Here is a 57,671-nt window from a genome sequence, read left to right on the forward strand (position 1 = left end):
CTGGTGCCCGAGGCAGATTCCGAAGGTCGGGATCTTCTGGTCCAGCACCTTCCGGATGACCGGCACGGCATATTCGCCGGTCGCCGCCGGGTCGCCCGGACCGTTGGAGAGGAACACGCCGTCGGGCTTCAGGGCCAGGACGTCCTCGGCGGTCGCCGTGGCGGGCACCACCGTGACCTTGCAGCCGGCGCGGGCGAGGAGGCGCAGGATGTTGCGCTTCACGCCGTAATCGATGGCGACGACGTGATGCTTCGGCTCCGCCTGCTGATGTCCGTAGCCTTCACCCCTCGTCCAGGTCGTCTCCTCCCAGTCGAACCGCTGGGTGCTGGTCACCAGGGGAACCAGATCCTGTCCGTCCATGGAGGGCAGGGCGGCGGCCTTGGCCTTGAGGGCTTCCAGGTCGAACGTGCCGCTCGGGCTATGGGCGATGACGGCGTTCGGCATGCCCTTGTCGCGGATCAGGGCGGTGAGCGCCCGGGTGTCGATGCCGCTCAGGCCGACGATCTGGCGGGCTTTGAGCCAGGCATCCAGGTCGCGGGAGGCGCGCCAGTTGGACGGCTCGGTGATGGTCGCGGCCAGCACCACGCCGCGCACGCCGGAGGACGAGGCGGCGTTCACGCTCTCGATATCCTCGTCATTCGTGCCGACATTGCCGATATGCGGGAAGGTGAAGGTGATGATCTGCCCGGCATAGGAAGGGTCCGTCAGGATTTCCTGATAGCCGGTCATGGCCGTGTTGAAGCAGACCTCGCCGGTGGCCTCGCCCTCGGCGCCGATGCCGAAGCCTTCCAGCACCGTGCCGTCCTGGAGCACGAGAACGGCCGTCGCGCGCGGCTCTTCCCAGCCACCCGCCGTGTCTTTGTCTTGCAGCATCGTCATGATCTCTTGTAAGTCCGGGGCCAGCAGGCCGTGCTTGAACAGGCCCGCCTTGGGCCGCCGTGAACTGTTCCCGTGACTTAAGGGGCCGTTCGCATTCCGTCAACGCTTGAGCCGCCTTAAATTCAAAGGAGATCCGCAATGCTGCGCGAACGTTTCACCGCCGACATGAAAGAGGCCATGAAGGCCGGGGACAAGGGCCGGCTCGGCGCGATCCGCCTGATCCAGGCCGCCCTGAAGGACAAGGACATCGAGGCCCGCGGCGCAGGCAAGGAGCCGCTGTCGGACGAGGACATCCTCGCCCTCCTGCAGAAAATGGTGAAGCAGCGCCAGGAATCGATCACCATGTACGAGCAGGGTGGCCGGACCGAGCTGGCTCAACAGGAAAGGAACGAGGTCGAGGTGATCTCCTCCTATCTGCCCAAGCAGATGGACGAGGCCGAGATGAAGGCCGCCATCGAGGCGGCCATCGCCGAGACCGGCGCCGCCTCCATGAAGGATATGGGCAAGGTGGTGGGTGCCCTCCGGGCCCAATACGCGGGCCGCATGGATTTCGCCAAGGCCAGCGGCCTCGTGAAGGATATGCTGCCAAAAGGGTGATCCGGATCCACTACGCCGGAAAATGGTCAAGAGAGCGTGGCCCGGGTGCAGTCCGGACCACCCTTCGTCAACGAAGGACTCGCCCTGTCACCGCTTTTCCAGGATCGCGGCTCGCCAGCCCCCCGGGCGAGCCGCGGCCGTGGCCGCCTTGTGGCCTTTCCTTGAGAAGAGGGCGGCCAAGAGGCGGGACAGAAGGGTCGGCAGAACGAATCGGACCATGTAAACTTTCCGCAGCGTGACGTCCCCGGGTGGTGCTCCGAGGCCTCGACTCGAGAGGCGCCCGCCGGAAGACCCGGGCGCCTTGGCCTTAGGCGACCTTGCCTTCCATGACCGCATCCCTGAAGTCGCTCGTGCGGCGGTCGTAATCGTCCGCCAGCGCGTGGAGCGCGGCCGTGCAATCGCCCGAGAAGGACGAGCCGTGCATCAGCGCCAGCGTGCGCGGCGACAACTTTGCGAGGTCCCGGATCGTCGCTCCCATATTGGGGCTGAGGCCGGAATACTTGAACAGATCCTCGCCCGCTATCGCCGGACCGACGATGTCGCCATCGGTCAGGGCCGGTCCATCGCCGAGCTGGGTGAAAAGGTCGCCGCACAGCAGGGTGCCGGTCGATTCCTCATACACCACGCCCGCATCCCATCCGTGCGGCGTATGCGGGGTGTCGATATAGCGGACCCGCTTTCCTCCGCCGAGATCGATCACCTCGCCATCCTTCAGCTCGCGGGGCGTGCGGTCCGCCATGTCGTTCACCGACACATTGCAGCCCGTATAGCCGTGGGCGAGCTGCGCCTGGGGGGAGACCGCGAGCCATTCGTTCATCGCGCCGCACTCGTCGGCCTCGTAATGACCCCAGGTGATCCAGCGCAGGCGCTCGAGAGGAATGATGCGGCTCACCGCGTCCCGGTTCAGCGGAAACATCTTCCGGAGACCGGTGTGGAACATGAGCGGCTCGTCGCCGAGGATGAGAAACTGATTGAAGGTAAAGCCCGCCGGCGGAGCGATCTGCGGCACGAAGGTCGAGAGCCTGTAGATGCCGTTGGCGATTTCGCTGATCTTCGTTTCCATGACTTCCTCCGTGCAATGATCTGGACGGCCGCTGCAGGCCACCGGGCAACAATGGACTTTTATTCGTTTTGAGAGTACATATGTGTGTAGTGAATAATGAAACATCTGTCAATATGAATGCACATCAATGTGCAGCGAAAGAGGCCATGGCGCGGACTTACACTCTCAAACGGCGGGCGGAGCAGCAGGCGGAAACCCGGCGGCGCATCGTCGAAGCGGCGGTGGAGATGCATGGCACCGTCGGTCCGGCGCTCACCACCGTCAGCATGGTGGCGGAGCGGGCGGGCGTTCAGCGGCACACGCTCTATGCGCATTTTCCGGACGAGCGCAGTCTTATGATGGCCTGTTCGGGACTGGCGCTGGAGCGCGACCCTCTCCCCGATGCCGGGGCTTGGCACACGATCAGGGACCAGGGCGAACGGGTCCGGGCAGGCCTTGCGGCAATCTACGGCTGGTACGAGCGTAACGCCGATATGGCCGCATGCGTGTTGCGCGATGCCGAGTATCATCCCTTGACGAGGGAAATCGCCGCGCTCCGCTTCGGACCCTCCATGGCGGCCTATCACGACGTGCTCGGCGAGACGTTGAGCGCCACGCAGCGCGCGATGCTGCAGCTTGCCCTCAGCTTCTTCACCTGGCGGACCCTGGTGCGCGACAGCGCCCTTGAACGGGGCGCCGCCGTCGAAGCCATGGTCCAGGCCATCCGTTGTGCCGGGACGCGGGAATCTCTTCCGGTCCGGAGCGAGGCGTGGATGAGGGCTGCCGGATGAGAGCAGGGATCCGGTTGCCGTCGGTAAGGGAAGGGCGCCTCAGGCGGCCGCGACCGCTTCGGAACTCCTGAGCGCCTCGACGATATCCCCAGCAGCGAGCACCTCGGCGAATTCGAAGCCCAAGGTCGCCACATGAACGGCATGGACGGTTTCCGCCGGAATTGTGCCGCCTCTGCCGTCGGGCAGATCGAAACAATCGCAGGCGTCCGCGACCAGGACCATGCGGTAACCGAGATTGGCGCCCATGCGCACGGTGGTCGAGACGCACATGTCGGTCGAAATGCCGAAGACGACGATGGTGTCGGCTCCAAGCCGCCTGAGGCGGAGGTCCAGATCGGTGCCGATGAAGGCCGAGTTCACGCATTTGGTGACGAGCGGTTCGTCGCCTTGCGGGCCGAAGCCGTCCCGAAAGCCGTTGCCCGGCAGGTCCGGTCGGAGGGTCGAGCCCGGTTCGGTGGAATCGTGCCGGACATGGAGAAGCGGTTTTTCCGCCTTCCGCCAGGCGTCGAGCAGCAGGAGCCCGGTGGAATCGACGGCCCGGTTCCAGCGGCGCGGCCAGGGCGGGCCGTCAAAGGCTTTCTGCATGTCGATGGGCAGAAGGATCGCGTTCGTGAGATCGAGCGGCATGGGAAGCTCCTTGTGAAACAGAACCTTCTTCTTCATGAACGCTCGGCCGGTTTCACTCGACAAGATGACGGTGGAACCGTCTAAATGCCGGTCGGCCTATCTTATGAGGCATCATGCGCGACGACAAAGACAGGATTCTCGTTGGGGCCTTGCGGGCAAACGCGAGGGAAAGCCTCGTCGGTCTGGCCCGCCGGGTCGGTCTGTCCCGCAGCGCGACCCAGGAGCGGATGCGGCGTCTCGAGCGCGAGGGCGTCATCAAGGGCTATACGGTGGAGCTCGCGTCGGCGCAGGATTTTGCCGTGAACGCCATGATCGCCGTTACCTTCGAGCCCGGCTTCCGCTGCCGTCAGGTCGTGCCCATCCTGTCCGGAATTCCCGAGATCATGGCGTGCCACTCGCTGACGGGCGCCATCGACCTGATGGTCATGGTCGCCTGCGATTCCAATGCGACCCTCAATAGAATCAGAGATTCCGTCGCGGCCGTCAAAGGCGTCGCCACCGCCACGACGCATATTGTCCTGGCGACGGAGTGGTCGCGGGGCTGAAGGCTCGAGCATCGAACGCAAAAGTGGGAACCGGTTTTGCGTTCGATGCGCTGTTCTTTGGTGGGAGCATCGGAGCGATCCCAAAAGTGCGAATCCACTTCCCGCGTCCGATGCTCTAGGATATCTCCGCCCCGCAACGTGGCGTGTCGCGGCACGGTACCTTTCATCGATTTTTTGGGTGTCAGCGAGTCGATCCCGTCGAGGTCGGATTAGCGTTCTTGTTCTTGTTCATCGCCGTGTGATGCCGAGGGGTATGGTGCTTGGCCGTGTGATGCCGGACCGTCGCATGCTTCTGGGGCTTGGGCGCCTCGGATCCCATGGAAGGCTGTGAGGATTGCGACGGCTGCGCCGGTGTCGTCGCGGCCTGTGCCGCCAGGGGGGCCGCCATGAGGCAGGCCAGGGCCGAAGTGGTGATCAGGAAAGTCTTCATCGGATTTCTCCATTGCATGAAGGTACTCTGTCTGTACCTGGCCGCGATGGTACCTGCCCCGACTTAGGGGAAAATGAGGGCTCACGTCGCGAGTTCTTCGGGCGAAGGCGGCAAAATGCATCCTTGAGCGTTCCTCTCGATGGCGTTGAACTCGTCTTTCAGCAAAGGGCGTACGACATGCGGATTCTGCTGGTCGAGGACGATCCTCTGATCGGACGCAGCTTGACCCGGGCCTTCGAAGGGACGGGGATCGCGGTCGATTGGGCCCGTACGGGCGAGGACGCTCTCGTGGCCCTCAGTGCGACGCCGTATTCCGTCGTGCTGCTCGATCTGGGGCTGCCCGACAAGGCCGGCCTCGATGTCCTGAAGGACATGCGGCGCCGCAAGGATACGACACCCGTCCTGATCATCACGGCGCATGACGATATCGAGACCCGAGTGGCGGGCCTCGATCTCGGCGCAGACGACTTCGTGGTGAAGCCTTTCGATTTCGACGAGCTCGCGGCCCGGATCAGGGCCGTCGTCCGCCGTCACGCCGGGCATGCCACGTCGCGGATCCAGTCGTCCGAAATCGTGCTGGATCTCGCAGGCCGCCAGGCGACCTACAAGGGTGTTTCCCAGCTTCTGCCGGCGCGGGAATTCGCGCTCATGCAGGCGCTGCTGGAGCGGCCCGGAGCCATCCTGTCGCGCAAGCAGCTGGAGGATGCGCTCTATGGGTGGGGCGAGGAGGTCGAGAGCAACGCCGTCGACGTCCTGATCTATTATATCCGCCGTAAATTCGACAACGACATCATCCGCAATGTCCGGGGTGTCGGCTGGATGGTCGCCAAATGACGCATCGAAGCTCACTCCGCAAACAGCTCACGATGTGGTTCACGCTGCTGCTGATCTCCTTCGGGCTGGCGGGCGGCGTGGGAGCCTACATCGTCGCGCAGCAGGATCCCGACAATTTCCTCGACGATCAGATGCGGGGAATCGCGCTCGATGTGGTCGGCTCCGTCGACGACCTGGCCCAGATGCCCGCGCCTCCGCTGAACGCGTCCGATATGATCGTCGTGCAGGCCTGGGATCCGGACGGCCGCTTGCTCAAATCCTTTCCGCCCAACTTCGATCTGCCCCGTCAAACGAAGACCGGATTTTCGAGCTTCACCACGCCGCAAGGAGGATGGCGCAGCTATACCTGGGTCCTGGATGACGGGACCGTCCAGGTGTCGCAGCAGGCGCTGGTGCGCAGGGAGCTCGCCCTCAAGGCGGCTTTGCCGGCGCTCGTCACGACCTTTCTGCTCATTCCCATATCCTGGCTCCTGGTGCGGTGGGTCGTCGGCCGCATTCTCAGCCCGGTGGACCATCTGACCCGCGACCTCCTGGCGCGGCGGCCCGACTCGACGCAGCAGCTTTCCTCCTCCGACCTTCCCGGTGAGATCGTCCCCCTCGTCGGGGCGATGAACGAGGCGCTTTCGCGCGTCAGGATCATGCTGACCGCTCAGCGGCAGTTCGTCTCGAACGCCGCGCATCAGCTGCGCACACCTCTCACGGCCCTTAGAATTCAGGTGCGCAACCTGCGGCAGCTGGGGAACCCGACCGGGGCAGGCGGAATGCTCGATGAGATGGAGCTCGGCATCCTGCGGATGTCGGCCCTGACCAGCCAATTGCTGGTGCTCGCGCGCGCGGAAACCCTCCCGGTCCTCGACGTCCCCGCGCCGGTCCCGCTTTCGGAAGTCCTGCAGGAGGCGATCGCCTGTCTGATCCCGCAGGCGGAGAGCAAGGAGATCACGATCTCATCGGCCGAAATGGCGCCCATTCCGATCAAGGCCGAGCGGCACGATCTCGAGATGCTGTTCTCGAACCTGCTCGATAATGCGATCCGCTACACGCCGCGCGGCGGGCATGTCGACCTTTCGTTCCGGTCGGAGGACGGGACGGTGATTGTCGAGATCGCCGATACGGGGCAGGGGATCCCTGAAGAGCTGCTCCCCCGCGTGTTCGATCCCTTCGTTCGCGGAACGGGCGACCAGGAGGGAACGGGGCTCGGGCTCTCGATCGTCAAGGCCCTGGCCGCCCGGGCCGGGGCGCAGGTCCAGCTCGCCAATCGCACGGACCGAAGCGGCCTCGTGGCGCGGGTGGAGCTGCCCATCGCTTAGCCCTGGACGGGCCCATGACCGCCGCTTTCCGCAAGCCGCGAAAAACCTTGCGCCCCTCGGCGACGAGGATCTCGGCCCTCCAGGAGCATCCAATGAAACGATCCATCGTAAGGATTGCCGATCCGGCGTGTGGAAGCAGCGAGGCGCGCCTGTGGATTGCGGGCAAAGGACGGCTTGGCCGTTCGCTTTCATTCTCCCGCTTCACCGCCCTAGTTTATGGAGCAGGTTTGGAGATTTACGCTTCGTGCGCTACCCGCCCCAAATTCTGGAAGAGATCCGCGCCCGTCTGCCGGTTTCGGCCGTCGTGGGCAAGCGCGTCCGCCTGAAGAAGGCAGGGCGGGAATGGAAGGGCCTCTCCCCCTTCAATACGGAGAAGACGCCGTCCTTCTACGTGAACGACCAGAAGCAGTTCTATCACTGCTTCTCGTCCGGCAAGCACGGGGACATCTTCACCTTCGTCATGGAGACCGAAGGCCTCTCCTTCCCCGAGGCGGTGGAGCGGCTGGCGGGCGAGGCGGGGGTGCCCCTGCCCAAGCTCGCACCCGAGGACCGGGCGGAGGAGGTGAAGCGCAAAACGCTCTACGACGTCATGGAGATGGCGGCCGAATTCTTCGAGACCTCTCTTCAGGGACGCTTCGGCGTGAAGCCGCGCGATTACCTGGCGGGCCGGTCGTTGAGCCCGGAGACGCAGAAGCGCTTCCGGATCGGCTACGCGCCTCCGGAGCGTTTCTCCCTGCGCGATCATCTCGCCGGGAAGGGTGTTTCCATCGAGATGATGGTGGAGGCGGGACTGCTGATCGCAGGCGAGGACGTGAAGGTTCCCTACGACCGCTTCCGCGACCGGGTGATGTTCCCGATCTGCGACGTGCGCGGTCGCGTGATCGCCTTCGGCGGGCGCGCCATGAGCGCCGACGCGCCGGCGAAATACCTGAACTCGCCGGATACGCCGCTCTTCAACAAGGGGCGGCTCCTCTACAACTATCACCTCGCGCGCCAGGCCGCGCATGACCGGGGCACGGTGATCGCGGTCGAGGGCTATGTGGATGTGATCTCGCTGACCGTCGCGGGCTTTCCCCACGCGGTCGCTCCCCTCGGGACGGCGCTCACCGAGGACCAGCTTACGCTTCTGTGGCGCCTCTCGGAGGAGCCGATCCTCTGCTTCGACGGCGACAAGGCCGGCCAGCGGGCGGCCTATCGCGCCCTCGATACGGCGCTGCCGAACATCGCCGCCGGCAGATCCCTGCGCTTTGCCCTGTTGCCCGAAGGCCAGGATCCGGACGATCTCGCCCGCTCCGGAGGGCGGAGCGCGGTCGAGCGCGTGCTCGCCACGGCCAAGCCCCTGGTGGACGTCCTCTGGGCGCGGGAGGCCGAGGCCGCTCCCCTCGATACCCCCGAGCGGCGGGCCGGCCTGGAGCGCCGGCTGCGCGAATCACTTGCGCTGATTCGCGACGAAACCCTCAAACGGTACTACCGGGAGGAGATCGAAAGCCGTCTTGCGGCTTTAAGCCCCGATCCCCGCGCCGGTCGTTTCAACCGTCAGGGGAGAGGGGGACGGCGGGATTTCCGGGGGCCCGGTCCGACCACCCCGAGCGCCCGTTTGAGCGTGTCGCCGCTCCTGGCGCGCAGTCCTCTCTTTACCGGCGGAACGGCGGAAAGTGCCCGGGAGGCGATGATGCTCTGCACCTTCCTGGCGCATCCGGACCTCATTCAAAATCATGCAGAAACCCTTGCAGATCTTGAACTTGAGGGGCGCGCCGCCCAAATGATGCGCAGTCTCCTGCTGGATAGCGCCGCGAGCGGCGAACCGGCCGATCCGACCGTGATGCAGGCTCGCCTGGAGCGGGCCGGGATGACCCAGGCGGCGGACAGGCTGAACGCCCTGGTCCGTCCCGGCGACCGTTGGATGCTCGATCCGCACGCGGATCCCTTGCGGCTTGAAGACGCATTGAGGCAAGCCATCACCTTGCATCGCCGTGCGCGCACGTTACATAGCGAACTTCGGGCCGCCGAGCGCGCACTCGCCGAAGAGGACAATGAGGCCAATCTCGCCTGGCTGCGAGAGGTCCAAAACCAACTGTCCTCCGTCGAGGGTGCCGAGGCCGACTTGGACAAGAACGGGTCCGCTGGGGGAGCCGGTTTCTGAGATCGAGATGAGGCCCTCGCGGGCGGGAGTTGGTTAACGGTTAGTCAATTGACTTACTGTTTTATGGTCAGGAATTTCCGGGTGGCCGGGCCCATAGGCCTTGCTGCCCATTCGCGTATCGTAGGTCCCGTTGGGGGGGCCGACGGGGCGCCGGAGTAAGGCAAAGCATGGCAACGAAGGCAACCGAACGGGAAGAAGGCGAGACGACAGCCCCGGAGCAAACGAGCGATGGGCCTCTGCTCGACCTGAGCGATGCCGCCGTTAAACGGATGATCAAGCTCGCGAAGAAGCGCGGGTATGTCACGTATGATGAGTTGAACGAGGTTCTGCCTCCTGAGGAGTTCTCCTCGGAGCAGATCGAGGATGTGCTCGGCCAGCTTTCCGAGATGGGCATCAATGTCGTCGAGTCCGAGGAGACGGACGAGGGCGCCCAGACCGAGACGGAGGAGGAGGAGGCCGACGGCGGCGATCTCGTCGAGGCGTCCCAGACCCGTGCCGTCGCGGTCCGCGAGACCACGGCCAAGGAGCCGACCGACCGCACGGACGACCCGGTGCGCATGTATCTGCGCGAGATGGGCTCGGTGGAGCTTCTCTCCCGCGAAGGCGAAATCGCCATCGCAAAGCGCATCGAGGCCGGCCGCGAGGCCATGATCGCGGGCCTCTGCGAAAGCCCGCTGACCTTCCAGGCCATCATCATCTGGCGCGACGAACTCGTCGAGGGCCGGGTGCTCCTGCGCGACATCATCGATCTCGAGGCCACCTATGCCGGGCCCGACGGCAAGGGCGCGCCCAAGGTCGATGCCATCGGCGAGGAGGGTGAGGAAGAGGCACCGGAGGGCGAGGAGGGCATGACCCCGCCCGAGGGCGAGATGGACGACGACGACATGGAGAACAACGTGTCGCTCTCGGCCATGGAGGCCGAGCTGAAGCCGCGGGTTCTCGAGACCTTCGATTCCATCGCCGACAACTACAAGAAGCTGCGCCGCCTGCAGGTCGAGCATGTGGAGCAGCGCATGCAGAACAAGCAGCTGACCCCGGCTCAGGAGCGCAAGTACCGCGAGCTAAAGTCGGATATCGTCGCTGCGGTGAAGTCGCTGTCGCTGAACAACAACCGTATCGAAGCGCTGGTCGAGCAGCTCTACGACATCAACAAGCGCCTCATCTCCCATGAGGGCCGCCTGATGCGTCTGGCCGAGAGCCATGGCGTCGCCCGCGAGGAGTTCCTCAGGCACTACCAGGGTTGGGAACTCGATCCCAAATGGGTGCTGCGCGTCTCGAAGCTCGGCGGCAGGGGCTGGAAGGACTTCGTCGCCAAGGCGAAGGACGGCATCCACGACCTGCGCGAGCAGATCCACAACCTGGCGAGCGAGACCGGCCTGGAAATCCAGGAGTTCCGCCGCATCGTCATGATGGTGCAGAAGGGCGAGCGCGAAGCCCGCCAGGCGAAAAAGGAAATGATCGAGGCGAACCTGCGTCTCGTGATCTCCATCGCCAAGAAGTACACGAACCGCGGCCTTCAGTTCCTGGACCTGATCCAGGAGGGCAATATCGGCCTCATGAAGGCGGTCGATAAGTTCGAGTACCGCCGCGGCTACAAGTTCTCGACCTATGCCACCTGGTGGATTCGTCAGGCGATCACGCGCTCCATTGCCGATCAGGCCCGCACGATCCGCATCCCGGTGCACATGATCGAGACGATCAACAAGATCGTCCGCACGTCGCGTCAGATGCTGCACGAGATCGGCCGCGAACCGACTCCGGAGGAACTGGCGGAAAAGCTCGCCATGCCGCTGGAGAAGGTGCGCAAGGTCCTGAAGATCGCCAAGGAGCCGATCTCCCTCGAAACGCCCATCGGCGACGAGGAGGATTCGCATCTCGGCGACTTCATCGAGGACAAGAACGCGATCCTGCCCATCGATGCGGCGATCCAGTCGAACCTGCGCGAGACCACCACGCGCGTTCTGGCTTCGCTCACGCCGCGCGAGGAACGCGTGCTGCGCATGCGCTTCGGCATCGGCATGAACACCGACCACACCCTCGAAGAGGTCGGTCAGCAGTTCTCGGTGACCCGCGAACGCATCCGTCAGATCGAGGCGAAGGCCCTGCGCAAGCTGAAGCATCCTTCGCGGTCGCGGAAGCTCAGGAGCTTCCTGGACAACTGAGCAGCTTGAAAAGGCGGGCCTCACAGCCCGCCTTTTTCTTGCGGCAATGATCCGATGCAGAAGCGGTCGTGGAGATCTTCGAAGCTTGGTACGATGAGAGCGATAACAGTGTTGCGCTCACGCCTTTGAGTCAAATCAACCGCATGAAAGTCATTGGGGCTTGGCTGGAAAAGCCCGTTTTCCTGCATAGGATCGAGGCGGACTCGCTGGAAGCAGCCTGTGAATTGCATCAGGAGAAAATGGATTGGGATAACTTCGGGGTTCAGATGGACCTCATCGCAACCTGCCCTCAGTGCGGAGTTCGCTACTTTGCGCGGAGATCCACTTCGTGTCCCAGCTGCGAAGCCGCTTATTGAGAGAACCGACCGCGCAATTGCTTTCGCGCTGCAGCTTACGAATTGAAGAACCCAAATACCGCTCCGCCTGCCACGATGGCCGCGAGGCTCGTGCCGGAGACGATCCAACCGGCTTTCGGCGTTCCCAAGCTGAGCGTCATTCCGCTCCTTCCTGACTAGATTGCCGAGAGCAATGCGCTTCATGCCCCGCCAACATATCTCTGGTCGGAGAAAACTAGGTTGGGGAGAGAAGGTCATCGCACGAACAGCAGGCCTGCTGTTAGCCTGCTGGGACGCTTGGTTCATACCTTGATGGTTGAAAACTGATCGTCCGAGCGTCTGGAGAACGGAACTTTCTGGGAGGACAGAACCTCCTGGATAGTCCTGATCACCTCATCGAGAGGTTTGTGGACCTGGATCGTTCGTCCGACTGCGGTGATCAGGGTTTCGTCTTGGCATGGATCGCAATCGCTCATCCATTGGATGCTGTTGAGTCGGATGAGATGGCGGCAGCCTCCGTCATCGTGAAACTCCAGAAATGGGCCAAAGCGATCTCTGCCAATCATGGACTGCTCCTGTTATGTAGTATACAACATATCAGGAGCATTGTCGTGGTCAAGCTTTTGATATTGCTACGAGAGTCGGTTTGCAAAACTTTCTTTTGCTTATGTTTCGTGGCTGACGTGCCCCAGCCTTACCTTCTTTAAAGCGTAGTGGCAGGCTCTTCCACCAATTGCGCGACGGTAACGCCTAAAGCGCGGCTGACGTGCCAGAGCGTCGAAATCGTGACATTCCAGTGCCCACTCTCCAGCCTACTCACATAAGCCTGATCAAACCATTGATCTGCCACGTCGTCCTTGAGCCTCTTGGCAAGCTCTTCCTGCGAGAGCTTGGCGGCAAGCCTATACCGTCTGACGTTCTGACCGACTATGCGCTGGATATCCATGCGCGAGAATGAACCGTAGGGTCAGAATTGACTCTATGTGATATACTACATATTTTGAACTATAGTTCGCAGGCGAGCCGTGCGTGACTGGTCTCAACCGCGATAAAAGATGTGTCTTTTCCCAGTTGCGATGAGAGCCTGCTAAGGTATGTGCCTCTTTGATGAGTGGCGACGGCGTTTTTCGCTGTCCTCCTCATCTTCGATACAAAAACTCAAAATGAAAAGAGCGCCTCTAAGGGGACGCTCTCATCAACACCTTACTGGAGGGGCTTGGCCTCACAGCCCGCCTTTTTCGTTCCCGGATCAATCGGCGAAAGCGAATGCCGCCCCGCCTGCCACGATGGCCGCGAGGCTCGTGCCGGAGACGATCCAACCGGCTTTCGGCGTTCCCAAGCTGAGCGTCATTCCCGCCTTCACGACCGTGTTGACGGCAACGGCGATGCCGATGCCGAGCACGGCGCCTCCGGCCGAGATGCCGTCATGCGACAGGCGCGCGAGGGACAGCGTGATCGCATCGACATCCGCGATGCCGGAGAGCGCCGCAAGAATCGTGAGGCCCGCATTGCCCATGAGGCCGCTCACCAGCTTCGCAAGCAGGCTGATGACGGCGATCAGCGCAGCCAGTTGCAGGGCCGTGCCGAGATCGAAGGGGTTCCTGATGTCCAATTGAGGATGCTCCTTGCTCCCTCTGCCATTGGTCAGGAAGAGCAGGCCCGCCGCAGCGGCCATCACGAAGCCTGCCGCGCCCAGCGGCCACGCGAGCGGCAGAAGGAGAGCGCTGTTCAACGCGCCCGCGATCACGAGCACGCGCACGATCATGACCGAGCCCGAGAGCAGCATGCCGCCGGCCAAAAGCGGGCTCGCCTCCGGGTGCTCGCGCGCCATGCGCGAGAGGGTCACCGTCGTTGCTGTCGACGAGGCAAGACCGCCTGCAAGGGCCGCCAGGGCCACGCCCGCTTGGCTGCCCATGATGCGGATGGCGACGTATCCGGTGAACGAGATGGCCGCGATGATGATCGCGTAAAGCCAGATCTGCGCCGGGTTGATCGCATCCCAGGGGTCCACCGTTCTGTTCGGCAGCATCGGGAGCGCCAGGAACGTCATCGCCAGCAGGATGAGGACGGAGCGGATCTCCAGCCATGTCAGGCGCCGGAGCCAGGAGTGAAGCGGCTGCTTGAGGGCGAGAATGAGCGTGACGATCACGCTCGCGGCGATCGCAATCTGCAGATCGCCCAGCACCGCATAGGCGCCGAGGGCGAAGGTCAGCAGGGCCGCGATCACACCCGTTACGCTGAAGTTCCGCTCGCTCTTCGCCTCGAGCCAGGCGAAGGCCCCGAACGCGATCGCGAAACCCAGGAAGGAGAGGCCGAGAAAGGTGGGATTCGTGTATGTCGCAAGAAGAGCCGACAGGGCGCCGAGCACGGCCGTGAGCGTGTAGGTTCGCAGACCCGCCGTGCGTTCGCCTTCCTCTTCATCCCGCTGTTGCCAGCCGCGCACGAGGCCGACGAGAAGCCCTATGGCGAGCGCAACGCCCAGACGCAGAAGAAGAGACGTGTCGTTCATGGCCCGATCTCCCTTGGTGCCGCTTGTGGGGCTGGGAGCTGTGCCTCCCGGGTCGGCCCTTCGACGTCCTGGTATCACGGCCAAGCTTGGGAGGACAGTCACGGGAACGGGACGGCTCGACACTCTGCCATGCTCACGCATGGACGGTATATAGGACGGGATGAATTCACGTACCGTCGCTGGGTCTGCCCATGATCGTCAGTTTAACCGTCATTCTTCTCTGCCAACTCATCGGCGAGGTGGTCGTCCGCGGCTTCGGATGGCCTGTGCCGGGCCCGGTTCTCGGGATGCTGATCCTGCTTGCCGTCCTGAGCCTGCGTGACCGGGTCAAGAAAACGGTGCCCGAGTTCGGTCGCACGCTGGACTCGACGGGCAAGGGATTGCTCGCGCATCTGTCGCTCCTGTTCATCCCGGCGAGCGTCGGCGTCGTGCAGCGGCTCGATGTGCTGGAGACGCAGGGGGTCGGCCTTGTCGTGGCCCTGGTCGTTTCGACTTTCGTGACGCTCGTCGTGACCGTGGTGGCCTTCGTGGTCGTGTCCCGCCTGAGCGGCTCGGCCATGGAGAACGCGCATGACGGCAGGCCGGGAGAGACGCCATGACCGATCAGGCCTTCTCCCTCTGGGTCTATCTCTCGCAGACACCGCTGCTCTGGCTCGTCGTGACGCTGGGGGCCTATGTGATCGCCGACCGCATCTCGCAAGCCTTCAGGCGACATCCCCTGTGCAATCCGGTTCTGATATCCGTCATCGCGGTTGCGCTCGTGCTCTGGGCCACGGGCACGGCCTATCCGGTCTATTTCGAAGGCGCGAAGTTCGTCCACTTCCTGCTCGGTCCCGCCACCGTCGCGCTGGCGATACCGCTCTACGAGAACCGTCGCATTGTGCGGCGCGCCCTCGTGCCCATGGTGGTCGCGCTGGTCGTGGGCTCCGTAACGGCCATCGTGTCGGCGATCGCGGTCGCGCAATTGTTCGACATGCCGCGCTCCATTCTCATCTCGCTGGCGCCGAAATCCGTCACCGCGCCGGTCGGCATGGGCATCACGGAAACGCTCGGAGGCGATCCGGCATTGACGGCCATTCTCATCATGTTCACCGGCGTCATCGGCTCCGTCATGGTGACGCCCCTCATGAATGCCCTGCGCATGAAGGATTGGCGGGCCCGCGGCTTCGCCGTGGGACTTGCCTCGCACGGGATCGGAACGGCCCGGGCCTTTCAGGTGAATTCCCTTGCGGGCACATTCGCCGGCATCGCCATGGGGCTCAACGCTCTGGTCACCGCTCTGCTGCTGCCGATCGTGCTGAAATGGCTGATCGGATGATCATGGTGTCGGGCCGGTCCCGTCCGTACCGGGCAGGCCGCCGGGAAACAGATTCCGAGTTCCGCCCGTTGGGCTTGTCGAGGAGCACGCGGTCAATGGCTTCACAGAACTCATCCAAAAAGGTCATCTATGCGGCGCTCCTGGGCAACCTGCTGATTGCGATCACCAAGTTCGTCGCAGCCGCCTGGACGGGAAGCTCGGCCATGCTGAGCGAGGGCGTGCATTCCCTCGTCGACACGGGCAACGAGCTGCTGCTGCTCTACGGGATGCGCCAGGCGGCGCGACCCGCCGATCTCCATCACCCGCTCGGTTATGGGCGCGAACTCTATTTCTGGACCTTCATCGTCGCGATCATGATCTTCGCCCTCGGCGCCGGCGTCTCTCTCTACGAAGGCATCAGCCACATTCGCCGTCCGGTCCATGTGGAGGATCCGACCGTCAACTACGTGGTCCTGGGGCTTTCACTGCTCTTCGAGGGCGGGTCATGGTGGGTGGCGCTCAAGGAATTCCGGCGTGCGAAGGGAAGCCTGGGCTATTTCCGGGCCGTGCGTGAAAGCAAGGACCCGACGACCTTCACGGTTCTGTTCGAGGACAGCGCGGCTCTCGTCGGCCTGACCATCGCGCTCATCGGCATATCGGCAGCCCACGTCTTCGAGATGCCCGAACTCGATGGCGTCGCCTCTGTCGGGATCGGTCTCGTGCTGGCGTTCACGGCCCTTGCGCTTGCGCGGGAAACGAAGGGCCTCCTGATCGGCGAGTCGGCGCGCGCCGGCCTGCAGGATTCGATCCTTCGCATCGCCCAGGCCGATCCCGCCATTGAGCGCGCCAACGGAATCCTCACCGTTCATCTCGCGCCGCGGCAGGTGGTCGCCGCCCTGAGCATCGACTTCCTGGACGATCTAACGACGGCCGATATCGAGGATTGCGTCACACGGATCGAAGCGCAGGTCAGGGAACAGTATCCCGAAATCCGCATGCTTCTCGTGAAGCCGCAAAGCGCAGGGACCTACCGCAAGCGGCACGGGACGGCAGTGACCTTCGCGCAGAAGCAGAATCAATGAGGCAGGGACACTCCCACCACGCTGTCCCGTCGGGCTCACAGGTCGGACCAGGACATCGGCGGCGCCGATCATGGCTTTCTGCATATCCGGCAGCGTGATCGACTGTCCACGGCCTTCCAGGGGCCGGAGAAACGCTCCTTGTCGCCTCATCGTTTTCGGGGCCGGTTCATCCACCTCTCTTCGTCCGGATCCGGCAGGCACCGGATTAGAAGAAGCTTGGGACGGCAAGGGGCAATCTTGTAACTTGGGAACATTATCGATTGCCGATGTAACAACCCTGCCTTGCACGATCCTATGGGGTCATGGGGCGACAATCTGGTATATAGCCGGTTCGGAAACGCCTTCCCGGGCCGGGCGTCGCTTGGCCTAACCTCAAGAACGCCAATGGACACCAAGTCGCCTGCCTTTGCCGCCGCGCCGGTTCGGACCTCCATCGAGCGGGTGACCGTCCCGATCCTGGCGGCGATCAGCGTCTCCCATCTCCTCAACGATCTGATCCAGTCCCTGCTGCCGGCGATCTATCCGATCCTGAAGGCGAACTTCCATCTCGATTTCGGCCAGATCGGCCTGCTCACCCTCACGTTCCAGCTGACCGCCTCTCTGCTGCAGCCTCTGGTGGGCTCCTATACCGACAAGAAGCCGCTGCCCTTCTCCCTGGTGGTCGGCATGGGCTTCACGCTCATCGGCCTGCTGACCCTGTCCCGCGCGAGTTCCTATCCGCTGCTGCTCATGGGAGCGGCCCTGGTGGGCATGGGCTCCTCCGTGTTCCACCCGGAATCCTCCCGCGTGGCCCGCATGGCGTCCGGCGGGCGGCATGGGCTCGCTCAATCGGTGTTCCAGGTCGGCGGTAACCTGGGCTCGTCGCTCGGCCCGCTTCTCGCGGCCTTCATCGTCGTGCCGTTCGGTCAGGCGAGCATCGCCTGGTTCTCGGGCGTCGCGCTGCTCGCCATGATCATCCTGTTCAATGTGGGGCGGTGGTATCGGGCGAGGGTCGTGGATCTGAAGGCCAAGCCGAAAGCCGCAGCGGCGACGTCGCCCCTGTCACGCAGGCGCATCGCCGTGTCGATCACGATCCTGATGCTGCTCGTCTTCTCCAAGAACTTCTATACCGCCAGCATCTCCAGCTACTTCACCTTCTACCTGATCTCCAAGTTCCAGGTGACGGTGCAGGAAGCCCAGATCTACCTCTTCGTCTTCCTCGGCTCGGTGGCGGCCGGCACGGTGATCGGCGGTCCCATCGGCGACAGGATCGGGCGGCGCTACGTGATCTGGATTTCGATCCTCGGCGTGCTGCCGTTCACGCTGATGCTGCCCTACGCCAACCTGTTCTGGACGACGATCCTCAGCGTGATCATCGGCCTTGTGCTGGCATCCGCATTTTCCGCCATCCTGGTCTATGCGACGGAACTGGTTCCGGGCCGGGTCGGTACGATCGCCGGGCTGTTCTTCGGGCTGTCGTTCGGCATGGGCGGTCTGGGCGCTGCGGTGCTCGGGGAACTGGCCGACCTGACCAGCATCGAGACGGTCTACAAGGTCGTGTCGTTCCTGCCGGCGATCGGGCTTCTCACCTATTTCCTGCCGAAGATCGAGAGGAGCCGCGCCTGAGGCGCGGCCGCTTCGTCACGGCTCTTCCGTGCTGGCTCTCCCGTCATGGTTCTCCCATCATGGCGGCACCCGGTTTACGGCCATCCACGTCTTCGGAGCGGATGAGCCGTCAAGACGTGGATGCTCGCATCATGGACGAGCGCATCGTTCTTGCGAAAAACCGGGTCCCCTTTTTCTCACGATGCTCTAACGCGCAGGCTCCGGTTGCTCGGATCGCCGTGAAGCCGGCATCGGACCGGCGGCCATGCGCCGCTCGTGCTCGAGCAGCCATTTCTTGCGCCAGAGCTTGCCGCCGTATCCGGTCAGAGACCCGTCGGCTCCGATCACCCGGTGGCAGGGAACGATGATGGCCACCTGATTGGCTCCATTGGCCCGGGCCACGGCGCGCGGCGCGTCGGGGCGCCCCATGATGCGGGCGATCTCGCCATAACTGCGTGTGATGCCTGTCGGAATCTCGCGCAGAGCCTGCCAGACGCTCTCCTCGAAGGCGCTTCCGCGCTGCACGACGGGGATGTCGAACGATGGGGACCGGCCGGAGAAATAGTGCTCGATCTGGCGGGTCAGCTCGTCGAGAACCGGGCCGTTGCCGAAACGGATCGGTCCGACGCGGGACTTCAGCCTTGCGATTTCCGTGGGAAGCGCCGCGCGCTCGGCGAACTCGAGGAGGTGCACGCCCCGGTCGTCCGTGATGGCGAGCATGGCCCCGATGGGGGTGTCCAGCCATCGCGCCGTCAGGATGGTTCGCCCCGTCGCCCGCTGGGGCGCATCCCCGACGAGCTTCGTGATCGCCTCCCGAAATCCGCTCCCGGATTCATATCCGGCATCCAGTTGGGCATCCATCACGGAGCCTCCTCGTTGCAGGCGCTCGACCGCGTTCCCCAGACGTTGCGCTCGCGCATATTGGGCGAAGGTGACGCCGTATTCGCGTTGAAAGGCACGGCGGACCGTCGATGGATCATAGCCGAGGGCCCGCAGGTCTTCGGCGTTCCATCGTCGCTCCGGCTCGGCTGTGATTTTCCCGCGTAAGGTGTCGAGAGCGCCGCTCGCCGGCCGCTGACGCTCCAACGGCCTGCAGCGCAGGCAGGCGCGGAAGCCCGCATTCTGCGCCTCCTCGCAGCTTCCGAAGAAAGCCACGTTGTCGCGCTTCGGCTTGCGGGCCGGGCAGGTGAGGCGGCAAAAGATGCCGGTGGTCTTCACGCCGACATAGGCGAAGCCCTCGTAGGAGGGATCGCGGGCGATCAGGGCGGCAAAGAGTGTGTCGTCGCTATGCATGCCCCTCTTATAGCGCAGCCCGCAAGGCCCTGCCGCCGGAAACGAGGCGTTGATTTTGTAAGGCTACAGCATCGGACGCGGCATCGGGCCCACATCCGATGCTGTCAGTCGATGGTTTTCTGAGCATCTTTCCACGCAAAACCGGTTCCCACTTTTGCGTCCGATGCTCTAGGGCCAATCCACATTCAGGATTCACACGAGCGAAGAAAGCTGACTCACTGGGTTGCAGGTGGTTTGATTCGGAGCCGGACGATGGGTGTGAAGCGATACGAACTGAGCGAAGCCCAGTGGCGGCGCATCGCCCCCCTGCTGCCGGGCAAGGTGGGCGACCCCGGCCGCAGCGGGGCGGATAACCGCCTGTTCGTCAACGGCGTCTTGTGGGTGCTGCGCTCTGGAGCATTCTGGCAGCATCTGCCCGAGCGCTACGGCAAATGGAAGAGCGTCCACGCCCGCTTTACCCGCTGGACCAAGGCCGGGGTCTGGGAGCAGGTGTTTGCCGAGCTGATCAAGGATCGCGACAATCACTATCTCATGCTCGACACCACCCTGGTGCGCGTCCATCAGCAGGCCGCCGCCGGAAAAGGGGGGCCGCCACTCAGGCGCTGGGGCGTTCCCGCGGGGGTCTGACCACCAAGATCCACATGATCTGTGACGGCCTCGGCCGACCGCTGCGCTTCCTGCTGAGCGCCGGCCAGCGCCACGACTGCCTCGGCGCCAAGGCGCTGCTCGACGGCTTCCAGGCCCGGTCCGTCCTGGCCGATCGGGCCTATGACACCAACGAGCTGCGCCAGACCATCGCGGCGATGGGCGCCGAGGCGGTCATTCCCTCAAGCCGATCGCGCAAGCAGCCGATTGCCCATGACGCCACCGCCTACAAACTGCGCAATCGGATCGAACGCTGCTTCAACAAGCTCAAGCACTGCCGACGCTTTGCAACCCGGTACGACCGGCGCGCCTGCCACTTCCTCGCCTTCATCCACCTCGCCGCCATCATGCTCTGGCTGTGCTGAATGTGGATTCGTCCTAGTGCACGGCGACGGAGGCCACATCGACGCTCAGGCGCATCTCAGGGTGGATGCCGCAGATGATGTCGTAGTGGCCGGGCTGGTCGAAGCCGAGGGTCACCGTGTCGCCGGGGTTCTGCCCGTCGGAGTTGAAGTGCATGTTTCCGCCGTCGACGCGCACATTGTGGGTGCGGGTGTCGTCGTTGACGATGCGCAGGGCTTCGCCCAGCTTCAGCAGAATGGCGCCGGGCGCGAAACGCTTGTCCTTCTGGCTCACCGTCGTGGTGGAGACCGCCTCGGCCGTTGCGCCCCAGGTCATGGTCTTCGACGGCAGGCTTGCGGGGCGCGGCGGATTATCGCTCGAAACCGTGTTGAGGAATGCCACCAGCTGGGCGCGCTCGCCCTCGGTGAGGTCGATGGATCGCGGAAGGTCGGCCGAGAGGGTGGGGCGCTTCACGATACCCCTGGCGTAGTGGTCCACCACATCCTCGAAGGTGGGAAGCGAACCGTCATGCATGTAGGGCGCGCTCCACACGCGCTCCCGCAGGCTCGGCGTCTTGAACGCATGGTCGGCCGCCGCAACGCCGAGGATCGGGCCGCGCCCCTTGTCAGCGCCGGCAAGCCCGATGTCGTGGAAGGCTTCGTCAGTGAAGCGCCAGCCCCGATGGCAGGCGATGCAGCCGGCCTTTCCGACGAACAGCGAGAGACCCGCAAGCTCGTCCTTGTCGAGGGCCTCGTCGTCGCCCTCGACCCATCGATCGAAGCGCGTTTCCGGCGAGACCAACGTGCGTTCGAAAGCGGCGAGCGCCTTTGCGAGGTTCTCCCGTGTGACGGCGGGATCTTCCGGAAAGGCGGCCTGAAAGGATCTTTGCATCTGCGGATCGGCGGCAAGCGTCCTGATGGCGCTTTGCAGATCTCCCGCCATCTCACGCTTGTTCTCGATCGGGATCGCGGCCTGGGCCTCCAGGCTCGCGGCGCGCCCGTCCCAGAACCAGGAGAGGCCCCAGGCCATGTTCCAGAGCGGCGGCGTGCGCCGGTCGAGGGGACGTCCGTCGAGACCGGGATGACGGTCGACACCATCGGAGAACGACAGCTCCCCCTGATGGCAGGTCGAGCACGAGACGTCGCCGGACCCCGAAAGCCGCGTGTCCTCGAAAAGGGCGGCGCCGAGCTTCACCTTCTCGGGTGTCGTGGGGTTGTCCGCGGGCGCGGGGGCATGATCGGGGCGCGCGAAGGCCTGCCGCCAGTGCTCGGCGTCAAGGGCGGCGGGAGAGCTCGCCGCACCGCCGACCAGCGTGGCGACGACCAGGGCGGACCCGATCCGCCGCAGAATGTGCAGGCCTTTGCGCATCGTTGCGAGTTACTGGAAGTTCCCGAGCTGAAGTTCGAAATTGGCGATGGCGCTCAGGAAGTCGCTGGCACTCTTGACCGGCTGCTTGGGAGGCGTCACGGCAGGGAACACGGCCTTCAGCTCGTCGAGGCTCGCCTTGAGGGCTTTCGCCGCCTCGGCATCCTTGGCGCTGGCGTCCTGCATCACGGTGCCCACGAGCCGGTCGGCCTCGAACACGAAGCCGCGCGCGTCCTGGTATTCGACCACGTTCGCGATGCGGTTTTTCTCGATCGCCTCTTCGTATTCGTCGGCGGCCTGCTGCAGGACCTCCAGGGCCGTTTCGAGCGTGAAGGAGAGCCCCTTCTCCTCCTTCGCGCGAACGGCCGTCTCCGCGGCGGCAAGGCGCTCGCCGAGGGTGGCGCGGGCGCGGGCATAGGCGTCCTTGTTCTTCGCCTTCACGGTCTGCGACAGCGACTTCAGGGCCGCCTGGAACGGCGCGATGTTGAAGGCCTTCAGATCGTCGCGCAGGCTGGCGTAGATCTCCTCTTCCGGGTGCAGGAAGTGGGGCAGGGCGTCGGCCCAGCGGCCGGCCTCGACCAGCTCGTTGCCGACGATCAGATGGCCGCGGATCATTTCGATCCCGCGGTAAAGATGAAGAGGGGGAGCGAGCTTTGCAGCGCCTTCACCTTCGCTACCCTCGCCCTCGCCGCCGGCCGTCGCCGGCGCCGCGTGGCCCTGGTGAGCCTGGGCGAGCTGCAGCAGGTGCTGATTCGCCTTTGCCTCGACCGCGGCATGAGAATGCAGCGGCATGCCCGCAGCCTGCGAGGCGACCGGAGCCGCAACGAGAACGGCGGTGCTCAAGCCCGCCCAAATCTTACGCTTTTTCATCCTTGTCCCCCTTCCAGCAGGTCAAGGCCGCTGGCGGCTAGTTTAGAAGACTTAAAAACTGCTATGCTTTACAAGCACTTAGCTACATCCTATGAGGTCCGAAGGCAAGTCTGAAGGTTGGGCGCACGATGCTGATCACCATTGCGGATATTCTGTCACCCGGTGAGATCGAGGAGGTCCGCGCCACGCTCGGCTCCATGCGGTTCGAGGATGGACGGTCCACGGCGGGGTGGAGTGCGAAGCTCGTGAAGGACAACGAGCAGGCGCGGGAAGGCGCCGCTCTCACGCTCCTGCGCGAGCGGGTCACGAAGGCCATTCAGTCGAACGAGGTCTTTCAGCTCGCCGCCCGGCCCAAGGCCCTGACGCCGCTTCTCTTCGGCCGCTACGGCCGGGGCAGGCAATACGGGTCCCATGTGGACAATCCGCTGATGGACGGGGTGCGCACGGATGTGTCGTTCACCCTCTTTCTGGCCGATCCCGAAGCGTATGAGGGGGGCGAGCTCGTCATCGAATCCGTCTCGGGCGAGGAGGAGATCAAGCTGCCTGCGGGCCATCTGGTGGCCTACGATTCCACGAGCCTTCATCGCGTCGCTCCGGTGACCCATGGAGAGCGCCTCGTGGCGGTGGGCTGGGCGCAGAGCTATATCCGCGACAGCGCCAAGCGCGAGCTTCTGTTCGATCTCGAAACCGCGCGCCGCAACCTGTTCGCTCAGGCGGGCAAGACTCCGGAATTCGACCTCATCGCGAAGAGCAGCGCCAACCTGTTCAGGATGTGGGCCGAGGTGTGAGGGGACCTTCCGCTCTCATCGCAATCCTGGGCGTCCGAGTCCCTGACCCGGCGCGTTCCTCAAGGCGTGGATGGCCGGATTCGATCCGGCCATGACGCGCCAGGTGACGAGAGGAGAGGTGGAGAGGTGAGGTGAGGAGAGCAGAGGGCGAGCGCCGGAAGCGTGCCTTTGTCCGGCCTCGCGCGAGGCTACTGCCAGGAATAGTTGAAGCTGATGCTGATGCGCTCGCTGTCCGCCTCGTTCAGGGGCACCTCGTGGCGGAGCCAGCTCTCCCAAAGCAACACCGTGCCGGGCGCGGGCTTCATATAGGCGAATTGCCGGTTTTCGGGCTTGGCCTTCGCCTTGCGGGGAGGGGCCGCCATCATGAAGCCGAGGCGTGGGTCCTCGAGCTTGAGCGCGCTCGCGCCTTCCGGAATCGTCACGTAATAGGTGCCGCTGATCACGGAATGCGGGTGGATATGGGAAGTATGGATCCCGCCGGGCGGCAGGATGTTGATCCACAGGCTGTCCATGACGAGCTTGCGCCCCTGGAGATCGTATTCGAGCTCCTTGGCGAAGGAGGCCACGTGCTTGTCGATCTCTTTCAGCAGGTCCCCGAACACCGGCACTCGCCAGGGCAGGTCGTTGAGCGACGCGTAGGAGGTGTAGCCCGGATAACCGTTCTTGGCGCACCAGCGCTGGCCGGCCTCGTCGTCCTCGGCGATGGACAGGCAGGCTCCTTCGAGTTCCGCGTTGCGGCGCTCGGCTTTCGCGCCCGTCAGTTCGGCGCGGTAGATCTTGGTGACGAAAAGCGTCTCGATGGTTGGCATGGTCCGGCTCTATGACGATGAGGGCGACCTGTCAAAATGATGGCCCCTTTTGGAGCGCATAGCATCTTTTCTCAAGTCATGCCTCCCCGCGTCTTGAAGGATCCGCGGGAACAACACACCTTGGCTCTATGATGTCGCTCTCCCCCCTGGCAGCCCTCCCGGACGACCTTCTGTCCCTGGCCCGCAGTCTCGACGCGGAGACCCTCCCGCGGGTTATCGCCTTGCGGGATTGGCTCGTGACCGCGGCGTCCCGGATGGAGGATTCGAACGAGGTTCTGAACGGGTTCCTCCATCGGCTGATCGATCTGGGCCTGCCGATCGACCGGGCCGTGTCGGCCATCGAGGCGCTTCATTCCGAATATGCCGGGATCGGGCGCTTCTGGACGCGGGAGGAGGGAACCATCGTCCGCTATCTCCCGCACGGCGACCGGCGCGAGGCGATCTACCAGACAAGCCCCTTCGCCTATGTGAACCGCACCGGCGAGTGGCTCATCCTCGATCTCGCCGATACGCCCGACGATCTGTTCCCGATCGTCCCGGAATTGAAGCAGGCGGGATATCGTCATTATCTGACGATCCCGATAAGCTTCACCAATGGGGCGGAGAATGCCATCTCGTTCGCCACGCGGGCGCCCGAGGGCTTCGGACGGCAAGGGTTGACGATTCTTCGCCTCGTGATGCCGTCCTTCGCGCTCGTCACGGAACTGCGCGCCACCAACAATCGGCTGGACGAGGTTCTGCGGATCTATGTCGGAGACGAACCCCACAGGGCCATTCTCTCGGGCGCCATTCAGCGCGGGCAGGTGACGCGCATCCGCTCCGCGATCCTCTTCGCGGACATGCGCGAATACACGCGCATATCCTCCTCCTTGAGCCCCGAAAGCGCGGTGGACCTGCTGAACAACTACTTCGATTGCCTCGTGCCGCCCATCGAGGATGAGGGAGGGGAGGTGCTGAAGTATCTGGGCGACGGTCTTCTCGCCATCGTGCGCGATCGCGGCGACGACACGGGCGGCGCGGCGCAATCGGCCCTGACCGCGGCAACCAAGGCCTTGCGGCGCATCGAAGCGGCGAACAACGAGGGCCGCTTTCCCGTGCAGATCAATGTCGGCCTGGCCCTGCACCATGGTGACGCGGCCTACGGCAATGTGGGCTCGGGCCAGCGCCTCGATTTCACGGTGATCGGACGGGACGTGAACCTTGCAAGCCGGATCGCCGATCTCAACAAGCGCCTCGGCGAACCGCTGCTCATGTCGAAGCCCTTCGTGGAGCATCTATGGGGCAATCCTCATCCGCTCGGAGCCCATGCGGTCGAGGGCTTCGAGGAAGAGGTCGAAGTCTACAAGCCTTGACGTTCCGTGTAAGAAAACGGATCCACTTTCTCGCACGATGCGCTAGAGCCGCTCGCGCCCGTGCGGCGCGTCGAGATCCATGAGGGGGCCGAGCGGAACGATGCCGGTTGGATTGATGGTCTTGTGGCTCTCGTAGTAATGCGCCTTGATGTGCTGCATGTTCACCGTCTCGGCGATGCCGCCCGTCTGGTAGAGATCGCGCAGGTAGCCCGAGAGGTTCGGATAATCCGCAATCCGCCGCAGGTTGCACTTGAAGTGCCCCACATAGACCGGGTCGAACCGCACGAGCGACGTGAACAGCCTGATATCCGCCTCGGTGAGAACGCCGCCGCAGAGATAGCGCTGCGAGGCGAGGCGCGCCTCGAGCCAATCCAGCGTTTCGAAGAGGGGGCGGACGGCTTCTTCATAGGCCTGCTGGATGGTGGCGAAGCCCGCCTTGTAGACGCCGTTGTTGACGGTGTCGTAGATGCGCGCGTTCAGCCCGTCGATCTCGGCCCGCAGGTGTTCCGGGTAGTAGTCGCCGGGTGTTGCGCCGATGCGATCGAAGGCCGCGTTGAACATGCGGATGATCTCGGCGGATTCGTTGCTGACGATGACGGCCTTCTCCTTGTCCCAGAGCACGGGCACCGTCACACGGCCCGTATAGGAGGGCTCCGCCGCCGTATAGATCTGGTGGAGATAGTGCGCGCCGTGGATCGGGTCCGGGATCGTGCCGGGACCTTCCTCGAAGGTCCAGCCATTCTCCAGCATGCGCCAATGCACCACCGAAAGGCCGATCATCGCCTCCAGGCCCTTGAGCTTTCGCATGATCAGGGTGCGATGCGCCCAGGGGCACGCCAGCGAGACGTAAAGATGGTATCGCCCCGCCTCCGCCGGAAAGCCGCCTGTTCCCGTAGGGCCCGGCGCGCCGTCCGGCGTGATCCAGTTGCGAAAAGCCGTGCTGTTCCGGACGAAGCGCCCGCCGGTGCTCTTCGTGTCGTACCACCGGTCCTGCCAGACCCCATTGACGAGTAACCCCACCCGATCTCTCCTCCAATGCCGCCCGAGCCGACCCCGACAGGGCTCTTCCAAGCACTCATCCGGGAATATAGGATGCCCCGGGCGGTGCTGCACCTATCGCCCGATCCGAGGACCGGGTACCCGCCAATCAGGGGGTGACGAACGGCTCTCCCTCGATTAGATGGTATCAGACCTTCCTTGGAAGGGCCTGTAGCTCAATGGTTAGAGCCGGCCGCTCATAACGGTCTGGTTGCAGGTTCGAGTCCTGCCGGGCCCACCACAACCTAAGTCTTTGATCTACCAATAGAATGTCCGGAAATCGGCTCGGAGCGTACACCATTCCGTACACAGCGAGCCTATCCAATGCATCTATGGCGCAGACGATCCGGTTGGACATTCCAGCTCCGAATCCCTTCACTTTTTATCCACTGTCACGGTGCTACGCCCCTCCGCGTTAGACTGGGGCCAATCAGTGCGGCCGAGGCGCGCCAGCGTGCTCGCATCCTGGCTGGCCAAGCGACGATCTTGATGGGAATGATGACCAAGCGTGAGACACTGACCAAGAGCCTTGCTGCACTCGCAGCCGAGCTGGAGACCCTGCGTCGCGAGGAATGGAGTGCTGGCCTTGCGGGATTGCAGGCCCAAACCCAGTGGCGGGAGGAGGCGGAATTCGGTCAATCGGCCGACCCAGAGATAGTGGAAATGTTTCGCGCGAACGCGGCGAAGCACATGGCACGGCGTGACGTCATCCGCTCTATCCGAGCAAGGCTTGGTTCTATCCGTGTTGCTCTTGATCAGGACTCCGCAGTCTGGGAAGGAGAACGTGCAACGTATGATCATATCGTCTCAACGCTAGCATCAATTGAGCGCTCCACGATGCCTGCAAGCTCCCCTGGACCAGCACCCGCATCGGTGCCCGAGCCGGAGCCGGAGCCAAGCGCGACCACGAAAGAGACGTTGTTAAGTGTAGCGGCTACCCTGGTCCTGGACGGGCGTCGATCCGCCTTGCAAGGAGATGGCGAGCGGAGTCGCTATGCTGATCGGCTGGATGCATCGCTCCGCGCTTTCATCGACATCGTCGGAGACAAGCCTCTCCGACAGTACCTACCTTCTGATCTCCAGACCTTTGCAACGATTTTGGGCCGTGTTCCAGCCAATCGAACGAAAATCCGGACTTTTGCGGGAATGTCTCTGCGGGAGATGGCGGATGCAAACGATCGGCTTAAGGAGCCCCGATCCAGGTTGGCCGTATCGGCCGTCGAGGGATATGTGGCCGAGGTCCGGTCAATATGGCGCTCCGCAACCGCGAGCGTTGCAGACGTACGGGATTTGGGAGCGGCGCACGTCACTATGCCGCGATCTGCTGCGCCATCAGTTGATCGTCAGGGACTGCGTCCGGACAGACTGAACCCATGGCTGGTCGCTGCCGCTAGCCGCCCGCTGTCGGAACCACACTTTCATTGGCTTCCGCTCATCGGTCTTATGACGGGAATGCGCCTTGGTGAACTTGTTTTCCTGCAAGGCTCTGATTTCGTTGAGAGAGATGGAAACTTGGTTGTTGACCTCCAAAGACCAATCGTCATCGGCGGCCGTGAGCATCAGAGGCCACTGAAAACAAAAACATCAAAGCGAGTTGTGGCACTGCATCAGCTTCTTCATGACGTAGGTTTCGTCGAGTGGGCGAGACAGCGAAAAGGGTGGCTATTCGAGGAATTTCATACTGCCAAAGACCCTGCGGATGCTGCGCAGAAGCGCATGGCCTACTGGATGAAGGACCTCGGGATCCACTCGCGGCAAAGCGGCGTCTTTCATTCTCTCCGACACAACACCAAGGCATGGCTGCGCATTCACGTAGGTGACCGGAACGCTGATTTGCAATGCGGCCATGCTCCCTCCGGCGTAGGGGCTAAGTATGGCTTTCGCCTCCTAGAGCCTGAAGAGGTGCAGCAGATCATGTCTGCACCACTCCCGCGCGGAGTCGATTTCTCCCCGTTTACGTCAAAGACGTAGCTCACTGGGAAAGGGATAACCTGTGAGGCGCGTGATCAAATCTGTTCATGAGGGTAATCAAATTGAGCGTCAACCCTAGCGCGTTCAATTGGCTTCGGCGTCAGGCCTACGCATACGCTAATGAGCATGGGTCTGACCGTGAGGCATTGCAGGCATATTGCTCTGAAAAGATCTCCCAATGGAGGCAGAACGACCCAGAAGGCAAAGATCTTGATGAGAAGGCGGCGAGGGAGCTGGCGCTCGATGTCGCCAACTGGGTGGCTGCGAAGTACAACCCAAAAAGGCGGTCCGTCGCACGGAAAACCCGGGAGATGCGCGCCCTTGAAGAGGTGGTGATCACCTACTTCACTGAGGAATTAGAGGAGCAAGGACGCAAGCCAACCGTCCGGGCCGTTGCTGACCTAGCGGAACACTCAAAGACAAAGGCCGGAAGGCTGCTCAACCTCCAGGGAGTCGCGCCACGGCGGACCGCAAAAGTAGTGAAGTTGTCGCGAAATGCGCAGCGCCTTTACGCAATTTTCGACCAGACTATGCCTCGCGACGGGAGCATGGCTCTCTCGCATCGAGGGCTTATGGATCTGATGTGGCCAAAGAAGGCACCAGCGATCGAACCAAAGAAGTCGACACGATCGATGCAAAAGACGCGCCTCTCAGATCTCATGAACGAGCTCCAGCAAGCGCGACTTGGCTTTCATGCTCTTGTAGTGGGGGACATTATCGCGCTCCGCCGAGGCAGGCGTTGGAAGTCCCTCAAGGATGCCGAAATCTGGGTCAATGAGGAACGCGAGAGACAGCAGGTTATTCTCCCTGCCTCTCCGCAGGAGAAGGTCTCCCAAAACTCCTTCTGGAGACAACCCGAAATTCAAACCTGTATCGGGCTCATGGAGCTTGCCGCATGGGGCGATATTCGTGCGGCGGACCAGGCAATGCCAGTTATCACCGCAACTAGGGCTCTAATCGATTACCGCCCGCTGCTGAGCAATATCCATCGTGCTCTCAATACGTACAATTGGCCCGACGTCGTCGAGAACCTATTCCGCCAGTCAGGTCGCATCGAGAATCCTGATGTCGCAAGAGCTGTCCGGAAGATTGCCAACGTGTTTCAGGTGCTTTTCCACGGCGGCAGATACGGGTGGCCTGCCCACGACGTTCTCGCAGATGCTTTCCGAACGACTGGGTTCCTTGACCGTGTCGAGAGCTCAGATCCTAGGGCGGGCCAACGCATACGCTATCTCTGGAAGACAGTCATCCAAGGCAGTGACGATTGCCCGACCACAATCGCGCTTTGCCGGACGTTGGAGAACGAAGAGCGGCAAGGACGATGGACGCCCGAGGTGGCAAGTGACGGCGGCGGTATTGGCCAGGTTGCTCCATTGAACAGAGATCTCATCTCGGAGATTACTGGATCTGCGCCGACGAGTGCTCCGCAGGAGGAGGCTGACCCGACAGGCGACGTGCCCTTCTGAGGTAGGCGCCTCTTTCTGAGACATGCTCCCGTGTTCGCGAGAATTCACATTCGAATCTGCCGAACAGAACGGTAGCGATTTTGTTCGGGAGATCCGAATAGAATCGAGATATGGGGCAGTCGGATCGCGAGCTGTTCACAGAAAAAATTCTACCCTTAACGCAAAAAGGGCTTATCGTTCAAAGGGATACCATGTGCGCAAGCCGGGCGTGTCCCGTTTCTCCCTATTATAGTGGTAGTAAGAACTCTCTTATAGAGGTAGCTCCGGCTGGAGGAGTAAATGTCGGTGGCGTTGAGACTGGTTGACTTGCGGACGACCGTAGAGGTTTTGACAGAGGCAGCGAGTCGGGAGGTAGGAGCGCGGCGGCGTGTTGCCGAGCGGCTCGGCATTGAGCCATCTGTAGTTACCGACCGGGTGAAACGGGTCGAGAAGAGCTTGGAGATCGAGCTGTTCGAAGGCAAAGGGCGAAGCAAGCCATCGCAGCTCGGGCGGCGAATGATGAAATACGGCCCGAAATTCATCAACGAGTATGAGGACTTCATCGAGCTGATCCAGCGAACAGAGTGACGAGCAACCATGTCATACTCCACTCTCTTGGTAATCTCGTTCTACCGTCCTTGCCATTGTTCGCAACGAACTAGACTCTGCGGATCGATTCGGGGCTGATGAGTTAGAATGGCGCAATATACGCATTTCCATAGTAAATACTTGGCACATCGGTTGACCCTCGAGGGGCAGACGGACGAGGGGTTCGCGAAATCGCTGTCGACGGCTCGTGTCGACATGAAGCCCCATCAGGTCGAAGCAGCCCGCTTTGCCCTCCATTCTCCGGTATCAAAGGGCGTGATCCTGGCCGACGAAGTCGGATTGGGAAAGACCATCGAAGCAAGCCTCGTTATTGCCCAGAAATGGGCTGAACGGCGGCGGCACATCCTCCTTGTCGTACCAGCTTCTCTCCGGACGCAGTGGCAGCAGGAGCTTCAGGAGAAGTTCTCTCTACCTAGCATCATCCTTGATGCGAAAACCTACAGTGAGGCGTTGAAGGCAGGGGCAAGGCGCCCCTTTGATACGACCGATGCTGTCGTGATCACCAGTTACCAGTTTGCCGCTCGGCGTGCAGCCGATGTCCGCCTCGTGTCTTGGGATTTGGTTGTGATCGACGAGGCACATCGACTCCGGAATGTCTACAAAAAGGGGCAGTCAGCCCAGGCGAAGGAACTCAAGCAGGCTCTTGCCGCGTCGTTCAAGGTGTTACTCACGGCAACGCCCCTCCAAAACTCGCTGATGGAGTTATTCGGCTTGGTATCCATCATCGACGACCAATTCTTCGGTGACGAGGCGAGCTTCCGGACAATGTATGGCGGCCGGGTTGATCCTGCATCTCTGCTCAAGCTTCGAGCCCGGATGGCGCCCCTTTACAAGCGCCACCTGCGACGCGATGTGCAGCAAGCCGGACACGTTAACTACACGAGGCGCATCGCTACGACGTTTGACTTTGAGCCACACGACCGGGAAGCGGACCTCTATGAGAAGATGTCGGCCTACCTGCAACGGAAGGATTCGGTTGCTTTCGGTGAGAAGCCGAACCAGCTCGTGCTGATCGGCGCGCGGAAAACACTTGGATCCTCCGTCGCCGCTATCGTTCAGTTCCTGGAGAATGTCATTGCACGGCTGCGGGAGAAGCAGCCGATTGACGAGACTGTTGTCGGGGACATCGACGATACGACCGAGGTCAGGGAAGAGCTAGCTGACGACGCCGTCCTCCTCGAGGGTGGCTCCATGTCACAAGACAATAGTGAAGGATCACCCGCGGTCGATCCAAGGAGATTGGCTGCCGAGATCGCCGAGCTTAAAGGCTATTTGGATCTCGCTCGCTCGATTGGGCCAAACGCCAAAGGCGAGAAATTGATCGCTCGACTTCCCGAGGTCCTCGACGCTGTCAGGGATCGTGGCGGCAAGCGCAAGGCAGTGATCTTTACCGAATCGGTCCGTACACAGCGCTATCTGTTCGAACTTCTCGAACAGAATGGCTATTCAGGCCAGATCGTTCTCCTGAACGGCTCCAACTCAGACCCCGCCAGCCAAAAGGTCTATGCAAATTGGCTCAAGGAGCGACGGGGTACGGACGCTGTCTCCGGCTCCAAATCCGCGGATATGAAGTCGGCGATCGTCCACGCCTTCAAGTCTGACGACAAGGCTATCATGATCGCGACAGAAAGCGGTGCCGAAGGAATTAACCTTCAATTCTGCTCTGTCCTGATCAATTTTGATCTTCCTTGGAATCCGCAGCGAGTCGAACAGCGGATTGGGCGCTGCCACCGTTACGGACAGAAGATCGACGTCACCGTCGTCAATATGCTCAACCGCAAGAACAAGGCGGAGGAGCGTATTTACGAGCTGCTGTCGTCGAAGTTTCGGCTATTCGATGGGCTATTTGGAGCCAGCGACCAAGTTCTAGGGACAATCGAGAGTGGCCTCGACTTCGAAAAGAAAGTCCTAGACGTCGTCCAGTCCTGCCGTTCGGATCGGGAGGTTGAGGCGGCCTTTCAGGCACTTGAGGCTGAACTCGAGGACAACATCAAAGCCGATATGCAGGAGACGCGGCAGGCACTCTTCGATGTATTTGACGCGAAAATCGTCGACATGCTGCGCCAGCGAGGCGACGAGATCGCCCGAACCATGACAGAGTTCGACCGTCGACTGATCCTCCTCGCCAAGGCAGAGCTCCCGGGGGCAAAATTCCACACGAATGATGGGCCTCGATTCGACTTCGAAGGAATGACTTGGACAACCGAGTGGCCGCTTGCCGACGAGAATAGCTGGCAGTTCTTCCGATTGGGCGACGGAACGATGGCGGAAAAGCTCGTCCGCGATGCCATTGGCCGGAACCTGCCGCTAGCAGTGCTTCGATTCGACTATTCCGCGTACCGTGACGGGGGAAGCGCCCGTCTCTCCGACGTCGAGGAGTTCATCGCTACGAGCGGATGGCTCAAGATTTCCCTGCTGAGAGCGGAAACTGCGGCCGGAGCACGCGAATCCCTGGTCGTGGCGGCTATGACCGATGATGGCGCCTGCCTTGCCCCAGAGACAGTTGATCGACTGTTCATGGTTCCCGGGGATGTTGTTGCGCTTGATAATGTCATCTATCCAGCAGAGAGAATGGAAGCTCTCGAAAGTGCTACTCGCAAGACCGCGTTGGCGGCTGCTGAGGACGAGAACCGCCGCTGGATTGATGAAGAGACAACCAAGCTCGACGCATATGCGGAGGATCTTGATGTTGCAAGCGAGTTGCGCGTCAAGGAGCTGAAGGCTGAGATAGAGGCGGCAAAGCGCACCTTACGGGCAAATACGGGTATCGCGCTTGCCGATAAAATCAACGAGCAGAAGCGCATCAAAAAATTAGAGGAAGAGCGCGACGAGCTGAAGTTCTCGACGTTTGCACGCCTAAAAGAAATTCGCAAAGAAGTAGATGAGAAGTTGGACGAGGTGGCAGCAAAGCTGGCAATTACACCTAAGGTGTCACCGCTTCTGACAGTTCGGTGGGAGTTGATTGGATGAGTCGGAAGCAGCGCTTGGAGCTGACCTGGATTGGCAAGGAGGAAAGACCGAAGCTGGAACCTCGCATTCTTTTAGAGGAGCCCAGCCGCTCTCATGTGGGGATGAATAGCAAGGAGGGAGATCTCTTCGACAACTCGATCATCTTCGGCGATAATCTACTTGCCCTCAAAGCTATCGAGCGCAACTACTCTAGTCGCATTCGTTGCGTCTATATTGATCCTCCATACAACACCGGATCGGCGATTGAAGAATACAACGATGGCCTAGAACACTCACTGTGGCTCTCCCTCATGCGGGACAGACTACATCTCCTTCGTGAGTTGTTGACCGATGACGGCTCAATCTGGATCAATTTGGACGATAACGAAGCGCACTACGCCAGAGTTCTCTGCGATGAGATCTTTGGCAGGAGGAACTTCGTCTCGACAGTTGTCTGGCAGAAAAAGTATGCTCCCAAGGCTGATACGAAATTCATTTCATCGTCTCACGACTTTATTCTCGTCTACGCTAAAGACATCGACCGCCTGCGCTTGAACCGGATTCCTAAAGACGAAAAACAGGTCAGCCGATATACAAATCGAGATAACGATCCGCGAGGACCCTGGAAGGCTGGGGACGTACTGCGGAATGAGGCTCGCGATTACGCAATATTTCCTGTCACACTCCCTTCCGGTCGGCAGGTGATGCCGCCATCAGGTACAAGCTGGCGGTACACCAAGGACAAGTTCGCGGATCTTGTTGCAGACAACCGTATTTGGTTCGGAGTGGATGGTGACGCACGTCCGGCCTTGAAGCGGTTTCTGTCAGAAGTCACAGATACGATTCCCGCACAATCCATTTGGACATTCCAAGAGGTTGGGCACAACGACGAGGCTAAGAAGGAGAGCCGGGCTCTATTCGGCGATGCACTCTTTTCAACGCCAAAGCCTGAGCGTTTGATCCAGCGGGTGCTCACCCTCAGTACTGACCCGGGCGACGTTGTCCTCGACTCCTTTGCGGGATCGGGTACGACCGGAGCCGTCGCCCACAAGATGGGCCGTCGGTGGATCATGGTAGAGCTAAGAGACCAGGCATTCACACATATTGCCCCCCGAATGAAGAAGGTCGTTGATGGCGTTGACATGGGTGGAATTACCGAAGCAGTTGAATGGAAAGGTGGTGGGGGATTCCGATTCTATCGGCTTGCTCCCTCGCTGCTTGAGAAGGATCGTTTCGGCAACTGGGTTATCTCGAAGGAGTACAACCCTTCGATGCTGGCTGAAGCGATGTGCAAGCATCTAGGCTTTACCTTTGCGCCTAGCCAAGAGCCTGGAGAGTACTGGCGACATGGGCATTCGACCGAAGCCGATTTTATCTACGTTACTACCCAGTCCCTAACTTACGACGCCTTGAAGAAGTTGTCCGAGGAGGTCGGCCCCAAGCGGACACTCCTCGTGTGTTGCAAGGCTTTCAATGCGAAGGAGGATACCTTCCCAAACTTGACGGTGAAGAAAATCCCGCATGCAATCCTAGCAAGATGCGAGTGGGGCCGCGACGACTACAGCCTCCGGGTAGCCAGTCTACCATCCGCAGAAGAGTTAGACGTCGTGGCTAGCGACAAGTTGCCAGCGACGCAAGGCAGGGACGGGAAGACGCGGGCGACTGCGTCCTTGCCGCTGTTTGCAGACGAGGAGGAATGATGGATGTCTGACACACGCTTCCTCCAGCAGATAAAGGCGCGCTTGTCGCTTCGCAGGCCACAAGCTGACGCCCTCGACATCCTTGCTAGTGTCCTTGATCAGGTCGAAATTACAAATGATCTCGATCCTGCTGGAGCGCTGGCCGCTATTTCTGCCGCGTACCCATCGGTCAAGGATTTCGAACGCGAGTTTCCATCACTTTGCTTCGCATTGGCAACAGGCGTGGGTAAGACGCGCCTCATGGGCGCCTTCATTGCGTACCTGTACCTTACCGGCAGATCGAAGCACTTTTTCATCCTTGCACCCAACACAACGATCTACGAAAAATTAGTGGCTGACTTCAGCCAGCAGAACTCGCCTAAATACGTTTTTCGTGGCATCGCTGAGTTCGCGCAGCTTCCACCGATTGTTGAGACAGGTGACAACTGGGAGCGAGGGTACGCAGTCCGCGGGGATCTCCTCGGTCAGACCGCGATCGTCTTCGTGTTCAACATCGACAAAATCAACAAGGAGCAAGGCCGCATTCGGCAGCTCCATGAGTACATTGGCGAGAGCTACTTCGACTACCTTTCCAGTCTACCCGACCTTGTTCTGCTTATGGACGAGGCGCATCGCTATCGCGCGAAGGCAGGAATGAAAGCAATCGCGGAGCTGAAACCCAAGATAGGCCTCGAACTCACGGCGACACCGCGGTCGATTGGCACTAAATCTGCGGCCTTCAAAAATGTGGTCTTCGATTATCCGCTTGGGCAAGCGATGGTCGATGGCTTCGTCAAAGATCCCGCCGTCGCCACTCGAGAGGGCTTTCGGGCGGAAACGATCACAGCCGAGGATTTGGAGCGGATCAAGCTCGAAGATGGCATCCATTGTCACGAGCACACCAAAGCGGAGCTCGCCATCTACTCACAGCAGACAGGGCGACCGCTCGTACATCCTTTTATGCTAGTAGTCGCACAGGATACGGAGCATGCCAAGTCAGTCAGAACGCGTCTCGAAGGCAGCGACTTCTTCGGTGGACGTTATAGGGGCCGGGTGATCGAGATCCACTCCGGAACGAAAGGCGAGGAGACAGAGGAGGCCACTGCGAAGCTGGTAGCGCTGGAGAGGGACTCGTCGACCGACATCGTCATCCACGTCAACAAGCTCAAAGAGGGATGGGATGTCACGAACCTTTACACAATCGTTCCATTGCGGGCTTCGGCGTCCGACATCCTAACTGAGCAGACGTTGGGTCGCGGGCTGCGCCTACCCTACGGCGCCAGGACAGGTGTCGAGGCTGTTGATCGTCTCACAATTATTGCCCATGATCGGTTCGACGAGGTTATCCGGTCCGCCCGCAATCCGGATTCCCTCATCGCGATCAGGAAGTCCATTGTCGTCGGAGCACACGGCGATGTCTCCGATGAGGGCGCCCATGTGGTTAATGCGCCTTCTCTTGTCGAGACACTTCTCACGGGAAGCAACGGGACATTCGACGGAATCGAACAATCAGCCTACACGTTCGCTACAATCCAAGAACGTGAGATCGCGCGGGTGGCGCTCGACGTGATCGGAGCGCAGTTCGAGCGCAGGATCAAGACAGGTGTGGAGAAGCTCACGGACCCTCAAGTCCAGGCCGAAATCACTGAAATGGTGAAGGCTGCAATGATCCCGGCGCAGGGAATACTCGAGACTTTCGAACAAAAGCCGGATATCGCGAGCACGGTGGAAAAAGTCACTGAGAAGCTGGTTGCATTGACTATTTCGATTCCCGAAATTGTTGTGTTGCCGACGCGCGAAGTGACTTTCGGGTTCTCCGAATTTGATCTTCAGAGTCTCGATACGATTGCCAAGCAGCCGATCTCGGATCAGATCATGGTCCAAAGGCTCCGCGATGAGAGCCGTGCATTCCTTGCGCGCTCTGTTGAGGGTGTCCGCGAGGAGCGCCTGGAGAACTATCTGGTCCGCCATTTGATGGACCTGCCTCAGGTCGATTACGAGAGCCAGAGTGAGCTGTTATTTAAGCTTTCCACTCAGATGGTTGATCGGCTTCAGTCCTATCTTGCAACCCGTGAGGATGTCGAGAACGTCCTTCTGGTTCACGGCCGTGATCTTGCTCGCTTCATATTCGAGCAAATGAAGGCTCACTACTGGGAAACACCCACTGATTATCGAGCTAGTGTGTCCCGAGGATTCGTCATGCTGAGACCGCAGGCCTACAACGTCCCGAGCGAGAAATTCGTTCGAGAATTTCGAACGCCCGTTGTACCTGCTGGTGATACACGCAAACAAGTCTTCGGCGGATTTTCGAAGTGCTGCTATCCGTACCAGAAATTCCATTCAAACGAGGAGCGGGAATTCGCGGTCCTTCTTGAGGGGAAGAGCGAGCTGTCCGTGCTGCGCTGGATGAAGCCTGGTCCGGGACAGTTCCGCATTGAGTATGCAGCCGGGCAGGACTATGAACCGGACTTTGTGGTCGAGACTGATCGAGAGAAGCTGATCGTTGAGATTAAGCGGAAAGATGAAATGGACGATCCTGTAGTTCTCTCTAAAGCGAAGGCCGCAAGGAAGTGGGTGCATCATGCTAATGAGCACGCCCGAGAGAATGATGCAAAGCCTTGGACCTATGTGCTTGTTCCCCATGACGCAGTTGTACCCAGCGCGACTCTTTCCGGACTTGTTGCCCGGTATGCTCAAACGGCAATACTGGTGGACTGAAGCAGCCTGGTTATCACCAGTGCCTCGTACCCTTGACCTGAGAATTAGGAGCGGCCCCCGATGGGGCCGCTCTTTTTGCGAAAGGTCGTGAGCACTGGCGATACCAACATGGGTTGCGTAACTTCCGCCGCCGATCTCATCCTAGTTAGCCAGCCATAGTGATACCCGCTCCGCAGATCCCCAAGCTGGCAAGGGAGGCGTGCCTCCCCGTTGACCCCACAGCCGATGCGGCCAGTGAAAGGAACAAGCAAAGATGTGTGACACCGACATTGAGCATCTTGATTGCCTCATGAGAGAGGCCATCGATGAGGCGATGATTGCCGAACATCACTTCCTTCTCGGCCTTGTGGGCAAGGCCAGACGTGATGCAGCTCATGCCCGATGGAAGGAGGTCCATGAACTCTGGCTCAATGCCCATCGAGTGCGCGACTCACGGCAGGAAAAGAGGACAGCAGCGTGACCCTCCGGGCTGTCCATGTTCGCCTCAATCCCGCGCATGCGGCGGCCTTGGATGCCGCTGCAACGTCGGAGGGGATTAGTCCGACGGGTTGGGTCCGCGCAGTTCTTGCTCGCGCGCTCCCGGTGCATAGTGAGATACATGCACTGCCCCCTTCTCCGCGGCGTAGGCCGACTACAATTCCACCAGAGGATATGGCCGCAATCGGGCGCTTGGTCGGCGCCATCGGATCGTGCTCCGGGGCGACAATCCAGCTCGCGAAGGCACTTCGGGAAGCTGGACACGCAGCCCATGGCGATGCCGAACTGGTACTGCGGGACTTGCGGTCAGTGCAGGCCCAGCTCGTCCATGTCGCGACTGCCTTGCGACGTCAGAGCGACACCGCAACCAGGGCACATCATGAGGACAAACGATGATTGCCGGCGCAACTCGAGGCCAGGGCGGCCCGGCGCTCGCCCGTCACCTTCTGTCGCGGAAGGGTGGGCAGCTCGTCGAGGTCTTAGAGCCACGCAGCCTCGCCGCCGCCGATCTCACCGGACAACTCCAGGAACTGGTAGCCTCGGCTGCTCATGGCCGCACGGATCGCCCCGTGCATCACGTTCACATCGACCCTCCGCCCGGTTGTACCGATCCGGAAGGGGTGATGCAAACCTTCATGAGGCACTACGAACGGGAATTTGGACTTGAAAACTCTCCGCGGTGCGGCGTGCGCCACGAAAAGTATGGGCGCACCCACTGGCACGTGGTCTGGAGTCTGGTTCGGCCGGACGGTCGTACTGTCGACTTGCGGCACGATCACGCGCGCAGAGAGAAAGTCTCCCGCCTCGTGGAATTCGAGTGCGGCTTGCCGTGGACAAGGGGCAAACACAACAGGGCCGTGGCCCAGGCATTGCGCAGGGACGGCCGCGCCGACGTCGCCGAAGCGCTGGAGACAGCCGGACTGCTTGATGGTCGCCGTCCCGTTGCCCAGTCGACGCCGCGCGAACGTGCCCAGGCTGAGCGTACGGCGGTCCCACTCGCCGAGGTGAGGACCCGCACACTTGCGGCGTGGCGTTCCAGCGAAAGCGGTCATGGCTTCGTGGCCGCATTGCAGATGATGAACCTGCGGCTCGCCCAAGGCGACCGCGGTCCCGTCTTGGTCGACCGTTCCGGATCAATCCATTCCCTCACACGCAGCCTGTCAGCCGCTGCCCGGAGGGACGGCGACCGGATCACCGCTGCCGCTGTCCGTGCCCTACTTGCTGAACTCGCTGTTCCCACGATCGAGGAGGTTCGAGATGAACGACAAACCCGCTCCGCTGACACCCCGCGATCTGTTCCAGGAACAGCTAGCGACACGCGAGGACGTGCGCCGTCTGCACCCGCTACTGTCCCTCCTCGACGAGGAGCCGACCGAGGGCAGCCCGCTGGACGAGATCAAGGCTCTCCTCACAGCGATCCTGGAAGCCATGCGGCACCAGTCCGAAACCCTCGGACGGCTCGACGCCGCATGCACGAGCGCATCGCCGCTGCGGCCCTTAGCAGCATCGACGTCGGCAGGCTGATGACTCAGGCAGCCGCGCTCGCCGCCGGCCACTATCGGACGCACAATGAACTTGGTTCACTGAGGGAGGGCAACATGGCACGAGGATTCAAGACGGCGCAGGCACTGGATTTCAAGGCGCAGCTCCTCACCGACGCTGCCCCACGAGGCTTCGACGCGTTGGCGTGGCGCGATGACCTGCATATGATCAAGCAGCCTTCACCTGGCCAGCCGACAACGCGTATCCTGCTGCGGGATGGCGGCTGGTGCGAGATTGACGGGGCCGGCAGGATGGTCCGGACGTGGGGTACGCGCGGCCGCGCAGATGCCCTTGCGGCAGCTCTTGCTGAAGCGGGCGATTGGGAGACCCGGCGTCTGGAGCGAACCACCACGATCGCTCGCAGCTCTGATGCTCCGCGCCGCGAGCGTCTGACCGAGACGCAGGCTGAGGCGCTCGTCCACTGGTGGCAGGATCGGGGCTACTCGGCTACCGCCGCACCGGATGGCTGTTGGGTGCAGGCTGGGACCTCCCGGATCAGGGACACAGGCGATCACATGGAAATCCATGGCCCAGTCTCCGATGAAGCGATCCGTGCGGCCGTTATCAAGGCAAAGGAGGCCTGGGGTGGGGCCGCGGAACTGACAGGCAGATGGTCACAACAGGATCAGGATCGCATCTGGATCGAGTCGCAACGGCAGGGCGTCCAGCTTGAAAATTGTAAGCCATCCGATGCGGTAAGGCGAATGTGGGAACGGGAACAGGCGACCGCCGAGGTGCACACCCAGACCATGAGCCTTGTACGGATCGGCACCCGCGAGGCTGAATCCGTACGTGCTGCGGCGCAGGGCGACCCCGCTGGGCTCGGCAGGTTGCCGCCCGAGTTACGGACCTTCGTTACAAGCTACCTGGATGACGACCAGCGCGCCGAACTCGCGGCGTCAGACGTAGCGGACATTGTCCCAGAACTTTCCCGCTTTCGCGCTCTCGGGCGCGAGGAGGTGGCCGAGATCGAGCGTCGTAATGCCGAGAGCAGTCGGTCCACTCTGCCCGCTCCTCGCAAATCCGATCCTCGCCCAGCCACCAGCGACCTCGCTCCGGTGCTGGAATGACGGGCATGCGGAATCCAGAGGCCCTCCTGCTGCGACGATACGTGATCGAAAAAGCGGCCGGACGGGTTCCGGCCGCCGAGTGGGTGCGGTACGAGCCCGGCTTGGGAGTGTGGCTTTATTGCGACGAACTGACGGCCCGCTCGTCCCAGCACCGGCGGTGCCTTCGTAGGCCGGGCGCCCTATGGTGCCCAGTCTTGGGTAACCGCATCGGCATTGCCTCCGACGTGGCCTTGCAGGCTTTCTTCGAGACGGTAGAGGCGGACGGCTGGTCCCGCCTTGCCGCCGCCGTGTGCGCCCGACCAAGTGATTGCCTCCGGCGCTGGCGGGAGGTAGGGGACCAGATTCTCGGCGCAATTTCTGCCACCGCCGTAAATCCAACCTCCCGTGGACGCCTTGCGGGTTGGCCCGCTCGAAGAGGGGTCGGAGCACGCAGCTTATTAAGTTGAGATGAATTCAGAGGGGTCTGAACTGGACACAGACTTTCTTTCCAGAACAGAAGGATTACAAGGAGTTTATCCAGATTGGCGGGGCAGCAATATGACACAAGTAGAAAGGCACACGAATTGCCCCCTTGCGGCCGTTGATCGGCGGCTTGAGGACGCTCACCAGCAGTGGCACCAAGCTGAAGCTACGTATTTTGATCCAGACGCCTTCCGGCGTAATATTCAGACTGCGATCCAGACGCTAAGATCAGTAACTTTTGTATTGCAAAATAACAAAAGAATAATCCCCGACTTTGACGCATGGTACGAGCCTTGGCGTGAGCGCTTGAAGGCGGACGGACTCATGTCCTGGATGGTCGAAGCGAGAAACAGAATTGAGAAGCAAGGCGACCTCGAGGCGCACAGTTTCGTCCGTGCGGCTATTGTCGCATCATACTTGGAGGAGGGACCTGAAATTCAGGTCCCCGCGGACTTGTTCTCCGCGCCATGGACATTGGTCAAGAATATCCCTGATAATCTTCTCGGTGAACATCTGCGCCAGAATGGTGTCCTTGAGGTAGAGCGTAAGTGGATTGAGAACTCTCTACCAGAGTATGAGCTGTTGGACGCTGTCGCTATTGCGTATGGCAGGATTTCGCAGGTCGTCGATGATGCTCACCGCCAAATGGGCTTAGAGCCGCCAGCTACAACCAACATGTTGACTGGTGAAGCGTTCACGGATGGTTGGCGAAATGGCAGGCTACCATGCATGATAAGCCATCGGGAAACCCGAACTGCTCGCTTTCGACTGTCGGATGGAACTCCGGCAGAGTTGGAACGTAAGGCCGTTAAATTTGATGCTGCGGAAGCAGAGAGGGTTTCAGCCCGATATGATATAGATCCAAAGAACGCATTTGGCTCTGAGAATAACAATAGGGCTGTCCTACAGAGTTTATTCGAAACTGCAAAGAAGATGTTTCTAGCCGACCGCTATCACGATTCGATTGTCTTTTTGCTCCGCAACGGAGCGCCAATTCATATCATGAGTTTGCGTCCCGAGGATCAAAGCCAAAAGTATCTGATGATGCGTGGGGTTGCTGATGATGTAGTTCGATCTGGCGCTGATGCAGTCATATTCATCTCGGAGGTCTGGATCTCACAAGCTGATCCTAACAAACGTTACCTGCGCGCTGCGCTTGCACCTGATCGTCGCGAGGCATTAACCGCTACCCTGGTGGCTAAAGATGATGGCCCTGTACAAATGGTAGCGGAAATTCTCCGCGACGGGAACGACGTGGCTCTCGAACAAACTTCCATTGTAACTGGACATGCAGCCTTTGCATTCGCCCCAATATACAAAGCCTGGGGGAAAGAGATTCCTCAGGAGTGGCTTGGAATGTTTGATGAATCTTCCGATTGAGTAACGAAAAGCGAAGAATGTTTGTACGAGACCTCCCAGCACCCATCACAGCGTCCAAGGCCGATTGGCTGGCGGGCAGCAATTGGCTTGGCTTCACTCCAACTTCCGACAACCAGAGATCACGCAATAAGTGTCAGAGCACGATACAACGGCAGTTCGCCAATGGTTACGTAGTCGAGTACATCACTGAACAGTTTAACAAGCCGAATCCAGGATTTGAGAATAGCCCTGCATATCTTGCGGAGCGTAAAACACATAAGGACCTGGCAGGTCGCTTGATTGCTGTGCACAAACTACGCACCACTGCTCGTCGATTAGAAACAATCATTGGATCAGAGGATTATAAGCGCCTGCAAGACATGTGGGCTCAAGGCGAGAAGCGCTTCAGGTGGTCAGTCGCGTTCCCAATTGTGGAGAGCTACGAGGTAGTTGGCCATCCGAGGGCAAGGGATGTGCTCGGCGAAAGTGGCTACCTCCGCTTGTATCAACGTTCATCAGCAACGTTGCGGGTGCTTAATGAAGATGAGCGGGACGCTCTCGCAAATCTCCAATTGAAGCCAAGGTTCACATCGAACGCTTGGATAGGAATTGAAGATGAGCTTGCCATCGCAGAACAAAGCTATGTAGACCCCCGAACAGAGCGATTGATAACGAACGACCTGACGGACAGCGCCCTAGAAGGTGTAGCGGAGGAACGACGAGCTAAGATTCGCCGCCGCGCAGTCTGGCTGGCTGACAAATTTATACGGCAACGCCGCCTCTCGGGCTCTCTGCATTGCGATGATTGCGGCTTCAATCCGGCAAGCGTCCTAGACCCAGCGCTAGTAAATCCAAGAAGCCTCCTCGACGTGCACCATAAGAACCCTTTAGATGAGGGTATAAGATACACAACTATCAAGGACTTCTCACTACTCTGTCCTACATGCCACCGTGTCGAGCACCAACGGATCAAGCATAGGATCCGATCAGCCGGGGAGCCGTGGGTTAAAGTGAATTGTCACACTCTGGCATAGGACGGAAGGATTTCCTTCTCGATCATCTTGATCGCGGCCTGGAAAGTCTGCGTCAGACTTTGCAAATCGGCTCCACCGAACTGAGGATCGTTAAGACAGATCGCAATATGTGAACGGTCAATATTAGGAGCCGCTCCTCCGACGTGCAGGTGCGGACCGCGCTTATACACATAGGATTGATCAGTTGCTTTGAGCAGAGGGTCACAATGCAGGCACAAGAGTTGTCTATCTGGTGCGTCTTTCGTTTTTTTGAGATGAATATGCATGTAGGCGCGTTCAAGGAGATAGTCGCTAGTCTTAGGAACTAAGATCCAGACCTCGTAATAATTAAAGAAGACTCCATCGACCTTTGTCGGAACCCGAATAGAATCGGGGCTGAGCACTGCGGCGGGCGCTTGGCCCTTTGGAAGCACACCTAGAGTATGGTTTTGTCCGGCGCCAACGGGTCTGGCGTCAATACGATTCCTATCCGCCACTAGCGGCGCTACCAGACGGATAACATCTTTTCGGCGATTGCTGAGATCGCGCTCGGTAAGACTTATCCCCGCCATCACTCGATGCCTAGGAGGTTCCTACGTTCATGCGAACTGAAGCCGTAGAGGTCAGCAATGAGCTTATCGGTTTCTGAGTCTAGGGATGCAGGAGCCTTGCCAGACTGTAGCTTCTCGACTGCGCTGACCACGCGGTGCAGTGCGGCCGTCTCAATTCGAGAGAAATCAGGAACCGGAACGCCCTTTAGAAGGTTGGCCTCCAGTCGATTGTATCCACGCGAGTATTTGGGAGCGTAAGTCTTAAAATACCAGTTGCATACAGATGAGTTCAGGACAGCACTAAAGAACTTGAGGAGGGTATCCTCCTCACCCATCTCTTTCGCGATCATAAATGGCGAGCGACTTACAGCGTATTGTCCTTTAATGTCCAAAGCAAATCGTGGCGTTAACATCAGATGCGGGCCGACTATCTTTGGCCGCCGGATACGGTCTGGCTCCCGAGGGCGCTCTGGACGCCACCATGGAGTCTTTCCGGCCCGAACTGGTCCTCGTGCATCGAGGCGGTCGCGATTGCGTACCAAGTATTCCCAAGTCTGAGGATACTTCGTTGCTAACGTCTCCTCCGTAAGAGGGGACGACTTCTCATATGGATAAAAGACGACATCATCAACTTTTTGCGGCAAGCGATAACGCAGTATCTGGCGATCTGGCAGATAGTTTAGATAGATCCCTTCTTCGCCGATCGGAACTTCGGATCTTGGAATAATGAACACATCGTCGGCTCCTGTCACGAAGCCCTGCACGACGTCAATGAACTGAGATAGTTGCGGCAACTGTTTCAGCCGCTCATCGATAGCGAGATGTTCTGGACTGACGATTGCCCAATCCTTATTCCGGAAGAAGTGTTGTCCAACCGAAAATACGCGGTGATAGGGCGTATCGATCGTGCGTCCATCCAGACACGCTTGGAGTGCCGCGCCAACAAATTCTGTGACATGCGCCAGATAGGCTTTGACCGGTGAACCTCCTCCACCTGTGCGCCGTTGCACAATAAGAAGAATACTATAGGCGCCTACTCCTTCAAAAACGGAGACTGATGAAAGGTCGACAAGGCAGCGGACATCAAATTCTTCGGAAATAAGCTGCCGTAATGGTGCGGCGTTCCCCGCGTTAAGGAAGACCTGAGGCAATACCATGCACGCAAATCCGCTTGGTTCTGTTGCGTCAAGACACAACTTCACGAACGGAATGTAAGCATCGAGTCGGCCTGGGAATCCCTCGCCGAGGTAGGTACGGAACACCGCGCGATCTTCAACGGAGAGATGGTCGTATTTGATGTATGGAGGGTTCGACAGAACTGCACCGTATGATCGCGGCTCTATTCGGTTAGCCGAGGCTTCGGCAATCGCGTCGGCTGTTCTAACGGGCAACCCTTCCGGTAATGCTCCCGTGGCTACGAGATGAAGGAGAGCCAAAGACAGTCGCGTCGCCGCGCAAGCGTTTGGGTCGCGATCTAACCCTTCGGTGCGACTAAAGGCGTCTCGGATTGAAGCGGGTGTCGTCCCGGGAATGGTAGGATTGCATTGCAGCTCAAGCAAAGTTCGGAGAAAGATGCCAGAACCGCAAGCTGGATCGATTGCCCTTAGCGTGCGAAACTTACGTGGCGTAGTATTGTCCCGGATATATCGAGAGAAGAAACCAGCAATAAACTGCGGAGTGTAAACCGCGCCAGTTTTGCTCGGTGCCACCTCACTCGGCGTAGGACTAATAAAATATAGCTGCTGCGAATTCGCCTCGGGCTCTGGCTGAAGGAGCGCTACATAGCGTTCGTAGATTCTACTGAGGGCATGCTTCGACATTACGGCAAAGTTAAAGTCGTAGGAAGCATCACGTGGTGCGTAGAAGTCTCTACATAGGTTTAAGGCGGTTGCTTTATCAACCGCATTGAACGGAGCGATAAGTTCGAGATCCACGTATTCGGATAGGCGACGGTCCACACCCGTACCCCTGAGGGCATCACTGAGGAGTGTTCCAAGATTAATTTCCGTAGTCTGCACTGAGTTCAGTGCAGCCATCAGCGCACGATCTGTTCTATGAGGACGATCTAGGTTTCGATCTTCGCAACCTCTCACAAAGATGAGGGCGTTAAATAGGGCTGAGATACTGGTGTTATCAGCAGCAGGGTAGTCGGCTCTGAGCAATCGCTTCCAGCGGGTGAGAACCTGGATGAGCGCCTCGTCACATGCCCGGAGCGTGCGTTTGAAATTTTCAGCCTCAAGCCGGGATACTTCCGCAGCAGAGAGCCGCTGCGTGAACTCACTGGGACTAAGTGGGTAGACCCTGTCCGCATTTGGCTCATTCGACGGCTCAGCCAGGTTATTTACCTGCCGAATGTCCGTTTGAGAAACGAAGATGTGCCACTCAACAAGATTGTTATATGATATCGCGAGAAGTGACCGCATCTGCGAAGGATCAAGATCACTCGCTCGGTACGGAGCCTTCAAGAAGGAGATGATTGCTGAGTTATCGAGGCCATGCTCCACCACAAGGTGATCGCCTGCGGCGTCTACCAAATGATGCCTCAAACTCGTAACTTGGCGTCCATTGGAGCTGCTCCGCAAACCCACGCATGGCCACTAACCTAAGGTCACGTGGGGTGTCAGCATCAACAATGCGCAGGAGATCTGAGTAGGAAGCGGTCATATTAGGTTACTATATCACAAACAAGGCTGGCATTTGGAAGGGTCTAGCTTGCCTTGTAACACGCTGGCAATTGCTTAGGTACGATTTCTACCCCGTGGCAGGTCCGAGTCATCTGGATGATGCATGATGACCATCGTGATTGACCATCCGGCTCCACACAATGTACACAGGATCCGTCACATCTGATTCAAACACGAGCGGGCATCGGGGCATTTTCTATTCAGATGCAATGACTTAGTAAGGCCTGTAGGTTTAAGTCCTGCCGGGCCCACCACCTATCATCTGCCTGAAACTCCTCGATACCTCGGCATTTCAGGTCCGTTCGCTCTGCACTGTGGGCCTGTCCACGGCAGCCTGTGATGTCCTTCCCGCCGCCTATGCGAGCGCCCGGGCGGAGCACCGGCGCTGCGTGGAGGAGGTGGGCAGCCCTGGTTTCAAGCTGCCGAGTGAGTTCCCCGCAAGACAAGTTGGCCCCGCCAGTTGTTTGGCGGGGCCCGAATTGAGAGAGCATCGGACGCAAAAGTGGGAACCGGTATTGCGTCCGATGCTCGAGACCATGAGGCTGACAGCATCGGACGTGAATTCGATGTCACGTCCGATGCTGTTGGAGATTCAGCTAGCGGATGGATCCGCCACGGCCGCCGCGATCTCCATCGCTCTGTCCGCCACGGCCATCGCCGTATCCTCCATCGCTCTGGCCGCGGCCGCCGCCGTGACTTCCTTCGTTCCGGCCGCCACGGTCCCCGTGGTCTCCCTTGCCGCCGCGATCATGCCCGTCGGAGCGGCCATGGGAGCCACCGCCCCACCCATCGCGGCCATCGGGAGTTTCACCCGCGCGGCCGGAGCCCTTGTCATTGCCGGGATTGCCATGGCCACCATCGCGTCCATGACCCTGGCCATGATCGCCCCGGCCCCGACCGTCCTTGCCGCGACCGTCCTTGCCGCCCTTGTCTCCGTGCTCACCGCGTCCGCCATCATGGTTCCCGCCGTAGTGGCCGCCGCCCGGCTGCCCTCCGCCGTTCTTGCCGCCGTGATGTCCATCACCATGGTGACCACCCGGCTTGCCGCCGCCGCCATTGCTCCCACCGTGGTGGCCGCCGCCGTAATCTCCGCCCGGCTTCCCACCGCCGTGATGTCCGCCATGGCCGTCGCCCGGCTTCCCACCGCCATGGTGTCCGCCATGGCCGTCGCCCGGCTTCCCGCCGCCATGGTGTCCGCCATGGCCGTCGCTCGGCTTCCCGCCGCCATGATGTCCGCCCGGTTTGCCTCCGCCGTGGTGTCCGCCTGGGTTTCCACCGCCGGGCTGCCCTCCACCGGGTTGGTCGGTGCCAGGCTGCTCACCGCCCGTCTGGCCGCCGCCCGTGGAGCCTCCGCCTCCGGGCTTGCCGCCACCGCTGCCGGCTCCACCACCCCCGGACGTACCTCCGCCGGTGGTGCCTCCACCTCCGGAACCTCCGGTGCCTCCGGGATTGCCGATGCCGCCACCCGGCGGGTTCATCGATGCGAAGCCGCCACCCGAGCCGTCCCTGTCGCTGGTATGCTCAGTGTTGATTGTGCCAGGCGTCATGAATCCCGGCGTCATGAATCCCGGCGTCATGCCAATCGATCCGGTGACGAGATGAGGATCGTCGACGGGAACCCTCACAAGCCGCTGCGCCGGAGGCACGATTTGACAGCGGCAAACCTCGTTGCCGCGCACATGACGCAGTCGGCAGTTGGTGTAATCCGATGGATTGGCAACGGCCGGCATGCATTGGTTCGTGACGTTTGCAGCGCGGCGGGCATCCGCCAATCTGCCATAGGGATTCATCTCTGTGGCGTGCAGGGCTGCCGTTGAGACAAGTGTCGTCAGGCCCGCAAGAGCGAGCGTCATTTTGCGCATGAATTTTTGTCCTGAGAACTGAGTGGTTCAACCGGGCCAACCAATCGTCGGCCTCTGCTAGTCGAGACGCACAAGCTCCCGAGACGGTTCCAGATTATTCCTAAATTAGTTCGAGTTTAGAACTAAATTCAGGATATCTACCATATTAACCTATTGATTAATAATGATATTTTCCTAGGCGGCACATTTGAAGTACGCACCAAGTGGTACATGGAAAGGTCCGATCCCGGCGATCCGGAGCTGTTTCCACCGATATGGGATCAGCTCGTTTCTTTGCTTCGCGGCATATTTGGACGGCGTCCCGGATGCACTTTCCCGCACAATGCGCTCGTGAAGGCTTGGCGCCTTGATGCGCGCTCACGGGGAGCGCACGGAGTTATGCCTCGACAAGCTGGCGCATCATCGTATTTTGGAATTGGCTACGATGCCTTCGTCGCGAGTAGAGAGGCAATGGAATGGAGCGAAAGCGCAGCGCGAGACAAGGCGTCGATCAACCGGTCGAGTCCAATACCAGGACGGCCAATCGGGTCGTTGGTTCGCCAAAGGACCCCTTGCGTGTGAATTCACACCTCGATCTCGTCCGCGTTGTGGAGCGCGTTCACCGCCGGTCGCTCGATCTGTTTCGGATTGATCTCACGCGGCTCGGTGTTCATGACGTCAGCCCGTCTCAGGTCATGATGCTGTTCACGATCGGCGCCGAGGAACTCACGGTTCGTGATCTGATCGAGCGCGGTTACTATTTGGGTTCGAACGCCTCCTACAATCTTAAACGCCTGGTCGAGACCGGTTATGTCGACCGAAGCGTATCGGAACGAGATCGGCGCTCAGCCCGGCTCCGCTTGTCCGATAAAGGACGAAGGCTGTGCGAGGCCGTCAGAAAAGTCGATGAGACCTACCATAGCCTCGTGGTGCGCAGTCCGAAAGAAGCCCGTGAACTCGACACTGCCATCAAGACCCTGAAGCGTTTGGAGCAGGCGTGGTCGACAGCCCTGCATTTCGGGGACGTGCAGGATGCCTGATCCCCGGGCGCGTGCATGAAGCCACCGACCACAAAAGGACGGCTTCAGAACAATTGCCTGTCCGGATGTGCATGTCTCCATCGCGACACGTGTCATCTCCAGATTGTGGTTCTGGCGTTTCCAACGCAAAGCACGCTTGGCGATTGGCACCCGGAACGCGTTAGAGCATCGGACGCAAAAGCGGACCCGGTTTTCCGCAGCAAACGATGCGCTTTCCTATCGGGAGAGCATCGGCCCCGCCCGTGGATTCCACTTTTCACGTCCAATGTCTTAGAGCTTGAGGCCCCAATAGAGGAATAACCCCAATAGGCCAATGAGGATCATGACCGCCACGGCGACCCAGGTATGCCATCCTGGTTTTGGCACTTCTCCGAAGGGCATCCGGGCATCCTCTGAAGGGACGAATGTCGCTCTTCAATGTGCTTGGAATATGTCCTGGAACTCCGAGAGCATGGCAGAGGCGAGCCTTCTTGGCTAGGCGTCGGCGGGATGCACGGTCGAGATCCGGATAGACGGGATCCAGATAGACTTGGCGTCTGGCTCGAGCATCGGATTCAATCCCAAAAGTGGATCCCGCTTTTCACGTCCGATGCTCTAGTCGAGCAGATATCGCCCGATGAGAGCTGCCAGCGTCAAGAGGACGATGCTGAACGGAAACCACCTCGGGGAGTGGCAGGAACAATCCTCGGAATCGAGACTATGGTCGCGTGCTTCGTGGTTTGGGGTGCTCATCATGAAAGAGCGAATACCGCCCGCTCGTCTCAGTATTGTGACGTGCAGAGCTTTCATGGAGGCCCGAGCTCTAGAGCCTTTTCCATGAACTTCGGTTCATGGAAAAGGCTCCTGTTGTTTGAGAAAGACGCCCTTTCTTCGCAAAACCGGCATCCACTTTTGCGGAAAAGGCTCTATGCACCGGGGCATGTCTGAGTGGCTGGGGCTTCCGCGGCGAGGGCGGGAAACGAAGCGATCATGCGTGCGCGATCCCATAGCTGAACGCCATAGTGACCTACGAGCCGACGCGCTTCCTCGACGGCTTGCTCGTCGCTCTCGCAATCGAGGTAATGCGAGTTGAAGATGCGCCCAAGGTCATTGATCAAATAGGCTCGATAGACGGGACGTGACCGATCATGACCGGGCATGGCGTCCTCCGTACCAGAGTGCTTCAAGGGCAGTATCGCGCCTAAAAGATCGGGAACTTCACCGCTCGACCGATGATGAAAGACAAAAGGACTATTGTGGTCATATAGGGGCAAAAGCCTATTGCCCCGACCCGGTCCTGGAAAGGCGTGGCTTTAGAGAGAGTTACCGAGATCCCTCATCGCTTCCTCGCCCTGGCATGCAGGGAAAATCTCTATGGGCTCTGCACCGCTCGGAGATTTTGAAGCGGCAGATCCTCATGAGCGCCCAAGATCTTCGCCTCCAGCATCGGGGTCGAATCGATCCCCCATCCGATGCTGTAAGCCCCTGCTTTTTGGGGCATCTTTTCACGCAAAATGCGCTTCCCGCCTTTGCGTTGGCGCCGGAAGAAAGGCGCTTATAACGGTCCGGTTGCAGCTTCGGGCCCTGACGGCCCACCCTTCATTCCATCGCCGGGCCCTCCACCGAAGGGCCGATCGGGGGAGCTGGGTCCGATCACGTCCTGCCCATCGTGTAGAACTCGTCGTTCGGGCGCATGTTCGTGACGTTGGCGAGGCGGTTCGACATGCCGAAGAAGGCCGCGATCGCGGCGATGTCCCAGGCGTCTTCCTCGCTGAAGCCGTGACTGCGCAACTGCGCCAGGTCGGCGTCGTCGACGGCATAGGCCTCGAAAGCGACCGTCATGGCAAAGTCGAGCATCGCCTTCTGCCGGTCCGTGATATCGGCCTTCCGGTAGTTGATCGCGACCTGATCGGCGATCAGCGGGTCCTTCGCCCTGATGCGCAGGATCGCCCCGTGGGCCACCACGCAATACTGGCATTGGTTGGCATTGCTCGTCGCGACCACGATCATCTCACGCTCCGCCTTGGTGAGCTTCCCGGGCTTGTCCATCAGGGCATCGTGATAGGCGAAGAAGGCGCGGAACTCGTCGGGACGGCGGGCCAGGACGAGAAAGACGTTCGGCACGAATCCGGACTTTTCCTGAACGGCCAGGATGCGCGTCCGAATGTCCTCCGGCAGGTCCGCGATCTCCGGCGTGGAAAAACGGCTGATGGGGGCCTTGCTCATGAGAGGCTTCCTTCCTGTCAAGGGGCCGCAGACAAGGCTGCGGTGTCGATGAGCCATCAGCTTATTCAGCTTGGCTCCCAGGGACAACGTGCTTAAATTTGCGCCAGGAGAGAGGATCCATGAGCGCGCAGATTGCTTCCGATGAACCCATCCTGACCCGCGACGAGCGGGAGGGTGTCGTAACACTGACGCTGAACCGGCCCGGCCAGTACAATGCCCTGTCGGAGGAGATGCTGCGGGCCCTGCAGCGGAACCTGGACGAGCTTGCCGCCGACGAGGCCGTCCGATGCGTCGTGATCGCCGCCGCCGGCAAGGCGTTCTGCGCGGGGCATGATCTCAAGCAGATGCGGTCCCATCCGCGCCAGGACTATTACGAGGATCTGTTCCGGCGGTGCGGCCATGTCATGCAGAGCATCGTGAACCTGCCGGTTCCGGTGATCGCCCGCGTGCAGGGCATGGCGACCGCGGCAGGGTGCCAGCTGGTGGCGTCCTGCGACCTCGCGGTTGCGGCCGAGAGCGCGACATTCGCCGTCTCGGGCATCAATGTCGGTCTTTTCTGCTCCACTCCGGCGGTCGCGCTCTCGCGCAGCGTTGCGCCCAAGCAGGCCTTCGAGATGCTGGTGACGGGGCGCTTCGTCTCGGCCTCCGAAGCCCTCTCGTACGGGCTGATCAACCGCGTGGCTCCGGATGCCGAGCTCGATGCCGCCGTGGCGTCCCTGACCGCGGAGATCTGTGCCAAGAGCCCGGTCGCGATCCGCACTGGGAAGGCCATGTTCGGCCGCCAGCGGAGCATGAGCCTGGAGGAGGCCTATGCCTATGCCGGCCAGGTGATGGCCTGCAACATGATGGCCGAGGATGCGGCGGAAGGGATCGATGCCTTCATCGGCAAGCGCAAACCGGTCTGGAAGGGGCGCTGAGGCGCCCGTCCTCAAGCCGCTCCGGCATGCGCCCGCGCCATTTCGCGCAGCTGGAATTTCTGGATCTTTCCGGTCGATGTCTTCGGCAGCTCGGCGAAGATCACCGTGCGCGGGCATTTGAAGGAGGCGAGGTGCTGACGGCACCAGGCGATGAGATCCTCGGCCGTCGCTGACCGGTCCGCCCTGAGTTCCACGAAGGCACAAGGCGTCTCGCCCCATTTCTCATCCGGCATCGCGACGACGGCGACGGCCTGAACCGCGGGATGCTTGTAGAGGGCATCCTCCACCTCGATGGAGGAAATATTCTCGCCGCCGGAGATGATGATGTCCTTCGAGCGGTCCTTCAGCTGCACATAGCCGTCGGGGTACTTCACGCCGAGATCGCCGGAGTGGAACCAGCCGCCGGCAAAGGCCTTCTCGGTCGCGCCGGGGTTTTTCAGATAGCCCTTCATGACCACATTGCCGCGGAACATGACCTCACCGAGGGTCCTGCCGTCCGCCGGAACGGGTTGCATCGTGTCCGGGTCGAGCACGTCGAGCGCCTCGAGCACCGGATAGCGCACGCCTTGGCGCGCTTTCTTCGCGGCGTATTCCGCAGGCGACAGCCGGTCCCAGTCCTCATGCCATTCGTTGACGACGGCGGGACCATAAACCTCCGTCAGGCCGTAGAGATGGGTCACGTCGAAGCCCGCCTCCTTCATGGCGGCCAGCACGGCCTCCGGCGGAGGAGCCGCCGCCGTCATGAAGCGGACCACATGGGGAAGCGGGCGCTTTTCCGCGGCCGGCGCATTGAGAAGGGTCGACATGACGATGGGGGCGCCGCACAGATGCGTGACCCTGTGGTCGGCCAAGGCGTCATACATCGGCTTCGCGCGCACGGCGCGCAGACACACATGCGTTCCGGCGACGATCGACAGCGACCAGGGGAAGCACCAGCCGTTGCAGTGGAACATGGGCAGCGTCCACAAATACACGGGGTGCTGGCTCATGGCGCCGGTCACGATATTCCCCATCGCGAGCAGATATGCGCCGCGATGGTGATAGACGACCCCCTTCGGAACGCCCGTCGTGCCGGAGGTGTAGTTCAGGGTGATGGCGTCCCACTCGTCGCCGGGCCGTTTCCAGGCGAATTCGGGATCCCCCTCGGCCAAAAGATCCTCGTATTCGCGTTCGCCCAGGCGCTCGCCCGAACCGGCGAACTCCGGATCGTCGTAATCGATCACGAGCGGCTTGACGGAGGTAAGCGCCAGGGCTGCCTTCACGACACTCGAGAATTCCCGGTCCGTGATGAGCACCTTCGCGTCGCTGTGCTCGAGCGAGAAGGCGATGACCTTGGCGTCGAGGCGGGTGTTGAGCGTGTTGAGCACCGCGCCCGCCATGGGCACGCCATAGTGGCATTCGAGCATTGCCGGCGTATTGGGAAGGATGACGGACACCGTGTCTCCGCGTCCGATTCCGCGCCGGGTCAGCGCCGAAGCCAGGCGCCTCGAACGGGCGTAGAACTCGCGGTAGCTGCGTTTCAGCGAGCCGTGGACGATGGCCGTGTGCTCAGGGTGAACGCTCGCGGCTCGCTCCAGGAACGAGAGGGGCGTCAGCGGCTGATGGTTCGCCGGATTCTTGTCGAGGTTCGTATCGTAAACGGTCGATGTCACGAGCGTTTCCCCAATGGCCGCCGGCGGAGGGCCCTGGGCCCGGGGCTCGGCGGGATGCTCTTGTCTATCCCTATGCTATCAAAAGCCCATGCACCCGTCTCGGGTGTCTATAGGGCATGTGCTGTGGCAATCGGGCGAGGCGAAGATGGGGTGGTTCTTCCGCCGCCCGATCTCCTGCACCGCCAGCATGACCGACGCGGTCGGCAGATCGACGACCGCGTCCATTGTCCCCACGCCGATCCGGCGATCGGCGACGGGAGAGCCGGCAGCCGGTCGATTCCGGTGGCCGCCGCTCGGCCCCGCTAGAGCGGAAGGTTCCGAAGGGCCGATACCGCCGTCATCACGCCGCGCAGTTCGGCAAGCCCCTTCAGGCGGCCGATGGCCGGGTAGCCCGGATGGGTCGGCTTGCCCACATCGTCGAGGAGTTCGTGGCCATGATCCGGGCGCATCGGAATGCGCCAGCGCTCCTCGCCCGAATCCTTCCGGCGCTTCTGTTCCTCCAGAAGAGCGGTGACGACGGCCACCATGTCGGTGTCGCCGCCGAGATGGTCCGCCTCCATGAACGAACCGTCCGGCTCCTTTGCGACATTGCGCAGGTGAGCGAACCAGATGCGGTTTGCAAAGCGCTTCGCAATGGCGGGCACGTCGTTCGACGGACCGGCTCCGAGCGAGCCGCTGCAGAGCGTAATCCCATTCGCGGGCGAGTCGACGGCGCCGATGATGAAGGCGAGATCGTCCGCGTTCGAAACGATGCGCGGCAGGCCCATCAGCGGACGCGGCGGATCGTCCGGATGGATGCACATGCGGATTCCCACTTCCTCGGCGACGGGAACGACCTCGCGCAGGAAGCGCGCCAGATTCGCCCGCAGCGTGCCCGCGTCGATGCCGTCGTAGCGGGCGAGGATCGCGCGGAGACCCGGAATGTCATAGCGGTCATAGGCGCCGGGAAGGCCCGCCATGATGTTCGCGAGAAGCTTGCTGCGGTCGGCTTCCGACGAGCGGTCGTACCATTCCTTGGCGCGAGCGAGGACCTCCGGGGTCTGCTCCTGTTCCGCGCCGGGGCGCTGCAGCATGAAGCAGTCGAATGCGGCGTATTCATGCGCGTTGAAGCGCAGCGCCGTTCCTCCGCCCGGGAGAGGGTAGGCGAGCTCGGTGCGGGTCCAGTCGACGACCGGCATGAAGTTGTAGCAGACGGTCTTGACGCCGCATTGCGCGAGATTGCGCAGGGACTGGCGGTAATTGTCGAACAGAGTGGTGAGATCGCCTTCACCGATCTTGATGCTTTCATGGATCGGCAGGCTCTCGACCACGCTCCAGCGCAGGCCCAGCGAGCGGTCGGCGGCGATTTCGGCTTTGCGCTTCTCGATCTCTTCCACGCTCCAGACGACGCCGTAGGGAATGTGATGAAGCGCCGTCACGATTCCCGTCGCACCGGTCTGCCGGATATGGGGAAGACGGACGGCATCATCGGGGCCGAACCAGCGCCAGGTCTGTTCCATGAAAGCACCTTACAGTTTCAAGCCGACCTCTCGGATCGGCATTCGAGGTTGAAGTCTTCTTGTCGCCTACATCACCGCGCCGACCTGCCAGGGCAGGAACTCGGCGTCGCCATATCCGAGAATCTCCGACTTGGAGCGCTCGCCCGAGGCGACCATCAGGATCTTGTCGAAAATCTCCTGGCCCTTCTCGGCAATCGAAACGCCATCGAGGATATCGCCGCAATCGATGTCCATGTCGTCGATCATCCGCCGGTAGACATCGCTGTTGGTCGCGAGCTTGATCGAGGGCGTCGGCTTGCAGCCATAGGCGGAGCCGCGTCCGGTCGTGAAGCACAGGACATTCGCGCCGCCCGCCACCTGTCCGGTCGCCGAGACGGGGTCGTAGCCGGGCGTATCCATGAACACGAAACCCTTCGCCGTCACGGGCTCGGCATAGCGGTACACGTCCGTCAGCGTCGTCGTGCCGCCCTTGGCTGCCGCGCCCAGGGATTTTTCGAGGATGGTCGTGAGACCGCCCGCCTTGTTGCCGGGGGAGGGGTTGTTGTTCATCTCGCCCTTGTTGCGGGTCGTATAATCCTCCCACCAGCCGATGAGATCCACGAGCTTCTCGCCGATTTCGCGCGTCGCCGCGCGCCGCGTCAGGAGATGTTCCGCGCCGTAGATCTCGGGCGTTTCCGACAGGATCGCCGTGCCGCCGTTCCGGACCAGAAGATCCGCGGCCGCCCCCAGAGCGGGGTTGGCCGTGATGCCCGAATAACCGTCCGAGCCGCCGCATTGCAGGGCAAGAACCAATTCGGACGCCGGGACCGTCTCGCGGTGGACGCGGTTGGCGACGGGGAGCATCTCGCGGATCGCCGCGAGGCCGGCTTCGACGGATTTGCGCGTGCCGCCGGTATCCTGGATCGTCAGCGACCGGAACGTGTCGGTTTCCTCGATGCGATACAGCTCTTTCCAGCGCCCGATCTGAAAGACCTCGCAACCCAGGCCCACCATGAGCACGCCCGCCATGTTGGGATTGGAGGCGTAGCCCCATTGCGTGCGCTTGAGGATCTCGGCGCCTTCGCCCTTCTGGTCCATGCCGCAGCCCGTGCCGTGCACGAGGGGAATGATGCCGTCGATATTCGGATATTCGTCGAGAAGACCTGAGCGCTCCGCCTCCCGTGCGATGAAGCGGGCCACGGAGGCCGAACAGTTCACGCTGGTGAGGATCGCAAGATAATTCCGTGTGCCGACCCTGCCGTTCGCGCGGCGATAGCCTTCAAAGGTCGCGCGGGCTTCGATCGGCAGCACGGCTTCGGATCCGGCCCCTTCGGCGAAACGAT

46 protein-coding genes, 1 tRNA gene and 2 pseudogenes (2 of these 49 cut by a window edge) are annotated in these 57,671 nt (G+C 61.0%); 31 read left to right on the forward strand and 18 right to left on the reverse strand.

Annotated elements, in window-relative coordinates; all coding sequences use genetic code 11:
- Positions 1–873: the 5' portion of a glutamine-hydrolyzing carbamoyl-phosphate synthase small subunit gene (carA, locus tag RE429_RS06660; RefSeq protein WP_414473542.1), read on the reverse strand. It extends 327 nt beyond the left edge of the window; the window shows 873 of its 1,200 coding nt (coding positions 1–873); the start codon lies at positions 871–873; the stop codon falls past the left edge of the window.
- Between the two features lie 144 nt (positions 874–1,017).
- Here carA and RE429_RS06665 point away from each other — a divergent pair, with 144 nt between their 5' ends.
- Positions 1,018–1,476 (forward strand): GatB/YqeY domain-containing protein, encoded by a 459-nt coding sequence (locus RE429_RS06665; protein WP_414473543.1) that lies wholly within the window; start codon positions 1,018–1,020, stop codon positions 1,474–1,476.
- Positions 1,477–1,563: 87 nt separating this feature from the next.
- Here RE429_RS06665 and RE429_RS06670 read toward each other — a convergent pair whose 3' ends face one another.
- Positions 1,564–1,695: a hypothetical protein gene (locus RE429_RS06670; RefSeq protein ID WP_414473544.1), complete on the reverse strand. Its 132-nt coding sequence runs from the start codon at positions 1,693–1,695 to the stop codon at positions 1,564–1,566.
- An 88-nt stretch (positions 1,696–1,783) separates the two neighbouring features.
- Entirely contained in the window at positions 1,784–2,539 is a 756-nt protein-coding gene (locus RE429_RS06675) for an MBL fold metallo-hydrolase (RefSeq protein ID WP_370436582.1), read from the reverse strand.
- Positions 2,540–2,685: 146 nt separating this feature from the next.
- Here RE429_RS06675 and RE429_RS06680 point away from each other — a divergent pair, with 146 nt between their 5' ends.
- Positions 2,686–3,309, forward strand: a complete 624-nt coding sequence (locus RE429_RS06680) for a TetR/AcrR family transcriptional regulator (RefSeq protein WP_414473545.1) — start codon at positions 2,686–2,688, stop codon at positions 3,307–3,309.
- Between the two features lie 39 nt (positions 3,310–3,348).
- Here RE429_RS06680 and RE429_RS06685 read toward each other — a convergent pair whose 3' ends face one another.
- A complete protein-coding gene (locus tag RE429_RS06685; RefSeq protein WP_414474138.1) occupies positions 3,349–3,936 on the reverse strand; it encodes a cysteine hydrolase family protein in 588 nt (195 codons plus the stop codon).
- A 113-nt stretch (positions 3,937–4,049) separates the two neighbouring features.
- Here RE429_RS06685 and RE429_RS06690 point away from each other — a divergent pair, with 113 nt between their 5' ends.
- Positions 4,050–4,481 carry an Lrp/AsnC family transcriptional regulator gene (locus tag RE429_RS06690; RefSeq protein ID WP_414473546.1) on the forward strand — a complete coding sequence of 144 codons (432 nt, stop codon included), beginning with the start codon at positions 4,050–4,052 and terminating at the stop codon, positions 4,479–4,481.
- A 181-nt stretch (positions 4,482–4,662) separates the two neighbouring features.
- Here RE429_RS06690 and RE429_RS06695 read toward each other — a convergent pair whose 3' ends face one another.
- Positions 4,663–4,911 carry a hypothetical protein gene (locus RE429_RS06695; RefSeq protein WP_414473547.1) on the reverse strand — a complete coding sequence of 83 codons (249 nt, stop codon included), beginning with the start codon at positions 4,909–4,911 and terminating at the stop codon, positions 4,663–4,665.
- A gap of 177 nt (positions 4,912–5,088) precedes the next feature.
- Between RE429_RS06695 and RE429_RS06700 the strand changes: the two genes are divergently transcribed.
- From RE429_RS06700 to RE429_RS06720, 5 genes are all read left to right on the forward strand, one after another.
- Positions 5,089–5,745 carry a response regulator transcription factor gene (locus RE429_RS06700; protein WP_414474139.1) on the forward strand — a complete coding sequence of 219 codons (657 nt, stop codon included), beginning with the start codon at positions 5,089–5,091 and terminating at the stop codon, positions 5,743–5,745.
- Positions 5,742–7,052 (forward strand): sensor histidine kinase, encoded by a 1,311-nt coding sequence (locus tag RE429_RS06705; protein ID WP_414473548.1) that lies wholly within the window; start codon positions 5,742–5,744, stop codon positions 7,050–7,052. The genes RE429_RS06700 and RE429_RS06705 overlap by 4 nt, the downstream gene beginning before the upstream one ends.
- Positions 7,053–7,296: 244 nt before the next feature.
- Positions 7,297–9,195, forward strand: coding sequence for a DNA primase (gene dnaG / locus RE429_RS06710; RefSeq protein ID WP_414473549.1), 1,899 nt, complete (start codon positions 7,297–7,299; stop codon positions 9,193–9,195).
- Between the two features lie 167 nt (positions 9,196–9,362).
- Positions 9,363–11,357, forward strand: a complete 1,995-nt coding sequence (gene rpoD / locus RE429_RS06715) for an RNA polymerase sigma factor RpoD (protein ID WP_414473550.1) — start codon at positions 9,363–9,365, stop codon at positions 11,355–11,357.
- 68 nt (positions 11,358–11,425) lie between these two features.
- Entirely contained in the window at positions 11,426–11,713 is a 288-nt protein-coding gene (locus tag RE429_RS06720) for a hypothetical protein (RefSeq protein WP_414473551.1), read from the forward strand.
- 682 nt (positions 11,714–12,395) lie between these two features.
- On the opposite strand, the gene RE429_RS06725 is transcribed toward RE429_RS06720, so the two are convergent.
- Entirely contained in the window at positions 12,396–12,638 is a 243-nt protein-coding gene (locus RE429_RS06725; RefSeq protein WP_414473552.1) for a helix-turn-helix domain-containing protein, read from the reverse strand.
- Between the two features lie 303 nt (positions 12,639–12,941).
- Positions 12,942–14,201 carry an MgtC/SapB family protein gene (locus RE429_RS06730; RefSeq protein ID WP_414473553.1) on the reverse strand — a complete coding sequence of 420 codons (1,260 nt, stop codon included), beginning with the start codon at positions 14,199–14,201 and terminating at the stop codon, positions 12,942–12,944.
- A 191-nt stretch (positions 14,202–14,392) separates the two neighbouring features.
- Here RE429_RS06730 and RE429_RS06735 point away from each other — a divergent pair, with 191 nt between their 5' ends.
- The 4 genes from RE429_RS06735 (at position 14,393) to RE429_RS06750 (ending at position 18,185) form a co-directional block, all read left to right on the forward strand.
- A complete protein-coding gene (locus RE429_RS06735) occupies positions 14,393–14,800 on the forward strand; it encodes a CidA/LrgA family protein (RefSeq protein ID WP_414473554.1) in 408 nt (135 codons plus the stop codon).
- Positions 14,797–15,519, forward strand: a complete 723-nt coding sequence (locus RE429_RS06740; protein ID WP_414473555.1) for an LrgB family protein — start codon at positions 14,797–14,799, stop codon at positions 15,517–15,519. Before RE429_RS06735 ends, RE429_RS06740 begins: the two co-directional genes overlap by 4 nt.
- Before the next feature lie 95 nt (positions 15,520–15,614).
- Positions 15,615–16,580, forward strand: coding sequence for a cation diffusion facilitator family transporter (locus RE429_RS06745; protein WP_414473556.1), 966 nt, complete (start codon positions 15,615–15,617; stop codon positions 16,578–16,580).
- Positions 16,581–16,964: 384 nt separating this feature from the next.
- Positions 16,965–18,185: an MFS transporter gene (locus RE429_RS06750; protein ID WP_414473557.1), complete on the forward strand. Its 1,221-nt coding sequence runs from the start codon at positions 16,965–16,967 to the stop codon at positions 18,183–18,185.
- A 186-nt stretch (positions 18,186–18,371) separates the two neighbouring features.
- On the opposite strand, the gene RE429_RS06755 is transcribed toward RE429_RS06750, so the two are convergent.
- A complete protein-coding gene (locus tag RE429_RS06755; protein ID WP_414473558.1) occupies positions 18,372–19,457 on the reverse strand; it encodes a bifunctional transcriptional activator/DNA repair enzyme AdaA in 1,086 nt (361 codons plus the stop codon).
- A 252-nt stretch (positions 19,458–19,709) separates the two neighbouring features.
- Between RE429_RS06755 and RE429_RS06760 the strand changes: the two are divergent.
- A pseudogene (locus RE429_RS06760) lies at positions 19,710–20,467 on the forward strand (IS5 family transposase).
- 13 nt (positions 20,468–20,480) lie between these two features.
- On the opposite strand, the gene RE429_RS06765 reads toward RE429_RS06760, so the two are convergent.
- On the reverse strand, positions 20,481–21,812 hold the full coding sequence (locus tag RE429_RS06765; RefSeq protein WP_414473559.1) for a cytochrome c peroxidase: 1,332 nt from the start codon (positions 21,810–21,812) through the stop codon (positions 20,481–20,483).
- A gap of 9 nt (positions 21,813–21,821) precedes the next feature.
- Positions 21,822–22,679, reverse strand: coding sequence for a hypothetical protein (locus RE429_RS06770; protein ID WP_414473560.1), 858 nt, complete (start codon positions 22,677–22,679; stop codon positions 21,822–21,824).
- A 128-nt stretch (positions 22,680–22,807) separates the two neighbouring features.
- On the opposite strand from RE429_RS06770, the gene RE429_RS06775 reads away from it, so the two are divergent.
- Positions 22,808–23,467 carry a Fe2+-dependent dioxygenase gene (locus tag RE429_RS06775; protein WP_414473561.1) on the forward strand — a complete coding sequence of 220 codons (660 nt, stop codon included), beginning with the start codon at positions 22,808–22,810 and terminating at the stop codon, positions 23,465–23,467.
- Between the two features lie 188 nt (positions 23,468–23,655).
- Here RE429_RS06775 and RE429_RS06780 read toward each other — a convergent pair whose 3' ends face one another.
- Entirely contained in the window at positions 23,656–24,276 is a 621-nt protein-coding gene (locus tag RE429_RS06780) for a TIGR02466 family protein (RefSeq protein WP_414473562.1), read from the reverse strand.
- A 128-nt stretch (positions 24,277–24,404) separates the two neighbouring features.
- Between RE429_RS06780 and RE429_RS06785 the strand changes: the two genes are divergently transcribed.
- Positions 24,405–25,628 carry an adenylate/guanylate cyclase domain-containing protein gene (locus RE429_RS06785; protein ID WP_414473563.1) on the forward strand — a complete coding sequence of 408 codons (1,224 nt, stop codon included), beginning with the start codon at positions 24,405–24,407 and terminating at the stop codon, positions 25,626–25,628.
- 42 nt (positions 25,629–25,670) lie between these two features.
- Here the strand turns inward: RE429_RS06785 and RE429_RS06790 are convergent, their stop codons facing one another.
- Positions 25,671–26,648 carry a glutathione S-transferase family protein gene (locus RE429_RS06790; protein WP_414473564.1) on the reverse strand — a complete coding sequence of 326 codons (978 nt, stop codon included), beginning with the start codon at positions 26,646–26,648 and terminating at the stop codon, positions 25,671–25,673.
- A gap of 183 nt (positions 26,649–26,831) precedes the next feature.
- Here RE429_RS06790 and RE429_RS06795 point away from each other — a divergent pair.
- From RE429_RS06795 to RE429_RS06855, 13 genes and pseudogenes are all read left to right on the forward strand, one after another.
- A tRNA-Ile gene (locus tag RE429_RS06795) sits at positions 26,832–26,907 on the forward strand.
- A 254-nt stretch (positions 26,908–27,161) separates the two neighbouring features.
- On the forward strand, positions 27,162–28,637 hold the full coding sequence (locus tag RE429_RS06800; RefSeq protein ID WP_414473565.1) for a hypothetical protein: 1,476 nt from the start codon (positions 27,162–27,164) through the stop codon (positions 28,635–28,637).
- A 47-nt stretch (positions 28,638–28,684) separates the two neighbouring features.
- Complete coding sequence (locus tag RE429_RS06805; protein WP_414473566.1) at positions 28,685–30,103, forward strand: hypothetical protein; 1,419 nt, start codon at positions 28,685–28,687, stop codon at positions 30,101–30,103.
- Positions 30,104–30,382: 279 nt separating this feature from the next.
- Positions 30,383–30,670: a helix-turn-helix domain-containing protein gene (locus tag RE429_RS06810; protein ID WP_414473567.1), complete on the forward strand. Its 288-nt coding sequence runs from the start codon at positions 30,383–30,385 to the stop codon at positions 30,668–30,670.
- Between the two features lie 108 nt (positions 30,671–30,778).
- A complete protein-coding gene (locus RE429_RS06815) occupies positions 30,779–33,661 on the forward strand; it encodes an SNF2-related protein (RefSeq protein ID WP_414473568.1) in 2,883 nt (960 codons plus the stop codon).
- Positions 33,658–35,340, forward strand: coding sequence for a site-specific DNA-methyltransferase (locus tag RE429_RS06820; protein ID WP_414473569.1), 1,683 nt, complete (start codon positions 33,658–33,660; stop codon positions 35,338–35,340). The genes RE429_RS06815 and RE429_RS06820 overlap by 4 nt, the downstream gene beginning before the upstream one ends.
- A gap of 3 nt (positions 35,341–35,343) precedes the next feature.
- On the forward strand, positions 35,344–38,037 hold the full coding sequence (locus RE429_RS06825) for a DEAD/DEAH box helicase (protein WP_414473570.1): 2,694 nt from the start codon (positions 35,344–35,346) through the stop codon (positions 38,035–38,037).
- A gap of 253 nt (positions 38,038–38,290) precedes the next feature.
- The gene (locus tag RE429_RS06830; protein ID WP_414473571.1) at positions 38,291–38,497 is read left to right on the forward strand and encodes a hypothetical protein; all 207 of its coding nucleotides are present in this window, start codon (positions 38,291–38,293) and stop codon (positions 38,495–38,497) included.
- Between the two features lie 586 nt (positions 38,498–39,083).
- Positions 39,084–39,281: pseudogene (locus tag RE429_RS06835) on the forward strand (relaxase/mobilization nuclease domain-containing protein); the annotation flags it as partial.
- Between the two features lie 490 nt (positions 39,282–39,771).
- Entirely contained in the window at positions 39,772–40,038 is a 267-nt protein-coding gene (locus RE429_RS06840) for a hypothetical protein (protein WP_414474296.1), read from the forward strand.
- The gene (locus tag RE429_RS06845) at positions 39,984–41,126 is read left to right on the forward strand and encodes an LPD7 domain-containing protein (RefSeq protein ID WP_414474297.1); all 1,143 of its coding nucleotides are present in this window, start codon (positions 39,984–39,986) and stop codon (positions 41,124–41,126) included. The genes RE429_RS06840 and RE429_RS06845 overlap by 55 nt, the downstream gene beginning before the upstream one ends.
- Before the next feature lie 447 nt (positions 41,127–41,573).
- On the forward strand, positions 41,574–42,968 hold the full coding sequence (locus RE429_RS06850) for a hypothetical protein (RefSeq protein ID WP_414473572.1): 1,395 nt from the start codon (positions 41,574–41,576) through the stop codon (positions 42,966–42,968).
- Between the two features lie 359 nt (positions 42,969–43,327).
- On the forward strand, positions 43,328–43,981 hold the full coding sequence (locus RE429_RS06855; protein ID WP_414474140.1) for an HNH endonuclease: 654 nt from the start codon (positions 43,328–43,330) through the stop codon (positions 43,979–43,981).
- On the opposite strand, the gene RE429_RS06860 is transcribed toward RE429_RS06855, so the two are convergent.
- Positions 43,966–44,532: a hypothetical protein gene (locus RE429_RS06860; protein WP_414473573.1), complete on the reverse strand. Its 567-nt coding sequence runs from the start codon at positions 44,530–44,532 to the stop codon at positions 43,966–43,968. The genes RE429_RS06855 and RE429_RS06860 overlap by 16 nt on opposite strands.
- Positions 44,532–46,934 (reverse strand): Eco57I restriction-modification methylase domain-containing protein, encoded by a 2,403-nt coding sequence (locus tag RE429_RS06865; RefSeq protein WP_414473574.1) that lies wholly within the window; start codon positions 46,932–46,934, stop codon positions 44,532–44,534. The genes RE429_RS06860 and RE429_RS06865 overlap by 1 nt, the downstream gene beginning before the upstream one ends.
- Before the next feature lie 827 nt (positions 46,935–47,761).
- On the opposite strand from RE429_RS06865, the gene RE429_RS06870 reads away from it, so the two are divergent.
- Together RE429_RS06870 and RE429_RS06875 are read left to right on the forward strand one after the other, a co-directional pair.
- Positions 47,762–49,012, forward strand: a complete 1,251-nt coding sequence (locus RE429_RS06870; RefSeq protein WP_414473575.1) for a hypothetical protein — start codon at positions 47,762–47,764, stop codon at positions 49,010–49,012.
- A 719-nt stretch (positions 49,013–49,731) separates the two neighbouring features.
- On the forward strand, positions 49,732–50,076 hold the full coding sequence (locus tag RE429_RS06875) for a MarR family transcriptional regulator (protein WP_414473576.1): 345 nt from the start codon (positions 49,732–49,734) through the stop codon (positions 50,074–50,076).
- Positions 50,077–51,708: 1,632 nt separating this feature from the next.
- Here RE429_RS06875 and RE429_RS06880 read toward each other — a convergent pair.
- On the reverse strand, positions 51,709–52,281 hold the full coding sequence (locus RE429_RS06880) for a peroxidase-related enzyme (protein ID WP_414473577.1): 573 nt from the start codon (positions 52,279–52,281) through the stop codon (positions 51,709–51,711).
- 119 nt (positions 52,282–52,400) lie between these two features.
- On the opposite strand from RE429_RS06880, the gene RE429_RS06885 reads away from it, so the two are divergent.
- Entirely contained in the window at positions 52,401–53,198 is a 798-nt protein-coding gene (locus RE429_RS06885; RefSeq protein ID WP_414473578.1) for an enoyl-CoA hydratase, read from the forward strand.
- Positions 53,199–53,209: 11 nt separating this feature from the next.
- Here RE429_RS06885 and RE429_RS06890 read toward each other — a convergent pair whose 3' ends face one another.
- The 3 genes from RE429_RS06890 to RE429_RS06900 form a co-directional block, all read right to left on the reverse strand.
- Positions 53,210–54,850 (reverse strand): acyl-CoA synthetase, encoded by a 1,641-nt coding sequence (locus RE429_RS06890; RefSeq protein ID WP_414473579.1) that lies wholly within the window; start codon positions 54,848–54,850, stop codon positions 53,210–53,212.
- Positions 54,851–55,152: 302 nt separating this feature from the next.
- The gene (gene uxuA, locus RE429_RS06895) at positions 55,153–56,349 is read right to left on the reverse strand and encodes a mannonate dehydratase (RefSeq protein ID WP_414473580.1); all 1,197 of its coding nucleotides are present in this window, start codon (positions 56,347–56,349) and stop codon (positions 55,153–55,155) included.
- A 66-nt stretch (positions 56,350–56,415) separates the two neighbouring features.
- Positions 56,416–57,671: the 3' portion of a UxaA family hydrolase gene (locus RE429_RS06900; RefSeq protein WP_414473581.1), read on the reverse strand. Its footprint extends 280 nt past the window's final position; the window shows 1,256 of its 1,536 coding nt (coding positions 281–1,536); its start codon lies beyond the right edge, outside the window; the stop codon is at positions 56,416–56,418.

It is taken from the genome of Microvirga sp. M2 (genome assembly GCF_047497095.1).
Classification (GTDB): Bacteria; Pseudomonadota; Alphaproteobacteria; order Rhizobiales; family Beijerinckiaceae; genus Microvirga.

Coding starts and splice junctions, on each gene's coding strand:
- RE429_RS06665 (WP_414473543.1), top strand. CDS start 1,018: ATGCTGCGCGAACGTTTCACCGCCGACATGAAAGAGGCCATGAAGGCC.
- RE429_RS06670 (WP_414473544.1), bottom strand. CDS start 1,695: ATGGTCCGATTCGTTCTGCCGACCCTTCTGTCCCGCCTCTTGGCCGCC.
- RE429_RS06675 (WP_370436582.1), bottom strand. CDS start 2,539: ATGGAAACGAAGATCAGCGAAATCGCCAACGGCATCTACAGGCTCTCG.
- RE429_RS06680 (WP_414473545.1), top strand. CDS start 2,686: ATGGCGCGGACTTACACTCTCAAACGGCGGGCGGAGCAGCAGGCGGAA.
- RE429_RS06685 (WP_414474138.1), bottom strand. CDS start 3,936: ATGCCGCTCGATCTCACGAACGCGATCCTTCTGCCCATCGACATGCAG.
- RE429_RS06690 (WP_414473546.1), top strand. CDS start 4,050: ATGCGCGACGACAAAGACAGGATTCTCGTTGGGGCCTTGCGGGCAAAC.
- RE429_RS06695 (WP_414473547.1), bottom strand. CDS start 4,911: ATGAAGACTTTCCTGATCACCACTTCGGCCCTGGCCTGCCTCATGGCG.
- RE429_RS06700 (WP_414474139.1), top strand. CDS start 5,089: ATGCGGATTCTGCTGGTCGAGGACGATCCTCTGATCGGACGCAGCTTG.
- RE429_RS06705 (WP_414473548.1), top strand. CDS start 5,742: ATGACGCATCGAAGCTCACTCCGCAAACAGCTCACGATGTGGTTCACG.
- rpoD (WP_414473550.1), top strand. CDS start 9,363: ATGGCAACGAAGGCAACCGAACGGGAAGAAGGCGAGACGACAGCCCCG.
- RE429_RS06725 (WP_414473552.1), bottom strand. CDS start 12,638: ATGGATATCCAGCGCATAGTCGGTCAGAACGTCAGACGGTATAGGCTT.
- RE429_RS06730 (WP_414473553.1), bottom strand. CDS start 14,201: ATGAACGACACGTCTCTTCTTCTGCGTCTGGGCGTTGCGCTCGCCATA.
- RE429_RS06735 (WP_414473554.1), top strand. CDS start 14,393: ATGATCGTCAGTTTAACCGTCATTCTTCTCTGCCAACTCATCGGCGAG.
- RE429_RS06740 (WP_414473555.1), top strand. CDS start 14,797: ATGACCGATCAGGCCTTCTCCCTCTGGGTCTATCTCTCGCAGACACCG.
- RE429_RS06745 (WP_414473556.1), top strand. CDS start 15,615: ATGGCTTCACAGAACTCATCCAAAAAGGTCATCTATGCGGCGCTCCTG.
- RE429_RS06750 (WP_414473557.1), top strand. CDS start 16,965: ATGGACACCAAGTCGCCTGCCTTTGCCGCCGCGCCGGTTCGGACCTCC.
- RE429_RS06755 (WP_414473558.1), bottom strand. CDS start 19,457: ATGCATAGCGACGACACACTCTTTGCCGCCCTGATCGCCCGCGATCCC.
- RE429_RS06765 (WP_414473559.1), bottom strand. CDS start 21,812: ATGCGCAAAGGCCTGCACATTCTGCGGCGGATCGGGTCCGCCCTGGTC.
- RE429_RS06770 (WP_414473560.1), bottom strand. CDS start 22,679: ATGAAAAAGCGTAAGATTTGGGCGGGCTTGAGCACCGCCGTTCTCGTT.
- RE429_RS06775 (WP_414473561.1), top strand. CDS start 22,808: ATGCTGATCACCATTGCGGATATTCTGTCACCCGGTGAGATCGAGGAG.
- RE429_RS06780 (WP_414473562.1), bottom strand. CDS start 24,276: ATGCCAACCATCGAGACGCTTTTCGTCACCAAGATCTACCGCGCCGAA.
- RE429_RS06785 (WP_414473563.1), top strand. CDS start 24,405: ATGATGTCGCTCTCCCCCCTGGCAGCCCTCCCGGACGACCTTCTGTCC.
- RE429_RS06800 (WP_414473565.1), top strand. CDS start 27,162: ATGATGACCAAGCGTGAGACACTGACCAAGAGCCTTGCTGCACTCGCA.
- RE429_RS06805 (WP_414473566.1), top strand. CDS start 28,685: ATGAGGGTAATCAAATTGAGCGTCAACCCTAGCGCGTTCAATTGGCTT.
- RE429_RS06810 (WP_414473567.1), top strand. CDS start 30,383: ATGTCGGTGGCGTTGAGACTGGTTGACTTGCGGACGACCGTAGAGGTT.
- RE429_RS06815 (WP_414473568.1), top strand. CDS start 30,779: ATGGCGCAATATACGCATTTCCATAGTAAATACTTGGCACATCGGTTG.
- RE429_RS06820 (WP_414473569.1), top strand. CDS start 33,658: ATGAGTCGGAAGCAGCGCTTGGAGCTGACCTGGATTGGCAAGGAGGAA.
- RE429_RS06825 (WP_414473570.1), top strand. CDS start 35,344: ATGTCTGACACACGCTTCCTCCAGCAGATAAAGGCGCGCTTGTCGCTT.
- RE429_RS06830 (WP_414473571.1), top strand. CDS start 38,291: ATGTGTGACACCGACATTGAGCATCTTGATTGCCTCATGAGAGAGGCC.
- RE429_RS06840 (WP_414474296.1), top strand. CDS start 39,772: ATGAACGACAAACCCGCTCCGCTGACACCCCGCGATCTGTTCCAGGAA.
- RE429_RS06845 (WP_414474297.1), top strand. CDS start 39,984: ATGCACGAGCGCATCGCCGCTGCGGCCCTTAGCAGCATCGACGTCGGC.
- RE429_RS06850 (WP_414473572.1), top strand. CDS start 41,574: ATGAATTCAGAGGGGTCTGAACTGGACACAGACTTTCTTTCCAGAACA.
- RE429_RS06855 (WP_414474140.1), top strand. CDS start 43,328: ATGTGGGCTCAAGGCGAGAAGCGCTTCAGGTGGTCAGTCGCGTTCCCA.
- RE429_RS06860 (WP_414473573.1), bottom strand. CDS start 44,532: ATGGCGGGGATAAGTCTTACCGAGCGCGATCTCAGCAATCGCCGAAAA.
- RE429_RS06865 (WP_414473574.1), bottom strand. CDS start 46,934: ATGCGGTCACTTCTCGCGATATCATATAACAATCTTGTTGAGTGGCAC.
- RE429_RS06870 (WP_414473575.1), top strand. CDS start 47,762: ATGTCACGTCCGATGCTGTTGGAGATTCAGCTAGCGGATGGATCCGCC.
- RE429_RS06875 (WP_414473576.1), top strand. CDS start 49,732: ATGATGCTGTTCACGATCGGCGCCGAGGAACTCACGGTTCGTGATCTG.
- RE429_RS06880 (WP_414473577.1), bottom strand. CDS start 52,281: ATGAGCAAGGCCCCCATCAGCCGTTTTTCCACGCCGGAGATCGCGGAC.
- RE429_RS06885 (WP_414473578.1), top strand. CDS start 52,401: ATGAGCGCGCAGATTGCTTCCGATGAACCCATCCTGACCCGCGACGAG.
- uxuA (WP_414473580.1), bottom strand. CDS start 56,349: ATGGAACAGACCTGGCGCTGGTTCGGCCCCGATGATGCCGTCCGTCTT.